Origin of the sequence: Rossellomorea sp. SC111, from assembly GCF_024733565.1 — a bacterium.
GTDB lineage: Bacteria > Bacillota > Bacilli > Bacillales > Bacillaceae_B > Rossellomorea.
Genome location: NZ_JANIOC010000011.1, coordinates 13,031 through 69,004, shown reverse-complemented (window position 1 = coordinate 69,004; position 55,974 = coordinate 13,031). Strand labels below are relative to the sequence as shown.

The window sequence follows — 55,974 nt, the reverse complement described above, 5'->3', positions numbered from 1 at the left end:
GGTGTTAGGTGGAGCGGCTCTACTATTTGTCACACGCAGACAACTGCAAAAATAATGAAAAAATTATTACTGACTTTTCCTCTGATGGCTCTTCTGGCGGCATGTGCTGCCGAAGAGCCTCAAACCGTTCCGGAAACAAGCGTTCAATCATCCACCGTTGAACGACCTGTTCAAGCCAAAATACCTGTTGTTGAAACAGGAAAGGAAGAGAACAAGATCAAGCCATCCATCCTGTCGATCCCTAAGCTTGGAATTGAGGCACCGATCAAAGGGTTCGGATTGGATAAGGAAGGTAATATGGAACTACCTAAGAACGGAAAGGATGTTGCGTGGTTTGAACCGGGGTTTCAACCGGGCGAAAAGGGGAATGCCGTTCTTGCAGGGCATGTAGATGATGAGAAAAAACCTGCTGTTTTTTTTGAGCTGAAGACGCTTGAGCCTGGAGATGAGATCCATCTTCAAGGTGAAGAGGGAAAGACCCTTACATTCGTGGTCAGGGAAAAAGTCGCCTATGAAAAAGATGATGCACCACTTCGAAAGATTTTCGGTCCGAGTCAGAAACGGATGCTGAATCTGATTACCTGCACTGGTTATTTCGATCATGACATTCATAACTACGTTGAGCGACTTGTTGTCTATACAGAGCTGGTAGATGATCAAACTGAAGAATCCTAAGAGTAGAGCTTACCTCCCATCCAGTGGAAGATAAGCTCTTTTTTTCCATAAAAAGCCTTTACACCGTGTCAAATTCCTTTACTATTAATAGAGAGAGTTTTCTGAAAAACACGCGTGGAGGGTTAAGATGAAACTAAAAATATTACATACAAATGATGTACACAGCCACTTTGAGGCATTCGGGAGAGCAGCTACCCTGATCAAAGAGCATAAAGATGAGAACACAATCGTGCTTGACGGGGGAGATTTTGCCGATTTTAAAAGCATCGAGCTCCAGGGAACAAAGGGAATGGCAGCAATTGAACTGCTTCAATCAGTCGGATATGATGCGCTGACAATCGGGAATAATGAAATGTTCAACGGCTTCGATACCCTTGAACATATGGCCGGGAATAGTCCCTTCCCTTTTATCAGTAATAATCTTTACAGAAAAGACAAGGCGTCTATCGGCGGAGTGAAGTCCAGTGTCATTCTGGAGAAGAACGGGTTGAGAATTTTCATTACGGGTGCATCCCCTGACCTGCAGGGTTTCAACGATGGTCTCGGGGTACATATTTCGGATTATAAGAATGCCATCAGGGAGGAACTCGATCGCCATCGTGGAACATATGACGTCTGTATTTTCTTGAATCATGTGGGGACAGAAGCCGACGTGGAACTTGCGAAAGAGTTTGCTGAGGTGGATATCATTCTTTCTGCTCATGATCATCAACTCTATGAACGGGCAAAGAGTGTGAATGGTACGGTGTTGAACAGTGCGGGCTGCTATGGGGAATACGTGGGTCTGGTTGAAGTGGAGATTACAAATGAGGGAGTTGAACTGGTACGGAGTGAGACGATCTCGACCAAATCCTCTTCAGTAGATCGTGTGGTGACAGCTATTCTGAAGAAGAATAAAGAGGTTGCGATAGAGGTGTTAAGCAGGCCACTCTACACACTCGACCGGACCCTTTGGCATGATGTCTTGGAAGAAAATCCAATGACGAATCTGATTGCCGATGGACTTCAGGACATGCTGAAATGCGATCTCGGACTGATCAATAGTGGTATTGTGAACGCCGGGGCATTTCAGAATATCAGTCATAAGAAACTCATCGAAATCTGTCCGTCTCCTTTGAATCCGACCTCATTCGAAATCCAGGGAAAGCATATCCGGAAGGCGATCGAGGATTCCCTTGATGCCCAGGTGTGCTTGGCTGATGGAAGAGGTCCGGGGTTCAGGGGGAAATTCGTTGGTAGACTTCATGTGTCGGGTGCAGAAATTATTCATGAAGGACGGCGAATCTCTGAAATCCTCATCACAGGTGCGCCCTTGGAGGATGAGAAATGGTATTCCGTTGCCTCTTCTGATTATTTACAGCGGGGATCCGGCTACGAATCCCTCGGTCTCGGCCGAAATGAAAAATACTTACCTGAGGAGATTCGTGATGTGATCAGGATTTACGGTGAACGGGCCGGCTACGTTGAAAAAGCGCAGAGGAACAGGTGGCGGGAAAGCAGCAGTGTCATGGTTTAGCCTTCAAGTAAACGCTCAGTGAACCTGGGCGTTTTTTATTGAAAACACTTTAAGCATGGATTGTGCATTTGAGCAGGGCTTATTTCTGTGAATCTTAAGCACCATTCTAGTAAAATAGAGATAACTACTAGTATGAAGGAGAACGTGCCATGAAAAAGAAAATCGTGTGGATTGTCAGCAGTTTGTTGTTGTTTCTACTCATTGGTCTGACTGTCGCCGGCAACTACTTTTATGATGTAGCCATCAATCGCAGCAATGAAGCAGTTGAGCTATACGGCGGGACGGAAGAAGCGGTTGAAGCGGTCAGTGCATTGGAGGAAGAACAAAAGAGGTTGGAAGAATTAAGAAACTGGACAAGTAAGCGGGATTTTCAAACGGTGGAGGTGGAATCGGAAGATGGACTGACTCTTAGAGCCCAATACCTCGAGAACGAGTCGCCAAATGGAAAGACGGTGATCCTTGCTCATGGATATAAGGGAAACAGTGAGCAAATGCCGGAAATCACGAGATTCTATTATGAAGAGGGATACAATATCCTGAAGCCTGATGCACGGGGGCATGGTAAGAGTGAAGGAGACTATATCGGTTATGGCTGGGACGATCGGCTGGATGTGAAAGAGTGGATTGATCTTCTGATCAACAAAAAAGGGCAGGACACCATCTTTCTCCATGGCTTTTCAATGGGGGCCGCCACCGTGTTGATGACGAGTGGTGAAGACCTTCCGGAAGAGGTGAAAGGAATCATTGCGGATAGTGGATATACTTCTGTGGACGAGGAGCTTGCCCATCAGTTGAAATACCTTTATCGTTTACCTGCGTTTCCGATTATGGATATCACTGGTGTGGTGACAAAGGTGAGAGCAGGTTATTCATTCAAAGAAGCATCCGCATTGGAACAGGTAAAGAAGAATCATTTACCCATATTCATCATTCATGGCGATAAGGATGAACTGGTTCCCACGGAGATGGCCCATCGATTGTATGAGGCTGCGAACGGCCTGAAAGAATTATGGATCGTACCGGGGGCGGGACATACAGAAGGGTTCACAGTGGAAGAAGAAGAATATAAGAAACGGATCAAGGGGTTCATTGCCGAGGCGATGAAATCATAGAAGGGATGAATCGTGATGGGGGAAAAAAACTTATTTGAAGCGTATAAAAATGCTATACATCCTTTACAGGGTCATGGGAAGAGGAATTTTGACGTCCTGAAGGAAGCACTTGAGGGGTTCGATGGTGATGTGGATAGCGATATATATGGATCAGGAAAAATAATAGAAGATTTTCAAGAGAAGATGGCGGATAGCCTTGGGAAAGAAAAGGCAGTGTTCTTTCTAAGTGGAACGATGGCCCAGCAGATTTCTCTGCGCATCTGGTGTGATCAAAAACAGGTGCAGAAAGTGGCGTACCATCCTTTATGCCACCTGGAAATTCATGAAGAGGATGGATTGAAGAAATTACACGGGATCGAGCCTATTTTATTGGCGGATAAAGACCGGGTGATTAAACTTGAAGATGTTGTCGGTTTAAAAGAAGAGATTGCATGCTTTTACTATTGGAGCTTCCTCAAAGGGAAATAGGAGGGCAGCTGCCTGATTATGAAACCCTTGAAGCGATTTCTCGATATTGCCGAGAAAAAGGGATCAAGCTCCATCTCGACGGGGCGAGACTTTATGAAGTGCTCCCTTATTACGGGAAAACCTCAGCAGAAATCTGCGACTTGTTTGATAGTGTCTATATTTCCTTTTATAAGGGATTCGGTGGAATTGCAGGAGCGATCCTTGCTGGTGATGAGGCATTCACGGAAGAATCCAAGGTGTGGAAAAGGCGTCATGGAGGTGATCTGATCAGTCTATATCCATACATCATCAGTGCCGACTACTATTTCGATCAACGTGTTGATAAGATGGATCAGTATTATGAAGGAGCGAAGGAACTGGCAGCTCATTTCAATGGCTGTGAGGGGATTAGGACCCTCCCTGAAACGCCTGTTTCGAATATGTTTCACGTCTTCTTCCACTACCCTCAAAAGCTGATCGAAGCCATTCTGATCGAAATGTATGAAGAAACGGGGATCGGCTTAACCGGATACGTGAAAGAAGTAAGTGAAAATGAGTGCGCATTCGAAGCGAGTATTGGAGATCAATACAAAAACGTACCAAAAAAAGAACTGAAAAACATGTTCACCCTTTTAAATGAAAAACTTCAAAAACAAAATACATGACAAAAAAGCGGTATCGGAACTCTTCCGATACCACTTTTTTTGAGGGACGGACCTTACCAAAATCCCGTTGTGATAAGGATTTGCCTGTGAAAACGCGTCTTTTGGAGGTCCGTCCCTCAAAAGGGATCCCAATTGACTATTGAAATATTCTGATTATTAGGTATAATTCGTTACATTATACTTTTTTATGGAAGGGGATCGGGCTTGTGAGTGTGAAGGATGGACGTTTGTTGGATGAGTTAAGGGAGGTTGTTGGCAGTCGGAAGGTGTCGGTGAATGAAACGGTGTTGGATCAACACGGCAGGGATGAATCTTATCACTCGCCAAGCTCGCCGGATGTGGTGGTATTTCCCGAGAACAGTGAGGACGTGAGTGCAATAGTGAAACTGGCATCTGCTCACCATATACCCCTCATTCCATTTGGACTTGGTACCAGTCTTGAAGGGCACGTCATCCCGTATGAAAAAGGGATTACGATCGATTTTTCCGAGATGAATAGGATTCTTGAAGTAAGGGAGAAGGATTTCCTTGTCAAGGTTCAGCCCGGTGTGACGCGCACCCAGCTGAATAAAGAATTAAAGAAGTATGGCCTCTTCTTCTCGGTTGACCCCGGAGCGGATGCGACTCTCGGAGGAATGGCTGCCACAAATGCCAGTGGGACGACTTCTGTTAAGTATGGTGTCATGCGTGATCAGGTACGTGATCTTGAAGTGATACTGCCCGATGGGGAAGTGATCCACACCGGGAATATGGCTCAGAAATCTTCCTCCGGTTATCACTTGAATAGCTTGTTTGTAGGGTCTGAGGGGACGCTTGGATGCATCACGGAATTAACCCTCCGCGTATATGGCATCCCTGAATACATCGTGGCAGCACGGGCGTCATTCCAACATGTCGATGATGCAGTGGAAGCGGTCGTATCCATTCTCCAGGCGGGAATACCGATTGCCAGGTGTGAGCTGGTAGATGAGTCATCCATGATTCAAGTGAACCGGTTCAGTGCTACGGATTATAAGGAAAAACCGACTCTGTTCCTTGAGTTTCATGGCAATGAAGCGGGTCTGAATCAAGACGTTGAATTCACGAAAGAAATCGTAGCAGATCATCAGTGCGAAGGGATTATCTTTGAGGAGGATACGGCAGCACGGAACAAACTGTGGGAGGCGAGGCATAATCTCGCCTATGCTTACGTGCATGGGCATCCGGGAAGGAAACTCATGGTGACGGATGTCTGCTTACCCATTTCAGAATTATCCGGAGCCGTTCAGCACGCCCGAAAACAGCTTGATGAATTAGAGCTCATCGGAGGGATCCTTGGGCATGTGGGGGACGGGAATTATCATACCTCACTCATGATTAACCTGGATGATCCGGATGAGGTGAAGAGAGCCGGCATCTATAACGAACGGATTGTGGAATACGCACTTGAACGGAATGGTACGTGCACAGGGGAACATGGCGTAGGGGTAGGGAAGATGAAGTATCAAGAGCGAGAACACGGGGGAGCCCTTAAGGTCATGGAGAAAATCAAATTGGCACTTGATCCCGATGGAATCTTCAATCCTCATAAACTAGTACATAAAAAGAAGGAGGAGACAAAATGAAACTACTTGAAACCATCAGTAATCTGGCAGGGAAGTACTTTGCGGTATGGGTCATCCTGGTAGCGGCTGTCGCTTATTTTATTCCTTCTCCATTTCTATCATTAGGAGCGTATATTACGATCCTATTGGGTGTCGTAATGTTTGGCATGGGGCTCACTTTAAAGCCTGTTGATTTTCAACTGGTACTAAAAAAACCTCTACCTGTCATCACTGGGGTCATGGCACAATTTATCATTATGCCGCTGGGTGCCTTTTTAATTGCATACATACTTGGTCTGCCGGCAGAACTGGCTGCCGGTTTGGTATTATTAGGTTCTGTTCCGGGTGGGACGGCATCCAATGTCATGGTGTATCTAGCTAAAGGGAATCTTGCTTTATCCGTTGCCATGACCTCATTGTCGACGCTGTTGGCGCCCATTGCAACGCCCCTGATCCTTCTGGGGCTTGCCGGTCAGTGGCTGCCCGTCGATCCCGTCGCCATGTTTCTTTCAATCGTGCAGGTAATCATCCTGCCGATCACTTTTGGGTTAGTGATACGAAAGCTATTCCCGGGTACGGTGGAAAAAAGCCTGAACGTTATTCCGCTTATTTCAGTTCTCGCGATCATCATCATCGTTTCAGCCGTCGTCTCTGCAAATGTTGAAAATATCGCATCCTCTGGAGCGATCATTTTCACGGCGGTGATCCTTCATAATCTATTTGGACTGGGCTTGGGATACGGCACAGGTGTCCTGATGAAGCTGGATGAGGGGACGAGACGTGCGATCTCTATAGAAGTGGGAATGCAGAACTCCGGACTCGGTGTAGCCCTTGCCACTGCCCACTTTGGTCCCCTCGCTGCCCTGCCGAGTGTTATTGCGGCTGTATGGCATAATATTTCAGGACCGATCCTTGCAACGTTTTGGAGTAAGAAGCCTGTAGATATCGAGGTGGAGGATGAATATAGTAAAAGCACCGTCACTCCGACGGTGAGATAGGGAATATAGACAAATGAAAATGAGCTGATAGAATGATACGCGTCTTTCCTAAAACTGGATAATGAATCTGCTATACTTAAGAAGAAAGCTTAAGTTTAACAGGGAGGCGTGAACATGGTAGAAGTAAAGAAAACGATGAGATTCACCTTTTTTGAAGAAGTAGAAGTCCCACAGGAATTATATACAATGCTGATCGAAGGGGAAAAAGCGGAAGTCGCTTATAAAACCGTCAGAGACGTGGCGGTTGTCACGAATAAAAGAATCATGATAGCAGACCGTCAGGGAATAATGGGAGAAAAACTCGAAGTCTATACCATACCTTTTAAATCTATCATTCTATATTCCAGCGAGAATGGGGGGGCACTTGATATCGACGCCGAACTAGAGCTATGGACGAAAGTCGGAAAGATGAAACTGAGCCTCAACAAAAAAGTGGACATCCGGAAACTCGATCGATTGATTGCCACTCATATCTTATAAAGAAAAAGGCTGATTCCCACATGAAAGTGGGGGTCAGCCTTTTTGTGGAGGGACGGACCTACCTTATTTAAGCACAAAGCCCGTCATAATCACATTTCACCTTAAAATTTGAGGTCCGTCCCTCCTTAGTAACAGGTACATAAAGTAAGGGGCGCCTATGAGGGCGATCATGATGCCGGCTGGGATTCCGTCGGGTTCGAGGATGTTCCGGCCGATGGTATCGGCGAGCAGCAGGAGCCAGCCCCCGAGTAAGATGGCGATGGGGATGAACATTTGATTGCGCGGTCCGACCATTGCTTTTGCCATATGAGGGGCCATCAAACCGATAAAGGCGATCCCGCCAGTGACAGAAACGGCAGAGGCAGCCAGGGCGACTGCTACGATCAGCATCATAAAGCGCTCTCGGTTGATCGACACGCCAACACCAACCGAAACAGGTTCGCTTAATCCAAGAAGGTTAAGCATTTGAGATTTATAGAGTGCAAAGGGGATGAGGATCACAAGCCAAGGGAGAATAGCCCATATAAACGGCCAGTCAGCACCCCATATATTCCCCGCCAGCCACTTGGCGATGAATTCCACCTTCGCCCGTTCAGCGCTTGAAATCAGAATGATCATGAGACCGGACATTGCCATGGAGAATCCGACTCCCACCAAGACCAGGCGGACGGGCTGAATCCCGTTTTTCTTACTATATGAAAATAAGTAGATCAAGCAGGCTGTAAGAAGCGAACCCCCGAAAGCCACAACGGGAAGCAGATACGCAAATGAACCGGCATCGATCGGGAAGAATAGGAAGAAGATGGCGATGGAAACGCCAGCTCCGGAATTGATCCCGATGATTCCTGGGTCTGCGAGATCATTTCGGGTAATGCCTTGGAGGATGGAGCCTGATAGGGCAAGGGCCATCCCGGCCAGAATCGTGATGATGATTCTCGGCAACCGAATGGTGAAAAGGATGAATTCTTCTTTAAATGACCCATCACCCAAAAGGGTTGGGATGAGCCGGCTGTACGATACTGAAGAATACCCCAGTCCAATGCTAATAAACACTGTTGTTGCGATTAGTACGGATAGAGCTATAAGAAGCAAACGTTGTTTTCTTATCAAATCAGGATGTATCATTAGAAGCCTTTCCCTCCTTTATGAACGATGAACAGGAAGAAGGGTAACCCCAACATTGCGACAATCGCTGCCACAGGTGTTTCATAGGGGGCGTTTATTGTACGCCCGAGCGTGTCTGCAAGCAGCATAAATGCCCCCCCCATCAAGGTTGAGATGGGGATGATGAAACGGTAGTCCGTTCCGACGATCGCCCGCACAATATGAGGGATCATCAAGCCGATGAACACCATGTTCCCGACAAGTGCAACGGCAGCACCTGCAAGCAGGACGATCACGATGAAAAGAATACTTTTGACAAACGCTGTCCGTTGCCCCAAGCCTACCGCCACTTCCTCATTTAAACTCAAGATCGTCAGCTGTCTGGATAAAAATAAGGCAATCATTATTCCTATCAAAATAAACGGAACAATTACCTGCAGCTGAGACCAGGTAGTACCAATCATTCCACCTGCCGTCCACATGGAGACATCTTTTGAAAGCTTGAAAAATAGGCCGACTCCTTCTGCAATGGCAAATAAAAAGGCGGAAACAGCGGCTCCGGACAGAACGATTCTAAAGGGAGAAAAGCCACCTCTTCTCACGGAGCTGATCCCGAATACCATAAGGGCACCCACGGCAGAACCAATAAAGCAGGCAATCATGATACCTAAATAGCTCACCGAAGGGATGAACGCGAGAGCGACTGCCAAGGCAGCATTCGCTCCTGCTGTCAGTCCAAGGAGTCCTGGATCGGCCAAAGGATTTCGTGTCATTCCTTGCATGATGGCTCCAGATACAGCCAAGGATGCTCCAACTACAATGGCAGCCACTTCACGGGGAAAGCGGATTTCCTGAAGAATGTTGATGGTATCTCCCTTACCGGTAAAAGTAAGTGCTTGAAAGACCTCCTTTATGGTTGTCTCGGCAGCTCCATACACGACAGATATAAAAAAGGCGGCAACAAACAAAAGGAATACCCCGATCAATTTATAAATAAATGGAATCCTTTGATTTTGAGTGATCATCATCAATCATCTTTTCTTTTTAGAATATGGGGAAGGGGAACTCTTATCATAAGAATTCCCCTTTAAAAATTAATTGCCTAGAAATTTGTCTTTGAAGAAGTCCAACTGGTAATCCAAAGTAAGTGGATCATTAAAGTAAAATTCCATCATATTCACTTCAAACACCTGATTGTCCTTCACTGCAGGAATATTCTTGTATGTTTCAGTTTCCATAAAGGAGTTATCTGCTTTTGGATCTTTACTTATGATCAGATAGTCTCCCGCAAACTCGGGCATCACTTCAGTGGAGAGAGCGAAATATCCAGGTTCCAAGGCTTGTTTTTTTACTTTCTCAGGCATTTTTAAATCCATTTCCTGATAAAGGATTTCTGTGCCGCGTCCCCAGTTGTTCCCGTATACGTATAATTGCTTATTGAAGCTTTCAATAACAGAAACCGTAGTATCTTCACCGATTTTTGCTTTGATATCATCACCGGCAACTTTGGCACGCTCTTTAAAATCATCCACCCATTGCTGCGCTTCTTTTTCTTTGTTTAATAGTTTCCCAATTTCGATATGTTGAGTTAAGTAGTCTACTTTTCCATAAGTGTATGTAACCGTAGGAGCGATTTCATTTAATTTATCGACATTTTTAATATTGGATAAACCGATGATCAGATCCGGATCAAGTTCGATGATCTTCTCAAGACTTTCATCATTTACTTCTTCCACACCTTCTAGCTCTTTGTCCCAACGTGGATTCAGTTTGGACCAGGAATCCACTCCGACCAGGTTCACATCAAGGGCCATGACATTTCCGGCAAATGAGGATAGGACGACGACACGCTGAGGATCGGCAGGTACTTCAACTGGACCATTTTCTGATTGATAGGTGATGGTATCTGATTTACTATCCTTTTCCTTTGAGTCTGAACCTTCTTCTTTTGTTGAACCATTGCTGCATGCACTAACCAGTAACACCAACAGCAGAGTAAATGGAATTAGCCATTTTTTCATGTTGATCTTCTCCTTTGAGTAAATTGTATGTGATACACATTGGTTTATTAGTCCGAGGATCTCTTCCAATCTCAGCATCGATATGGAATACTTTTTTCAATACGTCGTGGGTGATGACTTCTTCGCAGCTTCCTGATTTAACGATCTCACCTTCTTTTAAGGCTACGATATAATCGGCGAAACGGGCTGCCTGGTTTAAATCGTGCAGGACCATCACGATGGTGCGTTCTTGTTCCTGGTTGAGCTTTTGTAACAGCTCAAGTACTTCAAGCTGGTGGGCCATGTCTAAATATGTAGTAGGTTCATCGAGGAAGATGATGTCCGTTTCCTGGGCAAGTGCCATGGCGATCCATACCCGTTGTCGTTGACCGCCGGATAAGGCATCGACTTCTCTGTACTTAAATTCATGAGTACCTGTCACTTCAAGAGCCCAATTGATCACATCATAATCTTTTTTCGTCAGCCGTCCCATTCCTTTTTGGTGGGGGAAACGTCCGTACGACACCAATTCACCAACCGTCAATCCGCTTGCACTTTCAGGTGTTTGAGGGAGAATCGCCATCTTCTTAGCTAATTCCTTCGTATCGCCTTTAGAAATGTTTTGACCGTCTAACACCACGTTACCGGATTGATGGGAAATGATCCGGGTAATCGCTTTCAGTAAAGTGGACTTTCCACATCCATTGGATCCAATTATCGTTGTGATTCTTTTATCTGGAAACTCGACACTAAGATCTTTTACAATTAAGCGATCACCATAGCCAATGTTTAAATCATTCGTATAGAGGCGAACCATCTTATGACCTCCAAATTCAATATAGTAAGTGAATACTCCATTGATAATGATTATCAATATCGAACAATTCCCATACTATAATCCTTTTTTCCTAATGTCAATAGAAATTCTTATTGTAATGGGTGAAAAAAAGTTGTAGGATGTAATTGAGAATGATAATCAATTATAGTTTGGTTATTCAAGGAGTGAACGGAAATGGAGAAAGAATTATTCGACGTAACGGTCATCGGGGGAGGTCCGGCAGGCCTTTACTCAGCCTTTTATAGCGGTCTTAGAGAAATGAAGACAAAGATTATTGAATTTCAGTCTGACTTAGGTGGAAAGATACATGTATATCCCGAGAAGATGATTTGGGATGTAGGGGGAATGACTCCTGTACCGGGGGCAAGACTTATTGAGCAGCTTGTTCAACAAGGGCTGACATTCAATCCGACTGTCGTTCTGAATGAAAAGGTTGAATCAATTACAAGAGATGAAGAAGGAACATTTATTCTGGAAGGTTCCTCTGGTGATAAGCATTACTCAAAAACAGTCATCGTTGCAGTGGGGAGTGGAATCATTATTCCTCAAAAGCTCGACATCGAAGGGGCGGAACGATTCGAAGTTTCCAATTTAAACTACACTGTGAAGTCACTGAAACGATTCCAAGGAAAGACCGTCATCATCTCAGGTGGAGGAAACTCTGCGATTGACTGGGCGAATGAACTGGAGCCGGTGGCTGAGAAGGTATACATTGCCTATCGAAAGGATGCCCTCAAAGGACACGAGGCACAATGCGCACAGCTTATGAGCAGCTCCGCGACTTGCCTATTGAACACGTCCATTTCAAAGCTGATAGCGGGAGCCGACCATGACAGCATTGAAAGGGTAGAGTTAATCAATCACCAGACAAATGAAGTATCCTATCTGTCAATCGATGAGGTGATCATCAATCATGGCTATGAAATCGATACTTCCTTACTTAAGAATAGTTCACTCAATATCGACATGATCGATCAGTATTATATTGCAGGTACGGCAACGAGCGAATCATCAATTGATGGCCTTTATGCAGCAGGGGATATCCTAAAACATGAAGGAAAAGTGAACCTGATTGCCGGTGCTTTTCAGGATGCAGCAAACGCGGTCAATAAAGCCAAGCAATTCATTCAACCCGGCGCAAATGAATTCGCCATGGTATCATCCCATAACGAAGTATTCAAAAAAAAGAATAAAGAGTTGGTCAATTATATGATGAAATCTTAATGTGAAAACTCCCTCCAAGGGTGGAGGGAGTTTTCATTTATACAAATAGATTTTTATTTGATCTTGCTTATCTATTGTGGCCAGCAAGACGTCATGTACTATTGCATCATAAGAATTTCTTAATTGATCGTGCAGCCAGGATTCGTCTTTATTTAGCTTCATTAATTCCGATAGATTGATTCTGCCATCCTCAATAATGGGGATGGGGAGGTCAAATGCTTTAAAAGGGAGTGCGACATCCTGATGTGAAACGGGTTGGTATTGTGGTTTGAGAAAGAATGAAATCTCTCCTCCTGGCTCCCACAGAGCTATCGCAACTTTATGAACTTCTTCGATTTGCTGCTTTCTTAATTCAGATAACAGGCTTTCTATAGGGATCCTTGCTTTCTTGAGATTTTTATATAAGATTTCTCCATTATTTATTATGGAAATAGGGGAGGGATCGAGTATTTTTCGAATGAAGGTTGAATGAAGACTGAGGTAAACCCCAATCAGATAGAGAAACACCAACGTTCCCATAGTGAGCATAGATCCTTTCATTCCTAACCCTTCGTCAGACAAAGGATGAGCCATAATATTCCCTATTAAAAGTGCCATCACAAAATCAAGGAAACGCAGCTGAGAAATAGACCGTTGTCCCATTAATTTGGTTATGACAAGTAAAAAGATGAATCCTATAGCTGCTCGGAAAATCCATTCCACAGCGGTTAGTGAATCTTGGCTCATGAAGAAATCCAATACACACGTCCTCCTTCTTTATTAACTGACAATTAGTCTTTCCAAAAAGCACTTGCAAGAAACAAAAAAGATGCCTACAATTGTAGGCATCTTCCAGGGTTACGCATTATATTGGTGAACATTATTTTGATCAGATTGAGAACGTTTATTTGCCAGGAACCCACCAAGAAGAATCGCGGCGGTTAGAACGATGGTGATGATTGTAGTAATCAGTCCATGTTCAATATTGATCAGGTCTAAGAATTTTTCATCTGAAACAATCATTTCACCTGCTGTGTAAGCAAGGATCCCCGCTCCAACGTAAGCGATCCAACGATATCTTTCAAGAATTTTCACAATGGCCTTTGAACCGAATATCATGATCGGAATCGAGATGAATACGCCGAGGGCGATCATACCGAGATGTCCATGTGCGGCACCAGCGACGGCAACAACGTTATCAAGACTCATTGCCGCATCGGCGACGATGATGGTCATGATGGCTTGTCTAAGTCCGGTGTGCGATTTAATATTGGCATCTCCTTCATCTTCAACAAGTACCTGATAGGCAATCCATAGTAACAGGACTCCTCCTATGAGATGCACATAAGGAATCTGTAGTAAATAAACGATGACGGCTGCAAAGAAGATTCGAAGGGTGACGGCACCTGCCGTTCCCCAGAAGATCGCTTTGTTCTGAAGGTCTTTCGGTAATCTTCTCGTTGCCATGGCAATGACAATCGCATTATCTCCAGATAAGATGATATCGATGGCTATGATTTTTAAAAGGGCAATGATTGCTCCGGTAGAGATGGCAAGTTCAAGTGGAAATGAGAAATCCATATTGCTTCCTCCTTGTGTATACGAATCTATGAATAATTTGCTAACTAATCTATTATACCACGTTTTTTTAATGGAATAACTTCCACCGCTCACGTGGGTCATAAACTCTATTCCATAGGAGGAATTTCATGGTTAATAGTGAGAATGTGACATTACTGAAATGCAGCTTCTGTGCTATCAACTAAAGCCAATCATCAAGAAATCCCCGACTCCATCCAGGAGTGGGGGATTTTTGTTTTCATTAAGATTGGGGATATGGTGGCGGATAGGGATAAGGGTAAGGATACGGATATGGATAAGCAGGGACCGGGTAAGGTCCGGGTGACGCGGCAGCCCCAACGGCTAAACCGGTCACTGTTCCGGCAGCAAAGCCGGGGTATCCCCAGCCGTGATATCCAAAATTTCCACCGTGGTTCCAGTTACCTCCCTGATTCCAACTTGTTCCGTGTCCCCAAGTCGCGTGGGCGTGCCCGTTTCCCCAACTTGCATGTCCTCCACCGCCGTGAGCGGGCCTATACATGTTATAGAGCAGATTCAATATCATTCTCACCTTTCTCAAAATAGAGGAATTTCTACATCATATGTTTGAGTAGGGGAAGGGGAATGATACAGACCGTGAACTTTATAAACAAAATAACCAGAAGGATTCTTTTGGAGTTTATTTTCGATTTATTCTCAATGGTTTCTGAATTTTCTATAATGAAAGCGTTATCAGAAAATTGAAGGGGGAAATCAATGATGAAAAAACATGGAATCATGGCTCTTATTTTATCGAGTTTATTGGTCGTAACCACTGCATGCGGAGGTTCGGACAAAGCCAGTAATTCTGAAAGTGATGGGGAATGGACTCCATCAAAACCGATTGAAGTTGTGGCTCCAGCTGGTGCAGGTGGAGGCTGGGACACTACGGCAAGGACGGTATCAAAAGTAATGGAAGAACAGAAAATCATTGATCAGCGTATGGCAGTAGTGAATAAGCCAGGTGGTGGAGGCTCAGTCGGCTGGTCCTATATCAATGGAAAAAAAGGGGACAATCACACGATGTTTGTGACTTCACCGCCAATATTCTTTGTACCTCTTAATGGACAATCAACTCTTTCCCACAAGGATTTCACACCGATAGCAGGCGTCATCGCAGACTATGCTGCGTTTGTTGTCGATGCAGATTCCCCTTACGATACGATGAATGATCTTGTAGATGCATTGAAAAAGGATCCGACATCTGTATCGATCGTTGGGGTTTCTTCACCGGGAAGCATGGATCATATGCAGTTCGTTAAAGCAGTGAAAGCAGCAGGGGTGGATGTGAAAAAACTGAAATATGTTTCCGCCCAGGACGGATCCGGTATGAGCATGCTGCTTGGGGGAAAGGTGGATGTCTACTCCACGGGCCTTGCCGAAGCATCTGAACAAGCGCGGGCCGGTAAGGTGAAGGTTCTCGCGATAACCGCTCCGGAGCGGTTGGAGGGAGATACCATATCAGAGTTCCCGACGTTAAAAGAACAGGGGATAGATGATGAATTCGTTGTGTGGCGTGGTTTCTTGGGACCGAAGGATATGGATCCCGATGCCGTTGCTTATTATGAAAAAGCGTTCAAGAAAATGGTCGAAACAGATCAATGGAAGGAAATGCGTGATAAATTCGGCTGGACGGACAACTATATGTCTTCAGAAGAGTTCGGTCAATTCCTGGATGAGGAATACAAAGAGATTGAGGATCTGATGGAGGAAATCGGATTGAAAAAATAGGAGATCGGGAGCAGGAGCGGGATTCTCTGCTCCCCCTTTCTTGATAAGGAGTGAATCATATGAGAACCAAACCGGATCGAATCATCTCACTTATATTATTTGTGTTTGCCGTGTGCTATCTGGCCCTTAGTTATCAGCTGCCAGCATTTCCATATGCAATCATCGACAGCGACGTCCTTCCGAAAGGTCTTGGATACCTGCTGATCATTTTAGCCATCGTGCTATTCTATCAGGCGAAAGATGATACGGATGCAGATAAGGAGAGGCGCTATGTGAAAAAAGAAGATATCATCATTTTACTTTCCGTGCTTGCAGCTCTACTCGTTTATATTTTTCTATTAGAACCAGTTGGATTTTTATTATCTACTATTCTATTTTTGCTCGTCATTCCGTTCGTGCTAGGTTTCAAAAAGAAAGTGACGACGGTACTGGTGGCCTTTCTTTTTTCAGGTGTCATGTATTATTCATTCAACTATCTTCTCAACATAACATTACCACAGGGGATTCTACCCTTTTAGGAGGTGAAAGAGCATGATTGAAAGTATCTTATATGGGTTTCAAGTAGCCTTCACACCGGAAAACCTGTTCTTTGCATTTATAGGAGTACTCGCTGGAACGATCATTGGTATGCTGCCGGGACTTGGACCCATCAGCGCCATAGCGATCATGATTCCACTTAGTTATGGGATGTCCCCGGCTTCCGCTTTGATCCTGATGGCAGGGGTATATTATGGTGCCGTGTTTGGAGGCTCCACTTCATCCATTTTATTAAATGCTCCCGGGATTTCCGGAACGGTAGCCACTGCGTTTGACGGGTATCCCATGGCGAAGCAGGGGAAGGCAGGGAAAGCACTTGCCATTGCCGCGATCTCTTCCTTTGCAGGAGGGACGATCAGCGTCGTAGCCCTCATGCTTGTGGCACCTTATATGGCCAAGCTTGCCATCACTTTCGGCCCTACAGAGTATTTCGCCCTTATGCTTCTTGGACTTACGGCAATATCCAGTTTATCCGAGGGATCGACCAATAAAGCTCTGATTTCAGCCACGATTGGATTGATGGTTGCAACGGTCGGAATCGATCAGCAAACAGGTACCCAGCGCTTCACATTCGGGAATCCGGGTTTACTGGAAGGAATCGATTTTCTCATCATCGCACTTGGATTGTTTGCTCTTTCCGAAGTCTGTCAGCTGATCATCTCGAGGAATGAAAATACGTTGAAGGGAAAGGAGGCAGTCGGAAGCTTAAAGCTTGAAAAGCACGAATTAAAGGAAATGGCAGGTCCGATCAGTCGTCATTCCGTCCTGGGCTTTCTATTAGGAGTCCTTCCAGGGGCAGGTGCCACGATTGCCTCTTTCCTATCCTATATTTCAGAGAAACGATTATCGAAAGATCCCTCTTCATTCGGAAAAGGGAATATTAAAGGGTTGGCAGCACCAGAAACATCAAATAACGCCGCAACAAGCGGCGCATTCGTACCTTTATTGACATTAGGGATACCCGGCTCCGGAACGACTGCCGTTCTCCTTGGAGCATTATTGGTCGTAGGGGTACAGCCGGGTCCATTGATGCTTCAAGATCATCCTGACGTTTTCTGGGGAGTCATTGCAAGCATGTATATCGGGAATCTCTTTCTGCTGATTCTCAACCTGCCCCTTATTCCCATTTTGGCGAAAATACTTTATATTCCGAAACAGCTTCTGATTGCATTGATTATCGTATTCTGTTTGATCGGGGTTTATGCCGTCAGCTTTAACACGTTCCATTTATACCTCCTCGTCGGATTCGGTGTATTGGGGTATGTATTGAAGATGTTCAAATTCCCCGCGCCGCCATTTATTCTTGCGTTCATACTGGGGGGGATGATGGAGCAATCCTTCAGGCAGGCAATGACGATTTCGAACGGTTCGTACGGTGTGTTCTTTCAGAGTAATATCACCATCGGCCTGCTGATCGTATCATTCCTCTCCCTTGTCCTTCCAACTTTATTAGGGTTAAGGAAGAAAAAGGAGAATACGCAATTCGAGGACTTAAAGAAAGAAGCTTGAACATGGAAAAGCAGTGAGACGATTCTTCGCCTCACTGCTTTTATCTATTATGGAGAAAAGTATCTTCTCTGGGGTCTTCCGACACCACCATACGTCAACTCAACGCTGATTTTCTTTTGTGAAACCAAGTACTCGAGGTAACGCCTGGCAGTAGTCCTGGTGACACCCACCTCGCAGGCCATTTCTTCCGCCGTATACCCCCGATCGTCACACGTTCCTATTGCCTTATGGATGGACTCCAATGTGATTGTATCAATCCCTTTTGGAGGTTCGTGAACAGTCTGGATGATACCACTGTTTTTCTTCCTGTTAAAAAGGGTATCCACCTCATGCTGATTCTCAACTTGAGAGTCATTCATTCTCTCTTTATACTGCTGATATTTGAGAAGAGTTTCTTCAAATCGGTTAAAGATGATCGGCTTCAAGATATAATCAAATGCACCGCCACGGATGGCATTGGCAATATGCTCCGTTTCGCGGGCTGCCGTAACAAGAATGACATCAGTGTTACGGTAATCCTTTCTGATTTCCCATAGAAATTCACTGCCGGTCCCATCCGGGAAGTAAACGTCAAGGAGTATTAAGTCCGGATTGACGACAGGTAACACTTTTTTGGCTTCTTTTATGGTGGTGGCAATTCCGCCTACCTGAAATCGATCCATTTGAGTGATATACTGACTGTTGATTTCAGCTGTTTGAATGTCATCTTCTATGATGAATACGTTCCACTTACGCAATTCGTCCGCCCCCTAATGTTGCTTTGGAATACTGACCGTAAACAGGGCTCCTCCAAGCTCACTTTCTTCCACTGTAATATACCCTTTCAACTGCTCCACACTTTTCTGAGCGAGGTGCAGGCCAATTCCCCGGTCCTTCTCTGATTTAGTGGAGTATCCTTTTTCAAATATGGATACTATATGCTGAATTCCTCCACCGCTATCTTCTATTTCAAAAATGAAATCATTCCCAAGATCCGTCATGAATAATTGAACATGCCTGTTATGTTGCGGATAGGATAACACTTCTTCAAAGGCGTTATCGAGAATATTCCCAATGATCGTAATCAATTTTTCCCGCTGGATATCTGAGAGCAATGTAGTGATAGAACTATCAGGATGAATCGAGAAAGATACTTTTAATTCCTGAGACCGATTGTATTTTCCAATGATGAGACCGGCAAGTACGGGATCCGGTACCGCTTTCAATAAAAATTGTATAAGGTCTTCATAACCCGAAGACTCTTCCTGAATGAGAGTCAAAGCTTCTTCGTGATGATGAAGCTGGATAAGTCCGGCAATCGTATTCAATTTATTTCGATACTCATGGGTCTGGGACCTTAATATGCCCGCATATTCTTGAACCTGGGATAACTCCTTCGCAAGCTGATCGATTTCATCCTTTCTTCTAAAGCTGGCCACTACGCCTACAATTGTTTCTTCTTCAAAAATCGGCAGCCTGTTGACGATCAGGTCATGATGATTTAGAGAGATCTCGTCGTCAAGCTGACTTTCCCTGGTTTCCAGTACATCTACCATTTTCGTATCCGGAATGACGTCTAAAATATACCTGCCTCTATTTGAATAGTGATGATTGATTGCAAGAATGCTGTGAGCTTTCGCATTGATTTCAGTAATCAATCCATGCTGGTCGATGGCAATAATCCCTTCACGGACGGATTCGATGATTGCACGCTTTTCCTTGAACTGCATGGCAATTTCCTTAGGTTCCAAACCGAAGATTGCTTTTTTGATCCCTTTTCCTATGAAAAAGGAGCCAATGATCCCGATTAATAGAATGATGGTGACGAGAGTTAAGACCTTTGTCCGGTAAGGTATGACAATGTCGTGGATACTGTCTTCAAGAAATCCGACTGACACGACCCCGATGATTTCATTTTGATTGTTTCTGATCGGAACTTTCCCCCGGACAGAGGGACCGAGTGATCCCGTAGCATGAGAAACGTAGGAATCCCCGTGTATCAATGCCCTATCATTGTCCCCGCCAACCATCTTTTTTCCAAGGCGTTCAGGTAGTGGGTGTGAATAGCGTACAGAGTCTTTATTGCCGACCACAATGAAAGTGGCCCCGGTTTCTTTACGGATATCTTCCACTAATGGCTGGATGATATTTTCGGGCTGTTTCTGATTGAATGCTTCGATGAGAGCAGGCATCTTGGAGACTGATTGTGCCACGGCAAGAGCCTGTTTTCCTTTCAGGTCCGTCAGTGTCCCCGATAACATTCGAAAAAAAATGACAGACAGGGATAAAATCAAAACGGAGAGAAGTGCTAATACAATGAAGATAATCTTGGACTGAAGTGTGAATTTTTTCATCAAAGGTTCCTTCTTTTTTTTTGAAAATTCTATTATTACTAGAATAAAAGAGTTAAAGGGTTTGTACAAGTGCTGATGAAAATTAAGAGATGATGAGTTTTAAACATACAACACGTGGTATAGGAAACATAGTCTGTTTAAGAGGAGGATTCACTCGTTATGGCAACCATCGTTACCTTAGGAGCCATACTATTTATAGTAGTAAACTTAATATATTTCTTTAAGGATAAGCATTTCAAATACAGTTATTTCAGCACAGCGTTATTTCTGAAGCTGTTCTTTGTGCTTCTCAGTATCATGATCGCATTTGCTGTACTCTACTATGCCCTGTCGTTTGACAATCCGATGCTCAGGATAAGCTCTCCGAGTGGGAAGCCGGTGGAACACACATTCCTTAACTATCTCTATTATAGCGGAGTGACGATTTTGTCAGTCGGTTACGGGGACTATATCCCGACGGGGCATTTGAGATTTTTTGCGCTGCTTGAAGCGGCGATCGGACTGTTACTTCCGACGGCCTACTTTATGAAAGTATTGGATTCGAAGAGTAACAAGGGAAATGAGTAGGAATGCGAACGAATTAAAAAAGCGTGTGCAGGGTACAATCATCCTGATTGTACCCTGCACACGTACTTTACACCCATATCCCCGGTTTCACCACCATAAACCACAGCATGGCAAGCAGGAGAATGAGATAAATCCAAACGGTCCGATGCAATTTTCCAACAAGCTTTTCCCTGTCCGCATCTTCTTCTCCGAATTTCCTCAGAGTCGGTGAAAATGCCCGTGCCAAAAAGAAGAGAGAGCAGAACATGATGACGAGGGTCATGATGATCCATGGTGTCGTCCATGTCCATGGTCCAAGAAGAACGAGGAGAATCCCCGACCCGACAAGGACATGCCCTGAATGCTTTGAAAGCTGCACGGTGTAGCGGAATGTATCCAGGTACGAAGGCAGGATGGACGGAGATGCGGTCCGTAACTTTTTCATTGTCAGCAGAAGTAAGAAAAATGGCCCGATGGAAGCGACCACACTTATGACATGAAGGTAGATCAATGTTTTATATAGCAGTTGCTCCATGTGAAGTGCTCTATTCTGTCACTAAACTAAATTCGTGAGCCCATACTTTCATGCCGGGGTGCCAGGGCATTCCAGGATGATAGGAGAGGATGGCATTTTTATAATCCTCTACCGATTGAAATCCTTCTTGCCTGGCGTGCTCGTCTGTCAGTTCTCCAAGTGACTGGGAGTAGACGCTGTTCACTATGTATTTCTTTCCTTGAAGCTCCATGATTTCCCCGACATCCGCGTATCTTCCGTTTCGGCGGGTCGCAGTCTTCGTTCCTTGAAGCACCTTTTCAACGTCTTCTGCTTTTGTGACTAAACGCTCGATGGTACATGTTTTTGGTGGCAGTTCTTGATTTGTCATGTTTAAAAACCCCTTTCGACCTATACTATAGCATAGTCTTGGGTTGTGGAGAATATCAGTGTCTACCTTTGCCACTGCTAAACCTTTCAAAAAAGATTTTCTATCTCTGGTCGGGAATACTTTTGGGTGCTATGATTGGATGAAATATCCGATAAAGAAAGAAGGCTCCAAAGTATTGAAAAAATGGCAAACGTATATCATCCTTGTGTTCATCATGCTCATATGGGGCTTTAATGTACCTGCGTTGAAAACGCTGGTAAGTGAATTTACACCTGTTACGATTACATCTCTTCGCATTTTCACTGCGGGTATGACAGTATTTATTCTCCTTGGTCTTATGGGGAAGATCAGGAAGCCTACAGCAAAGGAATTCCTATTCATCATTGCTGGTGGTCTGTTAAATGTGGTCAGTCACCATTATTTTTTATCGGTCGGGTTAACGGGAACCTCGTCTACAAATGGGGGACTGATCCTTGGAACAGGGCCATTGTTAACGGCTTTAATGGCCACGATCATCCTCAGGAATCGGCCGACCGTGATTAAGATCATCGGGTTTCTTTCAGGCAGTGTCGGTGTGACAATCATTGTACTGTCAGGTGGGGAAGGCATCGGTGGATTGAAGATGGGGGACCTGTTCATTTTCATCTCCATATTTTCTCAGGCATTGAGCTTCATCATCATAAGCCGTGCCGCCAAGACATTGGATCCCCGTTTATTGACAGGGTATATGCTGGTGTTTGGTTCCGTTGTTCTTTTTCTCATCAGCCTGGTCACGGAACCTGGAGGACTGAAGCAATTAGGAGGGGCACCTGCCTGGATATGGGTGCTGTTTTTTGCTTCAGCCATATTGGCCACAGCTGTTGGACATATGATCTACAATCATTCGATTGGAAAAATAGGGGCAGCCGAAACATCGATTTTCCTGAACCTTAATACATTTTTCTCACTTCTTGGAGCGGCGGTTTTTCTTGGTGAAACCGTGACAATCTATCACCTGGTCGGACTTGTTTTCATCGTCCTTGGAGTGGTGTGTGGTTCCGGTACCCTGGAAGAATTTGTGGTAAAAAGAAAACAGAAACGGTTCCTGGATGGAAAACAGAATCATCAAGCATAGATGGTTCTGTTTTTTTATCCATCATAATTTAGACTTTCCTTCAATAAAATAAATGGTCAATACATTTTGAGGAGGAACGGTATGCTTAATGAGCAAATTCAAAAGCTTTTGAATAATTTAATCGGAATCGAGCATGTGTCGACTACCCTTTATCTTGCTATGTCTGCCTATATGGCGAATCAGAATTACACAGGAATGGCAAACTGGCTGAGACTCCAATCAGAAGAGGAGCGAACACATATGTTGAAGCTCATCGACTATGTGACAGACAAGGGGGGAATGGTGGATATTCAGCAGCTTCCTGCCCAGCCGAAAGAGTATGGAACCCCTCTTCAAACGTTTCAAAAAGTGCTGGAGCATGAGCAATTCGTTACCAACACCTATCAACAAGCGTATAATTATGCCGCTCAAAATGATCCACAAACTGCTGTCATCATTCAGGAATTTCTGAGAGAACAGATTGATGAAGAAGCTCAGGCACTGACGATTGTTGATCGGTTGAAACTTGCCGGAGATAATTCCGCCGCTTTATTAGTGCTGGATCAGGAGTTGGGTCAGCGTACAGCAGCACCAGCAGCAGGTCCTGCTCCTGCGGGTGGTTGATTCAGGCAGTGAATTCCTGTTTTCCCATTCGGGGGAGCAGGTTTTTTAATTTTTTATTGATTTAAAATGAAAAGGGTTACTCTCCATCCCAACCGTCCATACTGAAGAAAACGACTCTTATAGGTGATCAGATGATTTATATATACAACGATTTCGGCGGGACTCATACCACCTCCATAGCTGCAGCTTATCACTTGCGTTCATTGAAGCCGGGGAAGTTAACGAAGGAAGAGATCCTTACTGTTCCATATTTTAACCAGCTAACAAAAAAAGACACGGGACACATTTTCTATCACGGAACCGACGAAGAAGGTAATTCCGTCTATACAATCGGACGAAGGAATTCCAAGTATGTGGTACCTGCCTTAACGGATTTGAGTGGCATTTTATTGAATCGATATGGACAAAAGGATAAAATCATCATTTCCAATACTTCACCAACCGTCCCGCCAGCGATGACAGCGGGAGGCTTCTTTTCAAGGGAACTGGGGATCGATTGGATCGGGGTACCCCTCCTTGTGAAAGGGGCGAAGCAATGCCATGGTCTCATTCAACTTCTCGTGGAAGAAACAAAGCGTGTGGCCACAACATCCCCTGAGCAGGTGGTTGTATTAGAAAATAAAAAATATCAATATAAAATGGAAAAAAAGGATATCTTCTGGAAGTGAAGCATATTATAATAAGTAAATACTACTGGGTAAAAAGGTCTGTTCTGTATGGACCCGTTCATAATGGTCATACTATAGTAAAACGGAGGTGTCGACTTTGGAAGGTAAACCATTCCACTTTGATGGCAGTCACCATTTCGCAACAGGGGAAACACAAGAAAACACTCCATTTGAACTAACAGACGAAATGAGAAAAAATATCGGGGGAAACCCGTTTGAAGTACCGGGTGAAGAAGAATAAGCATCGAATGCTGTCCTAAAGGGCAGCATTCTTTTTTTGAAAAAAGGATAATACCATTCATAACTTCACACAATACGATTGTGAGTGAAATAGAAGAGAGGATGGATGATTAATGGCAAAAGTATTATATATCACCGCACATCCCCATGATGATACCCAATCGTATAGCATGGCGGTTGCGAAAGCATTTATGGATACGTATAAGGAAGTGAACAAGGGTGATGAAGTGATTCATCTCGATTTGTACCGTGAGCATATTCCTCATATCGATGCTGATGTTTTCAGCGGATGGGGGAAGCTTCAATCAGGTAAAGGGTTTGAGGAGCTTTCCATGGAAGAGCAGAAGAAAGTAAACCGGCTTACTGAATTATCCGATCAGTTCATCGGGGCTGATAAATATGTATTTGTTACTCCTTTCTGGAATTTTTCATTTCCACCCGTGATGAAAGCATATATTGACTCCGTGGCAGTGGCAGGGAAATCATTCAAGTATACGGAGCATGGGCCGGTTGGATTATTGACGGACAAGAAAGCGATTCATATCCAGGCAAGGGGCGGTATTTACTCTGAAGGACCGGCGGCAGGTATGGAGATGGGGCATCGTTATTTAAGCCTTATCATGCAATTTTTCGGTGTACCTTCATTTGAGGGGGTATTTGTGGAGGGACATGCCGCAATGCCGGATAAAGCACAGGAGATAAAGGAAGATGCAATTGCCCGTGCGAAAGATGCAGCACATTCTTTCTAATGAAATTAGAAGAGCCCGAACTTAAATGTTCGGGCTCTTTCTTCTTTATACGATGGCTGACTTCTCTACGTCAGCCTCTGTCGGTTCGGGTACGAAAGCAAGTATGACAATCCCTATGATAAAGAGGATGACAAGACTGAAGACACCGCTGTTGGACGCACCGGTCATTTGCGCGGTGACTGCCACTAATAAGGGACCGAGAATCGATGCAAACTTACCGAAAATATTGTAAAACCCAAAGAACTCGTTGGCATTTTTCTTCGGTATCAGCTTTGCAAAATAAGCCCTGCTCAGTGCCTGGATGCCACCTTGAGAAGAAGCTACGAGCATGGCGAGGATCCAGAAGTCCATGGTTGTCTCTAAGAAATAGGCGTATATGCATACGATGATATACACTGAGATTCCCACATACAGCATCTTTTTCCCCGTAAACCTTTCGGCCAGTCTTCCGTATAGGATTGCAAAAGGTCCAGCCACCACCTGGGTCACAAATAGAATGATCAACAGGTTGGTGGAGGTGATCCCAAGATCAGATCCGTACGCTGTGGACATGGTGATGATGGTGCCGACCCCGTCAATATAAAAGAAGTAAGCAAGCAGGAATAAAAAGAGTGCCCGGTATTTCCTGACTTCTTTCATCGTTTTGCCAAGACGTTTGAAGCTGTTCGCCACTGGGCTTTTTTCCCGTTGGATGAAGTAGCGCTGATGTACATTCTTTAATAGCGGTATAGAGAAGAGACCCCACCATAAAGCGGTGATCACAAAGGCAATCTTACTGGCAACGGTGACGGAGATGGGAAGGGTCCCGTTCTGGGATAAGATGATGATGGCGATGCTTAGGATGAACGGTATCGTGCTGCCGATATATCCGAATCCAAATCCCCGTGACGATACACGATTCATCCGCTCTTCCGTCGTAACGTCGGTCAGAAAGGCGTCGTAGAAGACGTTCGACCCGGCTGAGCCGACTGCTGCCACTGTATAAAAGACTAAAAGAAGCAGCCATTGATCACTGGGGACGAAAGCAAGGAAGAGGGTGAATGTCACACCCAGTGCAAAGAAGAAGGAAAAGAACTTCTTCTTGTATCCCTCATAATCTGCGATGGTACCGAGTATGGGACCGATCATGGCAAGGATGAAGGTCGCAATGGCAATGGTGTATCCCAAATAGGCCGTTGAATTAGCGGCACTGACACCGGCATTTGTAGCGGCCGCTTTATAAAAGAGCGGAAAGACGGCGGTAGAAATGATAATGGAATACGCCGAATTTGCCCAGTCATAAAAAATCCAGCTGCTTTCTTCTTTCGAAAAACGTTTCATGGTTTTTCCCCCTAAGGAAACAGAATCTTCTTTATACATCCAATAATTCTTCAATCGGTTTTCCGTCTGGATTTTCTAAGGTGAGACCGAGCAATCTTGCAAACGTCGGCCCTTCATCAATGAGGCGCATCGATGGGATATCAAGATTTGGGCGGATTCCTTTTCCTGCAGCCATGAAGATCGTGGAGTAGTTCTCCTTTTCCGGAGAATAGCCGTGAGAGCCATACGTGTACCGCTTATCCTTCACATCTTCCTGAGTGATTGTATGGATGAAGGATCCATTCAGAGTATCTTTAAAGTAAAAACCGAGTCGGGCCTCGAGCATTAACGCACAGTGTCCATCAGCTCCTTTCCCGGCAGCTTCTTCTCCTGTGAGAATGGATTCGATTCCATTGGAAGGGTCCGGTTGTAACCGTTCCAAGAGCGACCTCACTTCTTGTGTCGAATCTGGATCCTTAGTGTACACATAGGCAGAACCATCACATCCTTTGCAATATGCCTTCCAGTCAGTCACCTTCCCGCGACGGTTTACGGATATTAACCCTTTTTCCTTAAGAAGGATGTTGAGTTGAACGGCCTTCGATTCATCTAGGGCACTATGATCTCCAAGGGCGATAATCGTCGACTTATCATACATGCCATTTTCCCTTAATGCTCCTATGATTCTCCCCAATCTGGCATCATGGCGGCGGAGGGCAGCATGTGCTTCGTCAGAAGAAAAGCCATGGTAATGCCGCTTGGTATCAAGGTCCGTAAAGTGCACAAGCAATAAGTCTGGTTTCCTTTTGATGGTTTCAAGCGTCGATTCGAGGACGAAATCATCCAGCTCAGGCTGATTCAGGCCGTTGCGCATATGGCCAAAAAGACGATTCATCTGCAGTTGGTAGAGGGGACTGCCATTCAAAAGCGAGACGAGGATTTGGTTATGCCAGGGACGGTTGGCAAAGATTTCAGGCATATTATAATCAATATCCGCCTTCGCTGTAACAGGCCATAGGAGGGCTGCCGTCCTCATTCCCGCTTTTTTGGCTTCATCATACAGGGTGGTGCCCTTTATGGAATTCCGGTTCCAATACCAGTCCGGCGACTCCCTGCCAGGCTGGAGGAGTGTATTATTCACCACACCGTGACGATTGGGATACTTTCCGGTTACGATTGTTGCGTGACAGGGATACGTGACAGAAGGATAGATGGTTTCAACCGCTTTGCAGTAAGATCCATATGAAAGCAGCTCCTGGAAGTGGGGAAGTTCTTTCAGGATGGGAAAGTCCAAGGCTGATAAACAATCGAAAGAAATGACTATGAGGTGATCCGTCATACGTTTCATAAAGTCCTCCAATATCCTCGCAGGATTGTACTATATACCTATTAATATAGCAGAACATTCAGAATAAAAATATGAAATTTCGAATATGTGGAGGTTAAGGGGATGTAAAGAAGTCGTAAAAATAAAAAACAGGGATGGCCGGGCCACTCCCTGTTCCAGGTATGTCAGATTTTCACTTTGTTTCTGATGGAGCAGTCCTTGTGTACATCAATGGTACCTGAGTATTCAACCGTATCGATTTCACATTTCTCCCTTATCACGACGTTTTTACCGCGAACAAGCTTTGCCTTCGTATTTTCAAGATAGACTTCGTCACCTTCAATCAGTTCAGAGGATAAGTAATCTTCCTTTTGCAGAAAGAAGTTGACTACCTGTTTGAATAGTTTGCTTGAATGGTGGTGAGTCACTGAAATTTTTTCGCCGCCAATTTCTCTAATGGATGATTCATGGTTGATTTCAATCTGGACGTTATCGGCGTTCAGCAACCCATCTATGTGCACAGAGCCTGAAGATGAGAAGGTTTCGACTTCACAATCCTCTTCAACCGTTAAAGATCCGCTCGCTCTAATCGATCCGCCCTGAATTTTTCCACCTACCTTGCATGAACCGCTTACCTTGAATTTTTCGATGATCAGATCCCCCTTCACCTTACTGGATCCACTTATCGTCATTTCGGAGGCGATCACGGACCCTTCATACTTGGAACTGCCGCTCGTCGTAATCGTTTCGGCTTTCGTATCTCCTTCGATGGAGGAAGAACCGCTTGTTTTGATCAGGCCTGCTTTTACGTCCCCTGCTACGGTGCCGGAACCCGATATTCTCATTTCACGGCAGTCAATATCCCCTGCGATCTTTCCGCTTCCACTGATCTTCACTTCATCAAATTGTCCTCCGCCGGATGTTCCGGAACCGCTGATTTTCAAGTCATGAAGCTTTTTCTTTTCCACTGTATTCATGCATTTCTCCTCCAATTCAGGGACGTCAGATCCCTTTCGTATTTGTTAACGTGATTTTCAATTCTTCCATCATTTGTTGTAAATCGAATCTCAACACGACTTGAGCCGTATGGTCCATCAGGAAGTCTGAAGGGAGGGGCAGGAGCATCCACATATGCGCCTCACCTTTTCGGATACCGATCAGTTCAAGGGAAGATTCTTTCAGTGGTGTAAACTTTTCATGAAGAAAAAGATAAAGGGTTTGCTGAGCTTCTTTAGGAATTTCTAATCTGTTGCACTTTTCGATAATCAACATATTTAAGATATCATGGAATTCGTAAGCGTTTTTCACTGGTAATAGAGAGGTACAGAAAGACATCGTGTGATCGGAAAGAATGCTGTGTGACGAAAGCTCTTCTTCACTGACTTCAATCCTTGTGGGATTGGGTGAAAAGAAATCCGAGAGCTCATCCAGGGAGTAATCATCTTTCATTTCTTTGATTGTGTCGATCCGTGCAAGCATCTTTTCCCTCGGGAAGAACGTCTCCTGACCGGTGTAGCTGGATTTCTTAATGAACCAGCCTTCAGGGATGATATTCTTTCGTTTCCAGCGGTAAAGCTGTCCGTAAGAGATTCCCGTCAGTTCCAGAACTTCCTTTTTAGAAATAAGATCTGTTTCCATGAGGGTTCACTTCTTTCTGTAACAAAACATTGTTACGTTACTTTATATTCACTTTAACAGAACAATGTTACACAGTAAAGATAAGAATGAAAAAATAGTAAAAATCATAAATCCCGAACTTTCCAATAAATGTTTACATCAACTCATCATGGGTACTAGATAATCAGAATGTTTTACATAGTAAACATTAATAAACATTGAGAGGGATGAAAGAATGGGAGACGATCGTCGTACGAAGGTGAACGGTAAAAGTAAAGATGAACAGCTTGAACAGTATAGAGTGGATGACGAAGGAAAGCATCTTACAACCAATCAAGGCCTGAAGGTATCAGAGGACGAGTTTTCACTGAAAGCGGGAGAACGCGGACCTACTTTAATGGAGGATTTCCACTTCCGGGAGAAGATGACCCATTTCGACCATGAACGGATCCCTGAACGGATTGTCCATGCACGCGGATTTGCGGCTCATGGTGAGTTCGAACTCTATGACTCTATGAAAGAATTTACGAGTGCTAAATTTCTTCAGGATACGTCTACGAAGACACCTGTATTTGTACGCTTTTCAACAGTGGCAGGATCCAGGGGTTCTGCGGAAGCTGTTCGCGATGCGCGGGGATTTGCCACCAAGTTTTATACAGAAGAAGGGAATTATGATCTTGTCGGAAACAATATTCCCGTATTCTTCATTCAGGATGCGATCAAATTCCCGGATCTTGTTCATGCTCTTAAACCGGAGCCACATAATGAAATGCCTCAGGCTGCTTCAGCCCACGACACGTTCTGGGACTTTATTGCAAACAATCAGGAGTCAGCTCATATGGTGATGTGGGCCATGTCCGATCGGGCGATTCCACGGAGCTTCCGTATGATGGAAGGATTCGGTGTCCATACATTCCGCCTGGTGAACGAAGAAGGCAAAGCCCATTTTGTGAAATTCCACTGGAAACCGGTACTTGGAACACACTCACTCGTGTGGGATGAAGCACAGAAGATCAACGGGAAAGACCCTGATTTCCACCGCCGTGATCTATACGAATCCATTGAGGGAGGGGACTATCCGGAGTATGAACTGGGTGTTCAGCTCATCAAAGAAGAAGATGAGTTTAATTTTGACTTCGATGTCCTCGATCCTACTAAGTTATGGCCGGAAGAGGAAATCCCTGTGAAAATCGTCGGTAAAATGACCCTGAACCGCAATGTGGACAATGTGTTTGCCGAGACGGAGCAGGCTGCATTCCATCCTGGATCTGTCGTGCCTGGAATCGATTTCTCCAATGATCCGTTGTTACAGGGACGCTTATTCTCCTATACAGATACACAATTGATCCGTCTTGGAGGACCGAACTTCCACGAGCTTCCGATTAACAGACCTGTTTGTCCTTTCCACAATAACCAGCGTGATGGATATGGTCGCCATACAATTAACAAAGGACCGGTGAGCTATCATAATAATTCATTGGCTCAAAATACACCGGCCCCTGCTTCGAAGGAAGAAGGCGGGTACACACACTATCAGGAAAAGATGGAAGGCAGGAAAGTGCGTACAAGAAGTGAAAGCTTCAAGGACCACTTCTCACAGGCGACACTATTCTGGAACAGCATGAGTAAACCGGAGAAGGAGCATATCATTCAAGCCTTCAGTTTTGAACTGGGAAAAGTGAAGAGCAAATCGGTTCAGAAGCAGATCGTCGATATGTTTGCGAACGTGAGTATGGACCTGGCAAAAGGTTTCGCAGAAGCGATCAATATCGAAGTACCTGAAGGAGAAGGATCGAAGGTAACGAAATCTTCACCGGCTCTAAGTCAGGAAAATACGAAAAAGAAGCCGGCTACCCGTAAAGTCGGTGTCATCGTTGGTAATGGCTTCAAAGGAGTAGAAGTGAATCATGTTCTCTCTGCTCTTAAAGAAGAAGGGGTTCAGCCTGAGATCATTAGTGACAAACTGGGGACGCGCAAAGGTGATGACGGTACAGAGCTAGAAGTGGACCATACATTCTTAACGGGAGAATCGGTCTTATTCGACAGTCTATACGTTGTAGGAGGAGAAAACGTAGATAAAAAATTCTCTCAAGATACCACCTACTTCGTGAAAGAAGCGTATTCTCACTTTAAACCGATTGGTGCCACCCATGATGGCTTACACTGGCTGGAAGAAGCAGATGTGAAGGGTCCAGGTGTTGTAACCGGAGAAGATATGAAGTCATTTGCCCGGGAGTTCGCTGCAGCCATTGCGGAACATCGTCATTGGGATCGTGAATTAGTATAAGGCTAAAAGGATAAAAAAATATTAATGGGTAAATGCTAGACCTGATTCCAGGTCTGGCATTTTTTTTGGATTAATAGCCCTTTTTACTAGGAAATAGACGTTTATATCATTCGAAACTAGTAATTCATACATAAGATAGCCATGTAAGGTGATTTACAAGTACTGAATAAGTGAGGTGATTATGGATGAGTGCCAGTCATTCTCATGGCGGATTTGATTTTTACAGCTTGCTATTAGTTCTGTTGATTGTAGCTTTTCTAGTTCTACTTGCAATTAACCCTCTAGCAGCATTGATTGTTGGAATCGCTATCTTGGTTCTACTAGCCGTTAGTGCCATTAGCTAGGATTTAAAGATTGAACATTCCTTGAAGACGGGATAAGAGTCTTCAAGGAATACCATTACATTGAAATTTGCAAAAAGATGGAGGGGAAATCGATGAGTGACAAAAATAATCCACTAGAAGGACTTATGGATCTAATCAACCAATACACAAAAGAAGATGCAAGTAAATTGGATCTGGAAACAGCAAAAGAAAAGGTAAGTTCATTATTGAATGAGGATTATCTTAAAGGACTGTTAGGTTCTCAAGGTAAGAGTTCTCTGGATGCACTAGGTTCACTTGGAAACTTAGGGGCCATGGCAAATATGATGAATATTCTTCCAATGGTTGAAAAGGTGGTGAATCAGCGTATGTATAAAAAACAATCCGAATCCTACAAGCATGATGATTGTAAAAAAGACAAGCATCAAGACATCAAAGGTCTTCTTGAAAACATTCTGGACGAATTGAAGAAAATTAAAAAATGCACATGCCACGAAAAAAAGCATGGCTGTTACAAAGAATACTGGGAGCATTGGTATTAATAGAGTCGGCGTATATGCCGGCTTTTTTTTGTGTGTTATTCAGGATAGGGAGACCAATAAATCAATTGTTTGATTTCTCTATTACACCCTACTATACTCTTCAAACAACGGGAAAATAATTTCCAAGCAAAAATTCCCATAAGCAAAAATCTTGAAAGTCAAAAAAGGTCAAAGTATACTGTGTTTATAAGGTCAAATAAAGTCAAAGTCAAATAAAGTCAAAATATCATTGGGCCTTGTTCATCATTCAATTATCAAACTAATTTATATATAACAAGCCAACAGGAGGTCATGTTTCATGAAATGCCAAGTATGTCAACACAATCTAGCAACGGTTGAAGTGTATACACAAGTGAATGGTAAGAAATCCAGTTTAAAAATGTGTTCAGCTTGCTTTCAAAAGCAGCAAATCCCTTCTGGCATTCAAGGAGGATTCCCGTTTGATGAATTGTTCAAAGGGATGAATATGGGAGGAAGTTCTGAGCACGGATCCCATAACCAACATCAGCCATCTTCACCTCAATCGAAAGGTGGAAACGGTAATGGAGGAAACGGTATCCTCGATCAGTTCGGCCGTAATGTCACTGAAGCAGCCAAATCCGGCTTAATCGATCCGGTCATCGGTCGTGACAAAGAAGTGGATCGTGTGATTGAAATTCTTAACCGCCGCAATAAAAACAATCCGGTACTGATCGGTGAGCCCGGTGTCGGGAAAACAGCCATAGCGGAAGGATTGGCACGTAAAATCGTAGCAGGTGATGTGCCGTCAAAATTATTAAATAAAGAAATATATGTGATGGATGTTGCTTCCTTGACAGCAGGTACTGGCGTTCGGGGATCATTCGAGGAACGGTTGAAGGCCATCATCAGTGAATTGCAAAGTCGTGAGAACGTCATGCTGTTCATCGATGAAATCCATCAATTAGTGGGAGCCGGTTCTGCAGAAGGATCCATGGATGCAGGGAATATTCTAAAACCGGCTCTCGCCCGTGGTGAACTGCAGGTGATTGGGGCGACAACACTTAAAGAGTATCGTCAAATCGAAAAAGATGCGGCACTCGAACGGCGCTTCCAGCCGGTTATGGTCAATGAGCCTACCCCGGAAGAAGCCATTGAAATTCTCAAAGGTTTAAAAAACCGCTATGAAGACTATCATGGGGTGGAATTCACAGACGAGAGCATCGAGGCTTGTGTGAAATTGTCCCACCGCTATATACAAGACCGATTCCTGCCGGATAAAGCGATTGATCTGATGGATGAGGCAGGTTCAAAAGTGAACCTTCTATCTGAAGGCAAGGATAAAACGGCTATCCACAAAAGATTACATGAAGTAAGGTTGAAGAAAGAGCAGGCAACGAAAGAAGAAAATTATGAGCAGGCAGCGCTTCTCAGGGATCAGGAAGCCGACTTGGAGAAACAGCTTGGCAGGGAACCTTCTGATTCGAAGGCACTTGTAGAAAAGGAATTGATCCAGGCGATCATTGAAACCAAAACAGGCATCCCTGTTGGAAAGCTTCAAAACGATGATCGCAAGCGCATGAAATCTCTTGAAGAAAACCTTGCTCATAAAGTGATCGGACAGGAAGAAGCCGTGAAAAAAGTGGCGAAAGCAATCCGACGCAGTCGGGCAGGACTGAAAGCGAAGCACCGTCCGATCGGAACATTTCTATTTGTCGGACCTACGGGTGTAGGGAAAACAGAATTAACGAAGACACTGGCAGAAGAGTTGTTTGGATCCAAAGAATCCATGCTCCGCCTGGATATGAGTGAGTATATGGAGAAACACTCTGTGTCTAAGCTGATCGGGTCCCCTCCTGGTTATGTGGGTCATGACGAATCCGGTCAACTGACGGAAAAAGTACGAAGAAATCCTTACTCCATCATACTCCTGGATGAAATTGAAAAAGCCCATCCGGATGTTCAGCATATGTTCCTGCAGATCCTTGAAGATGGTCGTTTGACGGACAGTCAGGGCAGGACGGTGAGCTTCAAAGAGACTGTAATCATCATGACAAGCAACGCTGGGGTGACAGATAAGAAGGAAGCCGTCGTAGGTTTCGATACGGGAGGTACAGATGCGATTAAAGAAACGAACATTCTTCAATCACTTGGTGCCTATTTTAAGCCGGAGTTCCTCAACCGATTCGATAGTATCATTGAATTCGAATCTCTGGAAAAGGCTGAGCTGCTTCAAATTCTTGATCTGATGCTGAATGAGTTGCAGGCTGAGCTCAAAGAGCAGGGGATTACCGTGAATATTGACGGAGAAGCGAAGCACAAACTCGTGGAACTTGGGTATCACCCTGAATTTGGTGCAAGACCATTGCGCCGCGTGATTCAGGAAAGAGTGGAAGATGAGATTGCCGACTTCCTTCTTGAAGAAGAAGGCGTGACGGAACTGAACGTGTCAGTTGAAAATGATGAGATTATCGTGAAATAAATTGAAAAAGAAGCATCCGGAATTTGAGGGTGCTTCTTTCTTTTTATTCTTTTCGTTTTAATATCGCGATATAAATGGCCATCGTAATGTAAACGCAAAGAACCGATACAATAAAAACGGGGGTAGAAAAGGAAGTCATCGAAACAGCCTCACTTTAATTCATGAAAAGATGGATGGAAAATCAGTAAAAGGATGCCAATGATCGGGACAGAAATGATGAGTGCAAGCAGCGGCTTTTTGTGATGCAATCCTAAAATGGTAAACATGATAATGTTAAAAACAGCAGACCATCCTAAGTTCCAGCCATTTTCGTAAATGAACAATCCTTTTTTGTGAAATAAGTACTCCAGAAACGTAAAGTAAGCAATCCAGCTTGAGACATATAGAATCTTCTTTTTCCGATAGGGGAAATAACGAAGATAGATCATAATCACCACCGGAATGATAAAAAAGGTGAAAACGAAATCGATCAATGTATGATTGAGCCAGTCCACCGTCACCGCTTTATACTCCCATAAGGTATGGTTGTAAAAAACCAGGTTATAGGTAAGGTTACAAATAATATAATATTGCACCGTTGGATAATAATCCTTCCACCGTTTCCAATCAATAAAGAACTTTGCGAAAAGTAAATAAACCACCACTACTAGTATTAGATACATATCGGGATACAATCCTTGTTTTTTCCATTAGTATAGACGTAACAGGAAAGGAATAGACCCTGCGAAGAGAGAAAGTGCCTGATTCGGAAGAGAATCAGGCACTCTTATTCTAATTAGTTCATTTCTTTCAGTACTTTGTCGATTGCTTGAGCGACACCGTGATCAGTATTGATCCCTGTCACCCAGTCCGCTGCTTCTTTCACTGCTTCCTGAGCGTTGCCCATGGCCACTCCGAATCCTGCTTCCCGGATCATCGCGATGTCATTCATACTGTCCCCGACTGCCATGACCTGATCCATTGAAAGGTCCAGCCATTTACACACCTTCACCAGGGCAGCTGCCTTATTGACCCCTGCTGGATTGATTTCGATGTTGGTGGGTGAGGAATTCGTAATTTCAAGTGCTTCATTCTTCACCAGTTCGTCCATCATGACTTTGCGGACCTCATCATCCTGGATATCAAAGCCAAACTTCAGCCAGTTATAAGATTCGATATCCTGGTCAAAAGGTTTCCTGCTATTGAATAAGCCTTGGGAAGTGGAAGACCAGAAATACACATCATGCTCTTCTTTAAGCTCCCATAGCTGCTTTACAAGATCAATATCAAGAGGAATGCGGTCTACAAGATTGTATTCATGATCGTAGATTTCCCCGCCATTCACGGTGACAAGGTAAGAAGAGCGACCAAGCTCATCTGAAATATCCCTGCATGTAAAAAGGGAGCGTCCGGTACTAAGTACAACATGAATTCCCTTTTCCTTTGCCCGCTGAATGGCTTGTTCGTTTTCAGGCGATACCTCCCCTTCATGGTTGACGAGTGTCCCGTCCATATCCAGTGCAATCAGTTTAATATCCATCATTCTTATCACGTCCTTCTTTTCATTCATCTACAGTTTAATATAAAGGGAGCGAATCTTCTAGGAAGGCGACTTGCTGAAGGCATGATTTCCTATATTGGGAACTTCCTATTACAATAAGGGTGAAACATAATTGAGAGGAAGAAGGGGAGGTGAACAAGCATGAAGCCGTTTACCGAACGGGCGGTGAACATCATAGCCAATATTCCTCCGGGAAAGGTCATGACATACGGGCAAATTGCAGAGCTCGCCGGTAGTCCGAGGGCTTCTCGGCAGATCGTGAGGATTCTCCACTCCATGAGTGAAAAGTACAGTTTGCCGTGGTACAGGGTATTGAACAGCAAAGGGGAAGTCGGATTTCGTGACGAGGAGCAAATGATGACCCAAAGGTTGTCCCTGGAAGCGGAAGGAGTCCACTTTATAGGGGATAACAGGATAGAGCTGGGGAAATATCAGCATCACGCTGAATCATAGAACAGATACTGAAGTTTCAATCAAACAAGCCGAAAATAAGGGCAAATAAAGACATAAGGCCCGTGAACCCAATGATGGCATAACCGATGATCCGGATCCCAAGTGGAAGACTCTCCTTTTCGGGCTGGTTCATGGGTGCCCCTTCAATTTTAGACATATGGTCGGTCACATCATTAAACGGTTCTTTGCGATTTGTCATAGAATCCCTCCTGTCTGCATTTTACCATAAAAAGGTAACCTGATTATAGGTTACCTTCTTACACTTAATGCAATTGCCCATTCTTCAATTTCTTCAACCAGTTTTTTTGCCTTGTGGCAATTATCCAATACGCAGCTAAACCAAACCCCGCAAGTCCAAAGCTTCCTTGCCAGATGACCTCCAAACCGAACGCAAGTCCTGAGAATCCCCCAATGCATCCTGCAAGCAGAAGGACATAAGCCTGCTTCTTTTGGCTCTCGAATATCTTGAATTGGAAGCCGTTTAGCTGATGATGTTCCTTTTGTTCCAATGCTTTTTCCGGTATATCCAACAACTGCCGTACCTTTTGAACGGTCTGAAAAAAGGGTTGGGCGCTGACCCATTTCATAAGAAGTTCCCATTTGTTCGTGTTCCCATCCTTCACCCAATCCATAAAGGCCGGCTTAACGACATCAAGGGTTTCCTCATTCGGATTCAATGTGTGGACAAGTCCTTCGATGGTGGCGAAGGATCGCCCTAAAAAGATAAAGCGTGTCGGAACCTGTACAGGAAGTGATTTGACCATTTCGTTGATTTCCTTCTTTACTGATATCAAATCCATCTGTTTAAACTGCTCCATATCAAGAGAGACAAATTCCTTTAGCACAGGCTCAATCGTCTTCGGACTGGCGTCTGGAAGCAGGAACCCCAATTCGGCAAGAGCTTCCGAAGCTTTCCGGAAATTCTTTAGAAGAACCCCTTCGAGAAGATCTTGGAAATGGGCTGAATCCCTTTTTGAGATTTCCCCGATCATCCCGTAATCCAATAAAACGAATGTACCATCAGGCTGAAGAAGAATGTTCCCAGCATGGGGATCGGCATGGAAGATTCCGGGCTCAAGCCACTGAGGGAGGAAGAGCCGGAATAGTTCCTGTGAGAGCTTCTGGCCATTCAGTCCATACAATTCAATCGCTTCTCTATCATTCAATCGAACACCATCGACCCATTCCATCACCAATACTTTATCTGTACAGAGTTCAGGGTACATCGTCGGGATCTTCACATTGGCATGATCTTTAAACCTCTGTTTAAAAGAAATGGCAGTACTCATTTCTTTGGAAAAGTCGAGCTCCTGCTCGATGACCTGTTTCAATTCTCTATATAGCATCTTAAAATCGATGAATCCTTTTGGCATGGGAGCAAAATGCCGGGCAAACCAGATGATGATGGACAACGTCCGGAAATCAGTCTTCACAAGCGAAGGGATCTCCGGCCTTTGTACCTTGATGGCTGCTTGTGTGCCATCAAGCAATGTCGCTTTGTACACTTCTCCGATGGAAGCCGAAGCGATGGCTTCTTTATCTATGCTTTGTATCTTAGAAGAAAGGGAACTTCCCCATTCCCCTTCAAGAACGGATTCAATCTTTTCCCAAGGTGAAGGAGGTACATGGTCAACCAAGTCCTGAATTTGATTGATGAACCCTTTCGGGAGCAAATCCTCCCGTATACTCAACAGTTGTCCAACTTTGATCAACACGCCATTCAGTTCAAAAAGGGTTTCTTTGAACTCTTTTCCGATTCGTTCCCAAAGCTTTTCTTTGTCCCATTGGGACTTACCCCGCAGCCGGTACCAGTAGACCCTCACCACTATGGATAAGGCGAGTGATAATACCTTCCACATTCTCCAAAGCTTGTTTTGTGACTTCATTGTTTCATCCCCCGCATTCGGAAACTGCTTATATGTCTATTATGTAGTACGAAAGTAAAATAGGAAAGTTTCACTTAAATCAACGTCATTGATTCTAAAACGTTAATTTGGAAAGAAATTTGATAAGTGATATACCGTTGAAAATTCAGCACCTGTACTCATCATAATATTCAAGACTTTGACACCTTTGTGAACGACATGAAAGCCTATTGTATTAAGGTGTAAGAAGAGGTATATTAAGAGTGTAAAGAACATGTGAAACAATTCACAATCACACGAATATAAATGACAACAAGACATCTTAACGCAATGATATTTGTGAAAAGTTTCACAAATTATACATTCAAAAGGAGATGATCCATCATGAGATGGTGGGAAAATCAAAAAGTGAGCGCGGTTTGGACAGTGTTGAGAATTTGGCTGGGAGTTCAATGGCTTGAAGCTGGATGGCATAAGGTGAATGACGGCTTTGATGCAAGCGGCTTTTTGCAGGGGGCTTTGGCTAATGCTACAGGAGATCATCCTGCCGTACAAGGATGGTATGCAGAATTCTTGAAAGGATTTGCTTTGCCAAACGTAGAACTGTTCAATGTCTTGATTCCTTGGGGAGAAATGTTGGTAGGGGTAGGATTGATTATTGGATTCATGACCATTCCGGCTCTTCTCGCAGGTGCATTTATGAACCTGAATTTCTTACTGGCAGGGACTGTCAGCACGAATCCCCTCCTTTACACAGCGGCCATCATCCTCCTTTTTGCAGGTAGAGGTGCCTACTACTGGGGAGCCGACCATTGGATGATTCCCTACCTGAAACAGATGATCACTCAACATGATAGAAGGCACAAGAAGCCAATTATTGTGTGAACGTTTTGGATATGAAAAAGCCCCATGCTGTCACAGCGTGGGGCTTTTTAAAAGCTGAATTCCTCAAACCCGACTTTTTAACTAACGGGATTCACTATTGGTTTTTCTTCACTCGTGCACGCTGGTTTGCAGCGTTCGCCCGGGCTTGTGCTTCCATGTCAGCCTGGTCGGCAAGTTCAGTTGAGAACTCTTCGTCAACACCGTCAGATTTGAGCTGAGCGGGTGTTTGTGGCAGGCTGTTTTTGTTTCCTCTTTTGCTATGGCCGCGTGATCTTCCCAATATCAACATCCCCTTTTGGTTAAAAAATAAAGGTACAGGATCCTTTGGAACCTGTACCTTTATCTTTCTTCAAAGTAAGGGCTTTTAGTTAGGTAATAATTGTCTATCGGTGGGCTTTGGAACTGAAACCGCCTGCACGGTCGGCTGCTTTGAACTCCCTTGAGTATGTTACTTCCTGTGCACTTGATAGAACCGACTTGTTTTTGTCTTTCTTTTTCTTATTATCCATTCCTATGTACATCCCTTCTTTTCAAGATTACTTCTATTTTTGCCGTGAAAAGGAAGGGGCATACCTGTGACTTACTGATAAATATCCTTGAGGGCACTTATCAATTCCGGAAATTGAAATTGAAAACCGTGTTTAGAGAGGACATCCGGTAAGACTCTTTGTCCTTCCAGAACGAGTGCGCTCATTTCACCCATCGCCACTTTTAAAGTAAGTGAAGGGACAGGTATCCAGTGAGGTCTCTCTAGGACCGTTCCAAGTGTCTTTCCGAATTCTTTCATGGTGACGGGAGAAGGGGCGGTGACATTAACCGGTCCCTCAATCCCTTCCGTCTCGGCTACAAAATGCACGGCTCTCGCGATATCTTTGATGTGAACCCATGACATCCACTGTTCACCAGAACCGACCGTCCCCCCGACAAACATTTTATAGGGTAGCGCAATGCGTGGAAGGGCACCTTCGTCCCTGCCGAGAATGATGCCGAATCGCGTATAGGCTACCCGTATACCGATTTGTATGGCTTTTGCTGCTTCCTTTTCCCATATTTGAACGGTTTCCCCAAGGAAATTGTCTGCGGTCTCGGTTGAGGCTTCCGTATACGTATTCGTCTTGGAAGAGGGGTAATAGCCGATGGCGCTTGCATTGATAAGGCAGGCGGGTTTCTCTTTCAGTGCTTTTATGATATTGATGACTTCCCCTGTTGAGTTGATCCGGCTGTTGATGATCCGTTTCTTGCGTTCTTCGGTCCATCTTCCGCTATTGATCGATTCACCGGCAAGATTGATAAATGCGTGAACCCCTTCAAGCATTTCTTCCGGCCTGGCGCCATCTGACAGCCACTTCACATATGTCACTCCTGGCCGCGCCTCATATTTACCCGGATTTCGGGTCAGGATCATCACTTCATGTTGGTGTGTGAGAAGTTCCTCTGTCAGTGCCTGGCCGACAAAACCTGTTCCACCTGTTATGGCGATCTTCATCATCATCCCTCCAGTTATACTTATTATTTTACCTATCTTCAGAATAAAAAACATATGTTGAATGTGTTAGGATTAAGATGAGGTGGAAAAAATGGGTAAGATTACGAAAATAACGAAGCAAGTGAAGAACGATGAGCGTTACAATTTATTTATAGATGGAAAATATTCTTTCAGTGTCGATGAAGCGGTCCTTGCTAAGTTTCAGCTTAGAAAAGGGCTGGAGGTGGATGAGCTCGAGATTTCGGAGCTTCAATATGAAGACGATGTAAAAAAAGCATTCAATAAGGCCATTCAGTATCTGGCCTACAGGATGAGAACGGAAAAGGAAATCCGTGATCACCTGCAGGAAGGGGACCCGGAGGAAGGGGTCATCCAGGAAGTCATTCATAAATTAAATGAGATTAAATACATCAATGATTTAGAATTCGCCCATGCGTATGTCGGTACTCAGATGAATACGGCAGACAAAGGGCCGACTTGGATCCGCGGGGAATTAAGGAGAAAAGGTGTAGGGGATTCCCATATTGAAGAAGCCCTGGCCGCTTTCACACAAGAAAAGCAAGTAGACAAAGCGGTCGCCCTGACAGAAAAGCTCCTTCATAAATACCGAAAAGATTCCAAGATGATTGCCAAGCAAAAGATTGAACAAAACTTGATGAGGAAAGGGTATCCTGGCTCAGTCATGAAAATCGTATGGGAAACCGTCGAATCCGAACGGGATGATGATGAGAGATGGGATGCGGTTTATCATCAGGGGCTGAAGGCTCACAGAAAGCTCAGTTCAAAATACGATGGATATGAGTATGTACAGAAAATGAAGCAAACGTTGTATCGAAAAGGATTTTCTATGGAAGACATTGAAAGGCTGTTAGAAGAATTAAAAGAAAATGAAGAGTGATTTTTTTCATCACTAAAGGGATGGGGAAAGGGAGAGTTCAGTGGAGATAGTTGCGATCCTGTTTGTTGTTGTCACCCTGCCACTTATCATTGGGACAGGGAGAAAGTTCAAGTTTTACGCCGGGGGAATCGTGGTTGGTACTGCCCTGCTATTTCTCATCGGTGAATGGATTATCAAAATGCAAACGGACTTCTATTCATTAGGCAGGCAGGAATGGTACAACCAAGGATTTGCAGAGGATATGGGAAAATGGGTCGTACCATTTTTTCTTCTGGCAGTGGCAATCTTCTTGATCCTGGTCAATATCAGGATGATTCAGCAGTTTTTAAAACGAAAGGATGGAATCCGCTGGGTATGGATCGCCTTTGTCGTAGTCATTGATGTATTCGCATTGTTTTTAGTCCCTATGCTATTATTTTTTGTGGCCTTTATGTTTTTCCCGTTTGCTCCTTAAATCAAGGCAGCCTTCGATTATCGAAGGCTGCCTTTTGTGGTTTATTTTTTTGACTCGATTACGATTTCATCTTTTCCTTGATATTCATTCACGATTGTCTCCGCTACTTCTTTTGGAGAACGCAGTCTGGATGGATCACTGATATGATCACTGTTTTCCCAGAATGGAGTATCCATTCCACCCATATAAGCATTCACGATGTGAAGATTTGAGCCTTCATATTCTTTTTGAAGGCTTTCCCCAAACCCTCTTAGAGCGAACTTACTTGCTACATACAGGGACTCGTTTTTCTTGCCTCTTAGGCCGGCTGTAGAAATGATATTGATGATTGTGCTCTCCTGTCCCAATTTAGGCAGCAGTGCCTTCGTTAACCGGATTGGTCCAAAGGTATTGGTTTCAAACATACTGGTTAACTCATCGTCATTTGACTCCTTGAAAGGTCCGAAATAGCCTACGCCTGCGTTATGTATGAGTAATTCAACATTAAGACCATTAAGGTGATTCCTGCTGAATTGTTGAATGTCATGAGGGGAGCGTAAATCTAACGCTGCAAATGAAACCTGTCCGCCCATGTTTTCAATTTCTGTTCCAGCTTTCTTTAAACGGTCTTCTTTTCGACCAAGCAGGAAGATATGATATCCTTGCTGGCTAAGAAGTTTTCCTAATTCTTTTCCAAGGCCGGAGCCTCCGCCTGTGATGATGGCTGTTTTCATGGTGGTGTCATCCTTTCTGGTGAATGTGATTAGAGGGTTGTCCCGAAGTGCTTGCCTGGTCTACCCCGTCGTCTCCGCTTTTCTTATTGTCCAGCTCCAGCGGCTAGCCCCTCGAGGTCATAAGCCGTGATGGCCAAAAAGGCAAAGAACGCCTTTTCAGCCATCCCGTCTTATGCTTGTCGGGGCTGACCAAGCCGCTTGCGCTTTTCTTATTGTATCATTTTCTCTATACTACTATTAGTAGAGGTGATGAGAATGGAGCAAGAGAGAAGATATAGTGAGATGACGGAGCATGAGTTGAAGCAGGAGATTGCTTCTTTGAAGGAGAAGGCTAGGAAGGCTGAGCAGTTGGGGATTGTGAATGAGTTTGCCGTACTGGAGCGAAAAGCCCTAATGGCGCAGGCTTATTTGATGAATCCTGATGTTTACAAGCCTGGCGGGATTTATGGGATTGAAGGCGATCCCGGCACTTATTTTAAAATTGATTATTTGAATGGAGTATTTGCCTGGGGATACCGACTGGGCGGAGACGGAAAAGAAGAAGCTTTACCCATTTCCCTTTTAGCAGCAGAAAAGAAATAAAGAAGAGGTCCGTCAATAGGGACGGACCTCTGAAGATCTAGGAACGCTTACGTGTCTGGTTTTCCAGAATGATTAAGTCTTGAGTTTGTGTTGTTTGTCCATTTGCCTGGGAATGGGCATGCTTCGGATTGTAGAATGCCTTGTTAAATGGACTGCTGTACTTGTTGCGGTAGAAGTTGTTTTTCATGTTTGCCATCGTGACTACCCCCTAATCAAATTTCACTGTATTAAAGTGAGTCGTGATCTCTTTGTCCAGAAGATTTCATGCGTTCTTGAGGATGGGTGTTGATGGTGCCGTTAGCCCTTTTGGATGCATATTCCGCTTTTGCTCTCGGTTCACCTTCGAATTTATTGTTGTTCATGTTGGGGAACCCTGTCGATTTATTTCGCATAATGTGCCTCCTAAAAGGTGAAATGTACTGACTTATACCGTGAAGAAGCAAAGATTCACAACTAAGCTTAACCACGTACCTTTAGTATGGGTGAAATGGTCGTCATTATCATAAATGTACAAACTAAATATATGGAAAAGGAGGAGACAAAATGGAGTCAACATTCCACGAATTAACACAATTGTTAATTGAAAAAAATAATAAGCTTTCGTATGAGAAAGCGAGGACCTGGATTGAACTCGTGTGGGAAGATTTCGAAGCAACATACGCGAAAGCAGGTTACGATTACAAAGGAAAAGCAGTGACGGAGAAAGTCGTCCGTCAATGGGTCAATACGTATGGTGAACAGATTCATGAATTTGCCGCACAAAACCCGAAATACAAACACCTGATCGACGATAAAGAAGATGATGATCTAGTGCATTAAAGTGATGAGGGACGGACCTTTAAAAGGTCCGTCCCTCACTTTCTTTAATCAATTAAAATGTCGATGTCCACTTTTGAACGGAGTTTTTCTTCGCTGAAGACCCATCCTGTGTAGGAGCTGACGATGTTCAGGTCTTTATCGAGCTGTACCAGGGCCACGAATGGGTAGTGTCCGTTATTTCGATATCGTAGATCGATGAAGCGTACTTCATAATGGTCATCGTATTCATCCACTTCCCAGCGGTAAACGGGGGAAAAGGAGAGGAAGGCTGCCAGGTTCTTATCCTTCCTGGCAGCATCGATGATCGGACTATCAGGAAGCTTCACACGTTGAAATTTATCAAAGATTGTAATCGACCTCCTGAATGCCCGTGCCACATAATAATGCTCTTTCGTTACGATGGCTAACCGCCACTGGAAAAATCGGATCGTCGGGGAAACGATGATTTTCTCGGCATTCGGGATTCTTCGCTTCACCGCATTTTTTACGGCTTTTTGAACTTGGAATCTCAACACATAGTAAGCAAAAATGACAATATACATGACCAAAAAGGTTTTTCCCGGTGGTAATCCAAGGCCCCACAAAATCAAGCCCACTACATGTATTCCAAATATTACAGCATCAAACGTGTTAATGACCCCTAAAGCGACCCATTTCGACGAGATTGGCCTGATGGCCTGGGTCCCATAAGCGTTGAAAATGTCGACAAATACATGGAGGAATACCGCCACAAATGTCCAAATCCATAGATGAAGCAAATCTGCCCCGGGGAAAAACGGATAAAGACATGCGACAATCAAGAGCGGCCAGAGAACGACCGCAGGAATACTGTGAGTAACCCCACGATGGTGACGAATATAAACCGCATTATTACGCAATTTTAACACGGTATCGATGTCAGGTATTTGAGAGCCGATCACTGCAGCGACTAACACACTTTGAGAAGTGGCTGCGCTTTCAGCTACGACGGGGTCTAAAGTAGCCAACCCCCCGAGAGCGAAGCCCATAACAATATGAGTGCCTGTATCCAAAAAAAGTCCTCCCTTGGCTCGCATTTCTAAGATTTGTTTATGACGTATCATTGGTGAACATGATATGGTTAAAAGGAGATTATTTCAATGAAAAACACTTTGCACATACATTTGGAATATGAAATAAAGCAGAATTTAAAACCTCGGTATAAGCAAATTATGACCAATATCGCAGAGACATTACCACAATATGACGCTTTCAACTTCCATTGGGAGAAGGCTGAAGACGATTCGAATCGCTATATCGAAACCTTCGTGGTTCCGACTGAGTCCCATTTTCATGCGTTAAAACGTTTACGGATGTCCCGTCGTCATATATTATTTGGATTATTGGATGAATGTATTTGTGGTGGGTTACAAGAAATAAACCTTGTCTGTTTAAAAACAGAGTACTAATTATTTATTCCCTATTCAATGAAACAATTAACATCCTGGAGGTACAAAATTGATAGAAGAACCACTGAAACACTTACAAACCATCAACCGTGAGGAATTTCAGAAAGATTTGATTTCATGGTTTTCAAGAGAACAACGTGATCTGCCGTGGAGGAATGATCAAGATCCATATAAAGTATGGGTGTCAGAGATCATGCTGCAGCAAACAAGGGTGGATACGGTCATACCTTATTTTAACCGATTCATCGAGAAATTTCCTACAATAGATGCTCTTGCCTCTGCAGATGAAGAAGATGTACTGAAAGCGTGGGAAGGCCTCGGTTATTATTCCAGAGTCAGGAATCTGCAAACAGCTGTAAGAGAAGTGAGGGAAAAATATGAAGGAATCGTTCCGGATACGCCGAAAGAAATTTCTTCTTTAAAAGGGGTGGGTCCCTACACAGCGGGTGCTATTTTAAGTATTGCCTATAGTAAACCTGAGCCGGCTGTAGACGGAAATGTGATGAGGGTATTTTCACGTATTTTATCCATATGGCTTGATATTGCCAAACCCTCCTCAAGAAAAGTGTTTGAAGAAGCAGTAAGGGAGCTGATTTCAAAAGAAAACCCTTCTTATTTCAATCAGGCATTGATGGAACTTGGTGCTCTGATCTGTACGCCGACATCGCCATCCTGTCTGCTTTGTCCTGTACGTGAGCACTGTCAGGCTTTTGAAGAAGGAGTTCAAACTGATCTTCCGGTTAAATCGAAGAAAAAGTCCGCCCGCAAGCTTACTATGGCGGCAGCGATTTTGTTCACGGAAGATGATCGGGTCGTAATCCATAAGCGCCCTGGGAAGGGTCTGCTCGCTAATTTATGGGAATTCCCTAATTTTGAAGTGGGTAATGCAAGCAGTGGCAGGAAGCAATTGCTTCAGCTCATGGAAGAAGAATATAAAGTGGATTGCTCTTTAAAAGCCGGAGTTGTGACAAAGATACAGCATATTTTCTCTCATATCGTATGGGATATTGAAGTGTTTGTCGGATCTGTAGACAGCAACACGCTAGAAGGCAGCGAACTGATTGCGGTTACTCCAATCGAAATGGAAAAGTATGCTTTTCCTGTCTCACACCAGAAAATCTGGCAGGAAACAGGAGCAGGGATACTGCAGAAATAGGAAGGAGCAGCGGGTTCCCCGCTGCTTCTTCATTTCAGTCGTAACTTATCTTCGTACCATGAGTATAATCGGCTTCACCATGCTTCAATCCACCGCGGTTTTCGATTTCTTCGACAATTTCCCGATGAATGGATTGTCCTTCTGCATTCAAATAAGGTACTATTTGTTGTAGTGAATGGTGAAAGAAAGCAAGTTCGCTTTTCTTCCATTCATCTTTTGGAATCATTGAAAGCTCTGTCATATCTCTACCTACATACATAACTCATTCCTCCATTTAACTGATATGTTCTTATTAGTTTGCGTGTTCATGGTCGCTTTATGCTTTGGACCAATTGGAAAATGAAATGAAAGGATGAAGAAACATGAGTCAAAAAGTAGCATTAGTAACAGGAAGCAGCCGAGGTCTTGGAAGGGAAATCGCCATCCAGCTTGCAGAAAAAGGATACGATATCGTCGTCAATTATGCCAGAAGTAAAAAAGGTGCACTTGAAACGGCTGAACAAGTTGAAAAATTGGGACGGGAAGCAATTGTTGTCCGTGCGAATGTCGGTGATGTGGATAAGATCAAATCTATGTTTGAACAAATCAAAGAAGAATTCGGCCGCCTGGATGTATTGGTAAGCAACGCGGCATCAGGAGTATTGCGCCCTGTCATGGAACTTGAAGAGTCACATTGGGACTGGACGATGAATATTAACAGTAAAGCGTTATTATTCTGTGCTCAGGAAGCGGCCAAATTAATGGATAAAGGTGGACGCATCGTGAGCATCAGCTCTTTGGGGTCCATCCGTTATTTGGACAATTACACAACGGTTGGAGTTTCAAAAGCTGCCGTGGAAGCATTGACACGTTATCTTGCCGTTGAGCTTGCACCTCGTGACATCATTGTAAATGCCGTATCAGGCGGCGCAATCGATACGGATGCACTCAAGCACTTCCCTAATCGTGAAGAACTTCTTGAAGATGCCCGCAGTAAAACGCCTGCAGGACGCATGGTCGAAATCGATGATCTTGTAAAGTCCGTCATGTTCCTCGTTTCAGAGGATTCTTCCATGATCAGAGGTCAAACCATCATCGTTGACGGTGGTCGTTCCCTTCTTGTGTAATGGAATGTTTTTCCTGAAATTAATCGAATAGTGAAATCCTCGCTTGGTTATCTTAATAAGCGTGGAGGTGATTACAATGGCAAAACAACCAAACAAAACTCAATCTGGTACAAGCGTTCAACACGTGAAACAACAAAACGCTCAAGCTGGTCAAGCTCAACAACAATTCGGTACTGAGTTCGCTTCAGAAACGACAGCAGCTCAACAAGTAAAGCAACAAAACCAACAAGCAGAAGCTAACAAAGCGAAAGCTTCTGGAAAATACGGTCAACAACAATAATTTCATTGTTCTTGACAGAGAAAGCACCCATTTCGATGGGTGCTTTTTTATTTTTGAGGGACGGACCTCTCAAAACGCAGCTCATAATCATACAAATCCTTATTTAACAACATTTTTAATTGTAATAACCATTTTAAATGGAGGTCCGTCCCTCCATCGACAAAACTTTCACGATTGTGACAGAAATAGTCAAAGGGAATGGGCTTAGGTGGGGAGAATGTGTTAGGAGAGCTTGTTTAGAGGAGTTGGTTGAAGTGATGCAGCAGCGTTTTAATGAGTTGGTTACTGAGCAGTTGGAGACGATGGATAAGTTGTTATATCTTCAGTCTGAGATAGAGCGGTGTCAGGAGTTGGAGAAGGAATTGATCGAGCTTCAGGAAATGACCCGGGTTGAATGCCTGCAGCAGGAAATCCTTTCAAAGAAGAAGGAGCTCAGGGAAATTCAACAAATGTTCCAAAGACAAACAGATGAAGTGATTCTTTCTTATCAGAAGGAACAAAGCAGTGTCACAACGTAAAGGGAACAAGATCCCACAAAGCATTTCATTTATGTTCCCAAGACCACTATAAACCCCATTTTTCAACCTTACAGGGCCATTCTTAAAGGATATTTTCTTTAAGGATAGCCCTTTTGTTTTAAATTTTCTGAGGAAACGTTATAATGATAAAATAGACAAGTATATATAAAGGTAATTCTGAAATGAAAGAAGGGGATACGATGGCGGTTCCCACTGAAGGAAAAGCTGTACAAATACATAGCTTTAAGCATGATGGAAACATTCACCGCATATGGAATGAAACGACGGTCCTGAAAGGAACGACCAATCAGATCATCGGTGGAAATGACCGGACGATGGTGACGGAGTCAGACGGAAGGACATGGATGACCCGAGAGCCGGCTATTTGCTATTTTCATTCGGAGCTATGGTTTAACATTATTTGTATGATTCGTGAGGACGGTATTTATTATTATTGCAATTTAAGTTCACCATTTGTATATGATCATGAGGCGATCAAGTATATCGATTACGACTTGGATATCAAAGTGTTTCCCGATATGACATATACACTGCTCGATGAAGATGAGTACGAAGCTCATCGGAAACTATACGGTTACCCGGATGTGATCGATCATATCCTGAAACGGAATGTAGACAAGCTTGTTCGCTGGATCCGACAAAGAAAAGGGCCTTTTGCCCCTGACTTTATTGATATTTGGTACGAGCGATATTTGACTCACAGAGGGTAACGGAGACTTAAAATTGTATAGGTATCAAAGGGCTGACCCAGTAAGGAGCAACCTGCTCACTTCCAATCAGGATGTGAAGAGGAACAGTGCTGCGTTCCTTACGGGGTCATCCCTTTTTAGTGGGGCAAAATAAATACACACATCTTAGAAAGGAGTAATCACTTGGACAGTATCAAACGGTACCTTCAGTTTGTCAAACCATATAAGTGGCAGATCATAGGTACATTAATCATAGGCATCATCAAATTCACCATTCCTTTGTTAATCCCCATATTAATCAAATATGTCATTGATGACATCGTAGGGGCTAAAGGACTTACAGCCGATGAGAAGACAAGCCAGCTGCTCATGATCATGGGAATCATGCTCGTCCTGTTCCTTCTTGTGAGGCCGCCGGTGGAATATTACAGGCAGTACTTTGCCCAGTGGACGGGTAACAAGATCCTGTATGACTTGAGGGATTATCTTTTCTCACATATTCAGAGACTCAGCTTTAAGTATTATTCGAATACAAGGGCGGGAGAAGTCATTTCAAGGGTCATCAATGACGTGGAGCAGACGAAGAATTTCGTCATCACCGGGCTGATGAATCTTTGGCTGGACGCGGCCACCATTGTGATCGCCCTGTCCATCATGTTCACGATGGACGTATCGCTCACTCTCGTGTCACTCATTGCTTTTCCATTTTACGCCTTCAGTGTCCGCTATTTTTTCGGAAGGTTAAGGGGCTTGACGAGAGATCGTTCCCAGGCGCTTGCAGAAGTTCAAAGTCATTTGCATGAGCGGGTCCAGGGGATGGCTGTCATCAAGAGCTTTGCTGTTGAAGATTATGAACAAAAGCAATTCCAGGATCAGAATCATAATTTCCTGACGAAGGCTTTAAAGCAAACAAGCTGGAATGCCAAAGCGTTTGCGGTGGTCAATACCATCACAGATATCTCACCTTTGATCATCATTGGTTATGCCGGGTTGCAAGTGATCAATGGAGATCTTACAATTGGTACGATGGCGGCCTTCATTGCATATATCGACCGCCTGTATGGTCCGCTCAGACGACTTGTAAACTCATCTACCACTCTGACTCAATCGATTGCTTCCATGGACCGTGTATTTGAATTCATGGATGAAAAGTATGATATCGATGATGAACAGGGAGCAGTTCCGTGTGAAAATGTACAGGGGGATATCAAGTTTAACAGTGTCTCTTTCCGTTATGAATCAGATGAAGAAAGAGTGCTCCGCAACCTTAATTTGGACATCAGATCGGGTGAAACCGTCGCGTTGGTCGGGATGAGTGGCGGGGGTAAATCATCCTTCGTCAGCCTGATACCCCGCTTCTATGATGTAACAGAAGGGGAGATCCTTTTAGACGGCACGGACATCAGGAGGTTTCAGGTCAGATCATTACGAGATAACATCGGGATGGTACTGCAGGACAATATTCTCTTTAGTGAATCAGTCAAGATGAATATTAAGTTCGGTAATCCCGAAGCCACGGATGAAGAGGTCATTGAGGCAGCAAAAGCAGCGAATGCCCATGATTTCATTATGAAACTGCCACAAGGCTACGATACCCGTGTAGGCGAACGCGGCGTGAAGCTGTCGGGTGGGCAGAAGCAAAGAGTGGCGATTGCACGGGTATTCCTTAAGAACCCGCCGATCCTCATTCTGGATGAAGCGACATCCGCCCTTGATTTAGAGAGTGAACACCTCATCCAGGAGTCTCTTGAAATCCTGGCAAAAGATCGAACGACATTTATCGTGGCCCATCGTCTATCCACGATCACTCATGCAGACCGGATCATCCATATGGAACACGGTGAAGTTGTCGAAATGGGAACTCATGATGAGTTGATGTCAAAGCAAGGGCACTACTACAGACTCTTCCAAGTACAACAGCTTGACCAATAAGAATGCAAGTCATGACATATCACAATTCCTGTGATAAATGTCATGACTTTTTTTGTGTTTCTAAAAAACATATCATACTTATTTCAGGTGTGTCGTGAATAAAGTAGGACTAAATAACTTTATATGGAAGGAATGAAAGGATAAATTGGACATATATTGAATTGAAGTGGGAATATCGACTTCTTGTAGAAAAATTCTGAAAATGGATTGCAACATTTGTAACATCTTGTATAATAAGAGACATATAAAATTTAGAAAATAAGCACTATTAAGAAAAGAGAGATAGTTTTGAAGAGGAGGATTTGAATGAGCGAACAGCGTCCTTTACTGAAAGTGGAAGATTTAAGGACCTCCTTTTTTACTGATGATGGAGAAGTTCCTGCAGTCGATGGTGTGAGTTTTCACGTAAATGAAGGGGAAGTGCTTGGGATCGTTGGTGAAAGTGGATGTGGGAAAAGTGTGACATCCCTGTCGATCATGGGTCTCGTTCCAAAACCACCAGGGAAAATCGTCGGTGGAAAAATTCTTTATAAAGATGAAGACTTGACACAGGCATCCGAGAAGCGGATGAGAGATATCCGGGGCAATGACATAGCGATGATTTTCCAAGAACCGATGACATCGTTAAACCCTGTTTTTACCATAGGTGATCAATTAACCGAAGCAATACGCATACATACGAAAGTAGGAAAGAAACAAGCAAAGGATAAGGCAGTCGACATCATGAAGATGGTAGGTTTGCCGAGATCTGAAGAATTGATAAAGGAATATCCTCACCAATTGTCCGGAGGGATGAGACAAAGGGTCATGATTGCCATGGCAATGGTGTGCGATCCCCGCGTCCTGATTGCAGACGAGCCGACAACGGCACTGGATGTAACGATCCAGGCCCAGATTTTAAAATTGATGAAGCGATTAAATAAAGAACTGAACACAGCCGTCCTCTTGATCACACATGATCTGGGGGTTGTGGCGGAAACATGCGAACGGGTTGTTGTAATGTACTCAGGCAAGGTGGTGGAAGAGGGCACCGTTGAAGAAATCTTCAAGAACCCTCAGCATCCTTACACGAAAGGCCTGATACAATCTGTACCTGACATGCGTATCAAACAGCAGCGGCTGCACTCGATTCAGGGGAATGTACCCAAGCCTGGATCGATCAAGACCGGCTGCCGCTTTGCAGCCCGCTGTGATGCTGCATTCGATCGCTGTTTAGTGGAAACACCGGAATTATATGAAACATCACAAGGACATTGCACACGATGCTTCCTGTTCGATGAAGTGGAGGAGGGAGTTTATGACGGAACCGTTGCTAAAGGTTGAGAATCTTAAGAAACACTTCCCTATCACAGGGGGAATCCTCGGACGACCTGTCAGCTCTGTTAAGGCAGTGGACGGGGTATCTTTCACGGTGAATAAAGGAGAAACCCTTGGGATCGTAGGGGAAAGTGGCTGTGGGAAATCGACGACGGGCAGGATGCTCATGAGACTCATCGATCCATCCGACGGAAAGGTGACCTTCGAGGATCGGGAACTTACGAGTCTATCAAACTCGGAGATGAGGAAAGTTCGCCGGGAAATGCAAATGGTCTTTCAGGATCCCTTCGCATCCTTGAACCCAAGACATACGGTAGAGAAGATTCTCGAAGAACCCCTAAAGGTTCATGGAATGGGTTCAGCAAAGGAAAGAAAAGAAAGGGTTCATGAACTTCTCAATATCGTCGGCTTGAGCAGCTACCATGCCAAACGCTATCCACATCAATTCAGTGGAGGGCAAAGGCAGCGGATCGGGATCGCAAGGGCACTCATGACGAAGCCGAAACTCATCATAGCCGATGAGCCTGTGTCTGCCCTTGACGTCTCCATTCAGTCACAGGTATTGAATCTAATGCAGGATTTACAAAAAGAATTCGGACTCACCTATATCTTCATTGCACATGATCTGGGTGTAGTCAGACATATAAGCGACCGGGTGGGTGTGATGTATCTCGGGAAAATGGTAGAGCTCAGTAATAGTGAGAACCTCTATGAAAAGCCCCTTCATCCATACACCCAGGCGCTTCTGTCGGCGGTCCCGGTACCGGATCCGGGTTTCAAAAGGGAAACCATTCTCTTACAGGGGGACATCCCGAGTCCATCCAATCCACCGAGCGGCTGCACATTCCATACCAGGTGCCCGCATGCAACAGATATATGCAAACAAAAAGTGCCGGAATTCAAGGAACACCAACCAGGGCATTATGTAGCTTGTCATCTTTACTAGAAGACAAGTCTCATAAGTATATAAACAATATTCAGGAGGGGATTTAGTTGAGGAAAAAAAGATGGTCAATTTTAATGCTGCTCATCCTGCTCGTATCATCCGCGCTTTATGGATGTGGAGGAGATGAGAAATCTTCAGGAGACGGCGGCAAAAGCGGAGATAATGGAGATCCAAAAGTACTGATCTTCGGTCGCGGGGGAGACTCTGTAGGTCTTGATCCAGGAACAGTGACTGATGGTGAATCATTTAAAGTAACGAAAAACATCTTCGAAACTCTTGTGAAATTCGGAGAGCAGGATACAGAAGTAAACCCGGGATTAGCTGAAAAGTGGGAAGTATCCGATGATGGGTTAACGTACAAATTCATGTTGCGCGAGGGAGTGAAATTCCAGGACGGTACAGATTTCAATGCAGATGCCGTTGTGAAGAACTTCGAGCGCTGGATGAATGGAAATGCAGATCAGTTCCCTTACTACGGTTCCATGTTTGGCGGTTTCAAGGGCGATGAAGGTCATGTGATCAAAGAAGTGAAAGCGGCTGACGACATGACGGTCGAATTCGTATTAAAGCGTCCTCAAGCACCATTCTTGAAAAATATTGCCATGAGTCCATTCGCGATCGTAAGTCCTAAAGCGATTGATGAACTCGGAGACAAGCTTGCTGAAGCTCCGACAGATGCGGGGACTGGTCCCTTCAAATTTGTTGAGTGGAAGCGTAATGACAAAATCGTCATCGAGAAAAATGAAGACTACTGGAACAAAGATTTACCAAAATTAGATCAAGTCGTGTTCAAATCGATCCCTGAAAACTCAGCTCGTCTGAATGCGCTGATTTCAGGTGAAATCGACCTTGCCGATGGTGTGAACCCAAGTGATGCAAGTAAAGTCGAAGGTGATGACAACCTGCAATTATTCGAACGTCCATCCATGAACGTTGGTTACCTAGGTTTAACATCAACTCGCGAGCCATTTGATGATCCCAAGGTGCGTCAAGCTGTGAACTATGCGATCAATAAGCAGGCAATCATTGACGCCTTCTTCGAAGGAAAAGCAGAAATGGCTAAAAATCCGATGCCTCCGGTTATTGCCGGATATAATGATGAGGTAGAAGCTTATGAATACAATCCTGAAAAAGCAAAAGAACTTCTTGCCGAAGCTGGATTGAAAGATGGTTTCAAGATGGAACTTTGGGCAATGCCTGTACCACGTCCTTACATGCCGGATGGTCAAAAGGTAGCAGAAGCGATGCAAGCTGACTTAGCTGAAGTGGGCATTAAAGCCAAAATCGTATCTTACGAGTGGGCGACTTACCTTGAAAAAGCGAAAAACGGGGAAGCTGACGCATTCTTACTAGGTTGGACAGGGGATAATGGAGACGCTGATAACTTCCTTTATGTCCTTCTTGACCAAGACAATATCGGAAGCAACAACTACTCTTACTACAAAAACGATGAAGTACACAAAATCCTGATCGACGCTCAAACAGAAGTAGATCAAGCGAAACGTGAAGAACTGTACAAGAAAGCCCAGGAAATCATCCACGAGGATGCTCCGTGGGTACCACTTGCTCACTCTACACCATTACTCGCAGGAAGTGCAGCTCTTAAAAACTTCAAACCGCATCCAACCGGCTCAGACTGGTTAGGCGCTGTTGACATGGAGTAATAAGTAACAAACCAAAGGGGAGACATCGACGATTTCTCCCCTTTGTACATAGAAAAGCGGAAGCGGCTTGAACAGCCCCGACAAGCATAAGGCGAGGTTGCACAAAAGGCGGTCTTTGCCTTTGGGGCAAGATTGACTTATGACCTCGAGGGGCTAGCCGCTGGAGCTGGACAAGAAGAAAAGCGGAAGCGGCTTGAACAGCCCCGACAAGCATAAGGCGAGGTTGCACAAAAGGCGGTCTTTGCCTTTGGGGC

Annotated in this window: 63 protein-coding genes and 1 pseudogene (1 of these 64 running past the window's edge); 37 read left to right on the top strand and 27 right to left on the bottom strand. The window is 44.3% G+C overall.

Features of this window, described 5'->3' with window-relative positions; translation table 11 throughout:
• The 8 genes and pseudogenes from NQ095_RS15250 to NQ095_RS15215 form a co-directional block, all read left to right on the top strand.
• On the top strand, positions 1-55 hold the end of the coding sequence (locus NQ095_RS15250; RefSeq protein WP_258264315.1) for a DUF4397 domain-containing protein. The gene continues 737 nt to the left of window position 1, outside the view; 55 of the gene's 792 nt are visible here — the last part of the coding sequence; its start codon lies off the left edge, out of view; its stop codon occupies positions 53-55.
• On the top strand, positions 55-675 hold the full coding sequence (locus tag NQ095_RS15245; RefSeq protein WP_258264314.1) for a class F sortase: 621 nt from the start codon (positions 55-57) through the stop codon (positions 673-675). The genes NQ095_RS15250 and NQ095_RS15245 overlap by 1 nt, the downstream gene beginning before the upstream one ends.
• 127 nt (positions 676-802) lie before the next feature.
• Entirely contained in the window at positions 803-2,191 is a 1,389-nt protein-coding gene (locus NQ095_RS15240) for a bifunctional metallophosphatase/5'-nucleotidase (protein ID WP_258264313.1), read from the top strand.
• Positions 2,192-2,340: 149 nt separating this feature from the next.
• The gene (locus NQ095_RS15235; RefSeq protein ID WP_258264312.1) at positions 2,341-3,303 is read left to right on the top strand and encodes an alpha/beta hydrolase; all 963 of its coding nucleotides are present in this window, start codon (positions 2,341-2,343) and stop codon (positions 3,301-3,303) included.
• 15 nt (positions 3,304-3,318) lie between these two features.
• Positions 3,319-4,415, top strand: a pseudogene (locus NQ095_RS15230) (threonine aldolase family protein).
• 206 nt (positions 4,416-4,621) lie between these two features.
• A complete protein-coding gene (locus NQ095_RS15225; RefSeq protein ID WP_258264311.1) occupies positions 4,622-6,019 on the top strand; it encodes an FAD-binding oxidoreductase in 1,398 nt (465 codons plus the stop codon).
• A complete protein-coding gene (locus NQ095_RS15220) occupies positions 6,016-6,996 on the top strand; it encodes a bile acid:sodium symporter family protein (RefSeq protein ID WP_258264310.1) in 981 nt (326 codons plus the stop codon). Before NQ095_RS15225 ends, NQ095_RS15220 begins: the two co-directional genes overlap by 4 nt.
• A gap of 114 nt (positions 6,997-7,110) precedes the next feature.
• Positions 7,111-7,476: a PH domain-containing protein gene (locus NQ095_RS15215; RefSeq protein WP_258264309.1), complete on the top strand. Its 366-nt coding sequence runs from the start codon at positions 7,111-7,113 to the stop codon at positions 7,474-7,476.
• Positions 7,477-7,572: 96 nt separating this feature from the next.
• Here the strand turns inward: NQ095_RS15215 and NQ095_RS15210 are convergent, their stop codons facing one another.
• The 4 genes from NQ095_RS15210 to NQ095_RS15195 form a co-directional block, all read right to left on the bottom strand.
• On the bottom strand, positions 7,573-8,601 hold the full coding sequence (locus NQ095_RS15210; RefSeq protein WP_258264308.1) for a FecCD family ABC transporter permease: 1,029 nt from the start codon (positions 8,599-8,601) through the stop codon (positions 7,573-7,575).
• Entirely contained in the window at positions 8,601-9,605 is a 1,005-nt protein-coding gene (locus NQ095_RS15205; RefSeq protein WP_258264434.1) for a FecCD family ABC transporter permease, read from the bottom strand. The genes NQ095_RS15210 and NQ095_RS15205 overlap by 1 nt, the downstream gene beginning before the upstream one ends.
• A 69-nt stretch (positions 9,606-9,674) precedes the next feature.
• Complete coding sequence (locus NQ095_RS15200) at positions 9,675-10,601, bottom strand: iron-hydroxamate ABC transporter substrate-binding protein (RefSeq protein WP_258264307.1); 927 nt, start codon at positions 10,599-10,601, stop codon at positions 9,675-9,677.
• Complete coding sequence (locus tag NQ095_RS15195) at positions 10,552-11,397, bottom strand: ABC transporter ATP-binding protein (RefSeq protein ID WP_258264306.1); 846 nt, start codon at positions 11,395-11,397, stop codon at positions 10,552-10,554. Before NQ095_RS15195 ends, NQ095_RS15200 begins: the two co-directional genes overlap by 50 nt.
• A gap of 195 nt (positions 11,398-11,592) precedes the next feature.
• Here NQ095_RS15195 and NQ095_RS15190 point away from each other — a divergent pair, with 195 nt between their 5' ends.
• Positions 11,593-12,642, top strand: coding sequence for an NAD(P)/FAD-dependent oxidoreductase (locus NQ095_RS15190; RefSeq protein WP_258264305.1), 1,050 nt, complete (start codon positions 11,593-11,595; stop codon positions 12,640-12,642).
• A gap of 33 nt (positions 12,643-12,675) precedes the next feature.
• Here the strand turns inward: NQ095_RS15190 and NQ095_RS15185 are convergent, their stop codons facing one another.
• From NQ095_RS15185 to NQ095_RS15175, 3 genes are all read right to left on the bottom strand, one after another.
• On the bottom strand, positions 12,676-13,380 hold the full coding sequence (locus tag NQ095_RS15185) for a DUF421 domain-containing protein (RefSeq protein WP_258264304.1): 705 nt from the start codon (positions 13,378-13,380) through the stop codon (positions 12,676-12,678).
• Between the two features lie 99 nt (positions 13,381-13,479).
• The gene (locus NQ095_RS15180; protein ID WP_258264302.1) at positions 13,480-14,202 is read right to left on the bottom strand and encodes a TerC family protein; all 723 of its coding nucleotides are present in this window, start codon (positions 14,200-14,202) and stop codon (positions 13,480-13,482) included.
• A 241-nt stretch (positions 14,203-14,443) separates the two neighbouring features.
• Positions 14,444-14,746, bottom strand: a complete 303-nt coding sequence (locus NQ095_RS15175; RefSeq protein ID WP_375162851.1) for a hypothetical protein — start codon at positions 14,744-14,746, stop codon at positions 14,444-14,446.
• Between the two features lie 194 nt (positions 14,747-14,940).
• Here NQ095_RS15175 and NQ095_RS15170 point away from each other — a divergent pair, with 194 nt between their 5' ends.
• Genes NQ095_RS15170 through NQ095_RS15160 form a run of 3 tightly spaced genes read left to right on the top strand, consistent with a single transcriptional unit; the run spans position 14,941 to position 17,997 of the window.
• On the top strand, positions 14,941-15,951 hold the full coding sequence (locus tag NQ095_RS15170; protein ID WP_258264433.1) for a tripartite tricarboxylate transporter substrate binding protein: 1,011 nt from the start codon (positions 14,941-14,943) through the stop codon (positions 15,949-15,951).
• A 59-nt stretch (positions 15,952-16,010) separates the two neighbouring features.
• A complete protein-coding gene (locus NQ095_RS15165; RefSeq protein WP_258264299.1) occupies positions 16,011-16,469 on the top strand; it encodes a tripartite tricarboxylate transporter TctB family protein in 459 nt (152 codons plus the stop codon).
• 13 nt (positions 16,470-16,482) lie between these two features.
• Positions 16,483-17,997, top strand: a complete 1,515-nt coding sequence (locus NQ095_RS15160) for a tripartite tricarboxylate transporter permease (protein WP_258264298.1) — start codon at positions 16,483-16,485, stop codon at positions 17,995-17,997.
• A 47-nt stretch (positions 17,998-18,044) separates the two neighbouring features.
• Here NQ095_RS15160 and NQ095_RS15155 read toward each other — a convergent pair whose 3' ends face one another.
• Positions 18,045-18,734: a response regulator gene (locus NQ095_RS15155; RefSeq protein ID WP_258264297.1), complete on the bottom strand. Its 690-nt coding sequence runs from the start codon at positions 18,732-18,734 to the stop codon at positions 18,045-18,047.
• Positions 18,735-18,746: 12 nt separating this feature from the next.
• Entirely contained in the window at positions 18,747-20,330 is a 1,584-nt protein-coding gene (locus NQ095_RS15150; protein ID WP_258264296.1) for a sensor histidine kinase, read from the bottom strand.
• Positions 20,331-20,489: 159 nt separating this feature from the next.
• Between NQ095_RS15150 and NQ095_RS15145 the strand changes: the two genes are divergently transcribed.
• Positions 20,490-20,897, top strand: coding sequence for a potassium channel family protein (locus NQ095_RS15145; protein WP_258264295.1), 408 nt, complete (start codon positions 20,490-20,492; stop codon positions 20,895-20,897).
• A gap of 67 nt (positions 20,898-20,964) precedes the next feature.
• Here NQ095_RS15145 and NQ095_RS15140 read toward each other — a convergent pair whose 3' ends face one another.
• Both NQ095_RS15140 and NQ095_RS15135 read right to left on the bottom strand, forming a co-directional pair.
• Positions 20,965-21,402 carry a hypothetical protein gene (locus NQ095_RS15140; RefSeq protein ID WP_258264432.1) on the bottom strand — a complete coding sequence of 146 codons (438 nt, stop codon included), beginning with the start codon at positions 21,400-21,402 and terminating at the stop codon, positions 20,965-20,967.
• Between the two features lie 19 nt (positions 21,403-21,421).
• The gene (locus tag NQ095_RS15135) at positions 21,422-21,760 is read right to left on the bottom strand and encodes an ASCH domain-containing protein (RefSeq protein WP_258264294.1); all 339 of its coding nucleotides are present in this window, start codon (positions 21,758-21,760) and stop codon (positions 21,422-21,424) included.
• A gap of 139 nt (positions 21,761-21,899) precedes the next feature.
• Between NQ095_RS15135 and NQ095_RS15130 the strand changes: the two genes are divergently transcribed.
• From NQ095_RS15130 to NQ095_RS15110, 5 genes are all read left to right on the top strand, one after another.
• Positions 21,900-22,874, top strand: coding sequence for a DMT family transporter (locus NQ095_RS15130; RefSeq protein WP_258264293.1), 975 nt, complete (start codon positions 21,900-21,902; stop codon positions 22,872-22,874).
• An 81-nt stretch (positions 22,875-22,955) separates the two neighbouring features.
• Positions 22,956-23,477 (top strand): ferritin, encoded by a 522-nt coding sequence (locus NQ095_RS15125; RefSeq protein ID WP_258264292.1) that lies wholly within the window; start codon positions 22,956-22,958, stop codon positions 23,475-23,477.
• Between the two features lie 131 nt (positions 23,478-23,608).
• Positions 23,609-24,145, top strand: coding sequence for a DUF3189 family protein (locus tag NQ095_RS15120; protein WP_258264291.1), 537 nt, complete (start codon positions 23,609-23,611; stop codon positions 24,143-24,145).
• 97 nt (positions 24,146-24,242) lie between these two features.
• Positions 24,243-24,386 (top strand): hypothetical protein, encoded by a 144-nt coding sequence (locus NQ095_RS15115; RefSeq protein ID WP_258264290.1) that lies wholly within the window; start codon positions 24,243-24,245, stop codon positions 24,384-24,386.
• Between the two features lie 112 nt (positions 24,387-24,498).
• Positions 24,499-25,134, top strand: a complete 636-nt coding sequence (locus NQ095_RS15110) for an FMN-dependent NADH-azoreductase (protein WP_258264289.1) — start codon at positions 24,499-24,501, stop codon at positions 25,132-25,134.
• A 45-nt stretch (positions 25,135-25,179) separates the two neighbouring features.
• On the opposite strand, the gene NQ095_RS15105 is transcribed toward NQ095_RS15110, so the two are convergent.
• From NQ095_RS15105 to NQ095_RS15090, 4 genes are all read right to left on the bottom strand, one after another.
• Positions 25,180-26,454: an MFS transporter gene (locus tag NQ095_RS15105; RefSeq protein WP_258264288.1), complete on the bottom strand. Its 1,275-nt coding sequence runs from the start codon at positions 26,452-26,454 to the stop codon at positions 25,180-25,182.
• A 31-nt stretch (positions 26,455-26,485) separates the two neighbouring features.
• The gene (locus tag NQ095_RS15100; RefSeq protein WP_258264287.1) at positions 26,486-27,781 is read right to left on the bottom strand and encodes an alkaline phosphatase family protein; all 1,296 of its coding nucleotides are present in this window, start codon (positions 27,779-27,781) and stop codon (positions 26,486-26,488) included.
• Between the two features lie 164 nt (positions 27,782-27,945).
• The gene (locus tag NQ095_RS15095) at positions 27,946-28,737 is read right to left on the bottom strand and encodes a bactofilin family protein (RefSeq protein ID WP_258264286.1); all 792 of its coding nucleotides are present in this window, start codon (positions 28,735-28,737) and stop codon (positions 27,946-27,948) included.
• A 25-nt stretch (positions 28,738-28,762) separates the two neighbouring features.
• Entirely contained in the window at positions 28,763-29,398 is a 636-nt protein-coding gene (locus NQ095_RS15090; RefSeq protein ID WP_258264285.1) for a DUF4004 family protein, read from the bottom strand.
• A 214-nt stretch (positions 29,399-29,612) separates the two neighbouring features.
• On the opposite strand from NQ095_RS15090, the gene NQ095_RS15085 reads away from it, so the two are divergent.
• The 3 genes from NQ095_RS15085 to NQ095_RS15075 all read left to right on the top strand — a co-directional run bounded on the left by NQ095_RS15085 (position 29,613) and on the right by NQ095_RS15075 (position 34,969).
• Positions 29,613-31,664, top strand: coding sequence for a catalase (locus NQ095_RS15085; protein ID WP_258264284.1), 2,052 nt, complete (start codon positions 29,613-29,615; stop codon positions 31,662-31,664).
• 436 nt (positions 31,665-32,100) lie between these two features.
• Entirely contained in the window at positions 32,101-32,529 is a 429-nt protein-coding gene (locus tag NQ095_RS15080) for a hypothetical protein (protein WP_258264283.1), read from the top strand.
• Between the two features lie 298 nt (positions 32,530-32,827).
• The gene (locus NQ095_RS15075; protein WP_258264282.1) at positions 32,828-34,969 is read left to right on the top strand and encodes an ATP-dependent Clp protease ATP-binding subunit; all 2,142 of its coding nucleotides are present in this window, start codon (positions 32,828-32,830) and stop codon (positions 34,967-34,969) included.
• Positions 34,970-35,118: 149 nt separating this feature from the next.
• Here the strand turns inward: NQ095_RS15075 and NQ095_RS15070 are convergent, their stop codons facing one another.
• Together NQ095_RS15070 and NQ095_RS15065 are read right to left on the bottom strand one after the other, a co-directional pair.
• Positions 35,119-35,631, bottom strand: coding sequence for a CBO0543 family protein (locus tag NQ095_RS15070; protein ID WP_258264281.1), 513 nt, complete (start codon positions 35,629-35,631; stop codon positions 35,119-35,121).
• Positions 35,632-35,744: 113 nt separating this feature from the next.
• Positions 35,745-36,491 (bottom strand): Cof-type HAD-IIB family hydrolase, encoded by a 747-nt coding sequence (locus tag NQ095_RS15065; protein ID WP_375162847.1) that lies wholly within the window; start codon positions 36,489-36,491, stop codon positions 35,745-35,747.
• A 159-nt stretch (positions 36,492-36,650) separates the two neighbouring features.
• Here NQ095_RS15065 and NQ095_RS15060 point away from each other — a divergent pair, with 159 nt between their 5' ends.
• Complete coding sequence (locus NQ095_RS15060; RefSeq protein WP_258264279.1) at positions 36,651-36,962, top strand: MGMT family protein; 312 nt, start codon at positions 36,651-36,653, stop codon at positions 36,960-36,962.
• A 16-nt stretch (positions 36,963-36,978) separates the two neighbouring features.
• Here the strand turns inward: NQ095_RS15060 and NQ095_RS15055 are convergent, their stop codons facing one another.
• A complete protein-coding gene (locus NQ095_RS15055; protein ID WP_258264278.1) occupies positions 36,979-37,161 on the bottom strand; it encodes a hypothetical protein in 183 nt (60 codons plus the stop codon).
• A gap of 64 nt (positions 37,162-37,225) precedes the next feature.
• Positions 37,226-38,848 carry an ABC1 kinase family protein gene (locus NQ095_RS15050; protein WP_258264277.1) on the bottom strand — a complete coding sequence of 541 codons (1,623 nt, stop codon included), beginning with the start codon at positions 38,846-38,848 and terminating at the stop codon, positions 37,226-37,228.
• Between the two features lie 363 nt (positions 38,849-39,211).
• Between NQ095_RS15050 and NQ095_RS15045 the strand changes: the two genes are divergently transcribed.
• On the top strand, positions 39,212-39,712 hold the full coding sequence (locus NQ095_RS15045; protein WP_258264276.1) for a DoxX family protein: 501 nt from the start codon (positions 39,212-39,214) through the stop codon (positions 39,710-39,712).
• Between the two features lie 94 nt (positions 39,713-39,806).
• Here the strand turns inward: NQ095_RS15045 and NQ095_RS15040 are convergent, their stop codons facing one another.
• The 3 genes from NQ095_RS15040 to NQ095_RS15030 all read right to left on the bottom strand — a co-directional run bounded on the left by NQ095_RS15040 (position 39,807) and on the right by NQ095_RS15030 (position 41,198).
• A complete protein-coding gene (locus NQ095_RS15040) occupies positions 39,807-40,001 on the bottom strand; it encodes a YfhD family protein (RefSeq protein ID WP_375162846.1) in 195 nt (64 codons plus the stop codon).
• Positions 40,002-40,095: 94 nt separating this feature from the next.
• Positions 40,096-40,221 (bottom strand): YfhE family protein, encoded by a 126-nt coding sequence (locus tag NQ095_RS15035; protein ID WP_079531092.1) that lies wholly within the window; start codon positions 40,219-40,221, stop codon positions 40,096-40,098.
• A 71-nt stretch (positions 40,222-40,292) separates the two neighbouring features.
• A complete protein-coding gene (locus NQ095_RS15030) occupies positions 40,293-41,198 on the bottom strand; it encodes a TIGR01777 family oxidoreductase (protein WP_258264431.1) in 906 nt (301 codons plus the stop codon).
• Between the two features lie 91 nt (positions 41,199-41,289).
• Between NQ095_RS15030 and recX the strand changes: the two genes are divergently transcribed.
• Positions 41,290-42,096 carry a recombination regulator RecX gene (gene recX, locus NQ095_RS15025; RefSeq protein WP_258264274.1) on the top strand — a complete coding sequence of 269 codons (807 nt, stop codon included), beginning with the start codon at positions 41,290-41,292 and terminating at the stop codon, positions 42,094-42,096.
• 40 nt (positions 42,097-42,136) lie between these two features.
• Entirely contained in the window at positions 42,137-42,550 is a 414-nt protein-coding gene (locus tag NQ095_RS15020; protein ID WP_258264273.1) for a hypothetical protein, read from the top strand.
• 41 nt (positions 42,551-42,591) lie between these two features.
• Here the strand turns inward: NQ095_RS15020 and NQ095_RS15015 are convergent, their stop codons facing one another.
• Positions 42,592-43,263, bottom strand: a complete 672-nt coding sequence (locus NQ095_RS15015) for an SDR family NAD(P)-dependent oxidoreductase (protein ID WP_258264272.1) — start codon at positions 43,261-43,263, stop codon at positions 42,592-42,594.
• Between the two features lie 255 nt (positions 43,264-43,518).
• On the opposite strand from NQ095_RS15015, the gene NQ095_RS15010 reads away from it, so the two are divergent.
• Entirely contained in the window at positions 43,519-43,845 is a 327-nt protein-coding gene (locus NQ095_RS15010; RefSeq protein ID WP_258264271.1) for a YfhH family protein, read from the top strand.
• Positions 43,846-43,882: 37 nt separating this feature from the next.
• Here NQ095_RS15010 and NQ095_RS15005 read toward each other — a convergent pair whose 3' ends face one another.
• Positions 43,883-44,041, bottom strand: a complete 159-nt coding sequence (locus NQ095_RS15005) for a YpzG family protein (protein WP_082051311.1) — start codon at positions 44,039-44,041, stop codon at positions 43,883-43,885.
• A 31-nt stretch (positions 44,042-44,072) separates the two neighbouring features.
• Positions 44,073-44,237 (bottom strand): small, acid-soluble spore protein K, encoded by a 165-nt coding sequence (locus NQ095_RS15000; RefSeq protein WP_034762570.1) that lies wholly within the window; start codon positions 44,235-44,237, stop codon positions 44,073-44,075.
• A gap of 151 nt (positions 44,238-44,388) precedes the next feature.
• Between NQ095_RS15000 and NQ095_RS14995 the strand changes: the two genes are divergently transcribed.
• Positions 44,389-44,664, top strand: coding sequence for a YfhJ family protein (locus NQ095_RS14995; protein WP_034762572.1), 276 nt, complete (start codon positions 44,389-44,391; stop codon positions 44,662-44,664).
• Between the two features lie 44 nt (positions 44,665-44,708).
• Here NQ095_RS14995 and NQ095_RS14990 read toward each other — a convergent pair whose 3' ends face one another.
• The gene (locus NQ095_RS14990; protein WP_258264270.1) at positions 44,709-45,695 is read right to left on the bottom strand and encodes a metal-dependent hydrolase; all 987 of its coding nucleotides are present in this window, start codon (positions 45,693-45,695) and stop codon (positions 44,709-44,711) included.
• Positions 45,696-45,782: 87 nt separating this feature from the next.
• On the opposite strand from NQ095_RS14990, the gene NQ095_RS14985 reads away from it, so the two are divergent.
• Positions 45,783-46,091 carry a hypothetical protein gene (locus NQ095_RS14985; RefSeq protein WP_258264269.1) on the top strand — a complete coding sequence of 103 codons (309 nt, stop codon included), beginning with the start codon at positions 45,783-45,785 and terminating at the stop codon, positions 46,089-46,091.
• Between the two features lie 49 nt (positions 46,092-46,140).
• A complete protein-coding gene (gene mutY / locus NQ095_RS14980) occupies positions 46,141-47,247 on the top strand; it encodes an A/G-specific adenine glycosylase (protein WP_375162845.1) in 1,107 nt (368 codons plus the stop codon).
• 34 nt (positions 47,248-47,281) lie between these two features.
• Here mutY and NQ095_RS14975 read toward each other — a convergent pair whose 3' ends face one another.
• Positions 47,282-47,506 (bottom strand): hypothetical protein, encoded by a 225-nt coding sequence (locus NQ095_RS14975; protein ID WP_258264268.1) that lies wholly within the window; start codon positions 47,504-47,506, stop codon positions 47,282-47,284.
• A gap of 103 nt (positions 47,507-47,609) precedes the next feature.
• Here NQ095_RS14975 and fabL point away from each other — a divergent pair, with 103 nt between their 5' ends.
• The 8 genes from fabL to NQ095_RS14935 all read left to right on the top strand — a co-directional run bounded on the left by fabL (position 47,610) and on the right by NQ095_RS14935 (position 55,720).
• On the top strand, positions 47,610-48,353 hold the full coding sequence (fabL, locus tag NQ095_RS14970; protein ID WP_258264267.1) for an enoyl-[acyl-carrier-protein] reductase FabL: 744 nt from the start codon (positions 47,610-47,612) through the stop codon (positions 48,351-48,353).
• A 76-nt stretch (positions 48,354-48,429) separates the two neighbouring features.
• The gene (locus NQ095_RS14965; protein ID WP_258264266.1) at positions 48,430-48,633 is read left to right on the top strand and encodes a gamma-type small acid-soluble spore protein; all 204 of its coding nucleotides are present in this window, start codon (positions 48,430-48,432) and stop codon (positions 48,631-48,633) included.
• Positions 48,634-48,890: 257 nt separating this feature from the next.
• On the top strand, positions 48,891-49,151 hold the full coding sequence (locus NQ095_RS14960) for a YgaB family protein (protein ID WP_258264429.1): 261 nt from the start codon (positions 48,891-48,893) through the stop codon (positions 49,149-49,151).
• A gap of 200 nt (positions 49,152-49,351) precedes the next feature.
• Positions 49,352-49,882 (top strand): nucleoside tri-diphosphate phosphatase, encoded by a 531-nt coding sequence (ntdP, locus tag NQ095_RS14955; protein ID WP_258264428.1) that lies wholly within the window; start codon positions 49,352-49,354, stop codon positions 49,880-49,882.
• A gap of 162 nt (positions 49,883-50,044) precedes the next feature.
• Positions 50,045-51,793, top strand: a complete 1,749-nt coding sequence (locus NQ095_RS14950) for an ABC transporter ATP-binding protein (RefSeq protein WP_258264265.1) — start codon at positions 50,045-50,047, stop codon at positions 51,791-51,793.
• 306 nt (positions 51,794-52,099) lie between these two features.
• The gene (locus NQ095_RS14945; protein WP_258264264.1) at positions 52,100-53,116 is read left to right on the top strand and encodes an ABC transporter ATP-binding protein; all 1,017 of its coding nucleotides are present in this window, start codon (positions 52,100-52,102) and stop codon (positions 53,114-53,116) included.
• Positions 53,091-54,056 carry an ABC transporter ATP-binding protein gene (locus NQ095_RS14940; RefSeq protein ID WP_258264263.1) on the top strand — a complete coding sequence of 322 codons (966 nt, stop codon included), beginning with the start codon at positions 53,091-53,093 and terminating at the stop codon, positions 54,054-54,056. Before NQ095_RS14945 ends, NQ095_RS14940 begins: the two co-directional genes overlap by 26 nt.
• Positions 54,057-54,130: 74 nt before the next feature.
• Positions 54,131-55,720, top strand: coding sequence for an ABC transporter substrate-binding protein (locus NQ095_RS14935; protein ID WP_258264427.1), 1,590 nt, complete (start codon positions 54,131-54,133; stop codon positions 55,718-55,720).
• The last annotated feature ends 254 nt before the right edge of the window (positions 55,721-55,974 follow it).

Excerpts from the sequence above, each read along its gene's own strand:
- NQ095_RS15190 (WP_258264305.1), top strand. The coding sequence starts at position 11,593 with ATGGAGAAAGAATTATTCGACGTAACGGTCATCGGGGGAGGTCCGGCA.
- NQ095_RS15085 (WP_258264284.1), top strand. The coding sequence starts at position 29,613 with ATGGGAGACGATCGTCGTACGAAGGTGAACGGTAAAAGTAAAGATGAA.
- NQ095_RS15205 (WP_258264434.1), bottom strand. The coding sequence starts at position 9,605 with ATGATCACTCAAAATCAAAGGATTCCATTTATTTATAAATTGATCGGG.
- NQ095_RS14985 (WP_258264269.1), top strand. The coding sequence starts at position 45,783 with ATGAAAAACACTTTGCACATACATTTGGAATATGAAATAAAGCAGAAT.
- NQ095_RS15070 (WP_258264281.1), bottom strand. The coding sequence starts at position 35,631 with ATGTATCTAATACTAGTAGTGGTGGTTTATTTACTTTTCGCAAAGTTC.
- NQ095_RS15220 (WP_258264310.1), top strand. The coding sequence starts at position 6,016 with ATGAAACTACTTGAAACCATCAGTAATCTGGCAGGGAAGTACTTTGCG.
- NQ095_RS15065 (WP_375162847.1), bottom strand. The coding sequence starts at position 36,491 with ATGATGGATATTAAACTGATTGCACTGGATATGGACGGGACACTCGTC.
- NQ095_RS15170 (WP_258264433.1), top strand. The coding sequence starts at position 14,941 with ATGAAAAAACATGGAATCATGGCTCTTATTTTATCGAGTTTATTGGTC.
- NQ095_RS14995 (WP_034762572.1), top strand. The coding sequence starts at position 44,389 with ATGGAGTCAACATTCCACGAATTAACACAATTGTTAATTGAAAAAAAT.
- NQ095_RS15040 (WP_375162846.1), bottom strand. The coding sequence starts at position 40,001 with ATGTTGATATTGGGAAGATCACGCGGCCATAGCAAAAGAGGAAACAAA.
- NQ095_RS15175 (WP_375162851.1), bottom strand. The coding sequence starts at position 14,746 with ATGATATTGAATCTGCTCTATAACATGTATAGGCCCGCTCACGGCGGT.
- NQ095_RS15035 (WP_079531092.1), bottom strand. The coding sequence starts at position 40,221 with ATGGATAATAAGAAAAAGAAAGACAAAAACAAGTCGGTTCTATCAAGT.
- NQ095_RS15145 (WP_258264295.1), top strand. The coding sequence starts at position 20,490 with ATGGCAACCATCGTTACCTTAGGAGCCATACTATTTATAGTAGTAAAC.
- NQ095_RS14935 (WP_258264427.1), top strand. The coding sequence starts at position 54,131 with ATGCTGCTCATCCTGCTCGTATCATCCGCGCTTTATGGATGTGGAGGA.
- NQ095_RS15130 (WP_258264293.1), top strand. The coding sequence starts at position 21,900 with ATGAAATATCCGATAAAGAAAGAAGGCTCCAAAGTATTGAAAAAATGG.
- NQ095_RS15050 (WP_258264277.1), bottom strand. The coding sequence starts at position 38,848 with ATGAAGTCACAAAACAAGCTTTGGAGAATGTGGAAGGTATTATCACTC.
- NQ095_RS15245 (WP_258264314.1), top strand. The coding sequence starts at position 55 with ATGAAAAAATTATTACTGACTTTTCCTCTGATGGCTCTTCTGGCGGCA.
- NQ095_RS15215 (WP_258264309.1), top strand. The coding sequence starts at position 7,111 with ATGGTAGAAGTAAAGAAAACGATGAGATTCACCTTTTTTGAAGAAGTA.
- NQ095_RS15165 (WP_258264299.1), top strand. The coding sequence starts at position 16,011 with ATGAGAACCAAACCGGATCGAATCATCTCACTTATATTATTTGTGTTT.
- NQ095_RS15095 (WP_258264286.1), bottom strand. The coding sequence starts at position 28,737 with ATGAATACAGTGGAAAAGAAAAAGCTTCATGACTTGAAAATCAGCGGT.
- NQ095_RS14975 (WP_258264268.1), bottom strand. The coding sequence starts at position 47,506 with ATGTATGTAGGTAGAGATATGACAGAGCTTTCAATGATTCCAAAAGAT.
- NQ095_RS15000 (WP_034762570.1), bottom strand. The coding sequence starts at position 44,237 with ATGCGAAATAAATCGACAGGGTTCCCCAACATGAACAACAATAAATTC.
- NQ095_RS15235 (WP_258264312.1), top strand. The coding sequence starts at position 2,341 with ATGAAAAAGAAAATCGTGTGGATTGTCAGCAGTTTGTTGTTGTTTCTA.
- NQ095_RS14960 (WP_258264429.1), top strand. The coding sequence starts at position 48,891 with ATGCAGCAGCGTTTTAATGAGTTGGTTACTGAGCAGTTGGAGACGATG.
- NQ095_RS15100 (WP_258264287.1), bottom strand. The coding sequence starts at position 27,781 with ATGAAACGTATGACGGATCACCTCATAGTCATTTCTTTCGATTGTTTA.
- recX (WP_258264274.1), top strand. The coding sequence starts at position 41,290 with ATGGGTAAGATTACGAAAATAACGAAGCAAGTGAAGAACGATGAGCGT.
- NQ095_RS15160 (WP_258264298.1), top strand. The coding sequence starts at position 16,483 with ATGATTGAAAGTATCTTATATGGGTTTCAAGTAGCCTTCACACCGGAA.
- ntdP (WP_258264428.1), top strand. The coding sequence starts at position 49,352 with ATGGCGGTTCCCACTGAAGGAAAAGCTGTACAAATACATAGCTTTAAG.
- NQ095_RS15125 (WP_258264292.1), top strand. The coding sequence starts at position 22,956 with ATGCTTAATGAGCAAATTCAAAAGCTTTTGAATAATTTAATCGGAATC.
- NQ095_RS15210 (WP_258264308.1), bottom strand. The coding sequence starts at position 8,601 with ATGATACATCCTGATTTGATAAGAAAACAACGTTTGCTTCTTATAGCT.
- NQ095_RS15240 (WP_258264313.1), top strand. The coding sequence starts at position 803 with ATGAAACTAAAAATATTACATACAAATGATGTACACAGCCACTTTGAG.
- NQ095_RS15180 (WP_258264302.1), bottom strand. The coding sequence starts at position 14,202 with ATGGATTTCTCATTTCCACTTGAACTTGCCATCTCTACCGGAGCAATC.
- NQ095_RS15200 (WP_258264307.1), bottom strand. The coding sequence starts at position 10,601 with ATGAAAAAATGGCTAATTCCATTTACTCTGCTGTTGGTGTTACTGGTT.
- NQ095_RS15120 (WP_258264291.1), top strand. The coding sequence starts at position 23,609 with ATGATTTATATATACAACGATTTCGGCGGGACTCATACCACCTCCATA.
- NQ095_RS15105 (WP_258264288.1), bottom strand. The coding sequence starts at position 26,454 with ATGAAACGTTTTTCGAAAGAAGAAAGCAGCTGGATTTTTTATGACTGG.
- NQ095_RS15080 (WP_258264283.1), top strand. The coding sequence starts at position 32,101 with ATGAGTGACAAAAATAATCCACTAGAAGGACTTATGGATCTAATCAAC.
- NQ095_RS15055 (WP_258264278.1), bottom strand. The coding sequence starts at position 37,161 with ATGACAAATCGCAAAGAACCGTTTAATGATGTGACCGACCATATGTCT.
- NQ095_RS15030 (WP_258264431.1), bottom strand. The coding sequence starts at position 41,198 with ATGAAGATCGCCATAACAGGTGGAACAGGTTTTGTCGGCCAGGCACTG.
- NQ095_RS15090 (WP_258264285.1), bottom strand. The coding sequence starts at position 29,398 with ATGGAAACAGATCTTATTTCTAAAAAGGAAGTTCTGGAACTGACGGGA.
- NQ095_RS14945 (WP_258264264.1), top strand. The coding sequence starts at position 52,100 with ATGAGCGAACAGCGTCCTTTACTGAAAGTGGAAGATTTAAGGACCTCC.
- NQ095_RS15110 (WP_258264289.1), top strand. The coding sequence starts at position 24,499 with ATGGCAAAAGTATTATATATCACCGCACATCCCCATGATGATACCCAA.
- NQ095_RS15010 (WP_258264271.1), top strand. The coding sequence starts at position 43,519 with ATGGAGCAAGAGAGAAGATATAGTGAGATGACGGAGCATGAGTTGAAG.
- NQ095_RS15060 (WP_258264279.1), top strand. The coding sequence starts at position 36,651 with ATGAAGCCGTTTACCGAACGGGCGGTGAACATCATAGCCAATATTCCT.
- NQ095_RS15015 (WP_258264272.1), bottom strand. The coding sequence starts at position 43,263 with ATGAAAACAGCCATCATCACAGGCGGAGGCTCCGGCCTTGGAAAAGAA.
- fabL (WP_258264267.1), top strand. The coding sequence starts at position 47,610 with ATGAGTCAAAAAGTAGCATTAGTAACAGGAAGCAGCCGAGGTCTTGGA.
- NQ095_RS15045 (WP_258264276.1), top strand. The coding sequence starts at position 39,212 with ATGAGATGGTGGGAAAATCAAAAAGTGAGCGCGGTTTGGACAGTGTTG.
- NQ095_RS15150 (WP_258264296.1), bottom strand. The coding sequence starts at position 20,330 with ATGAAAAAATTCACACTTCAGTCCAAGATTATCTTCATTGTATTAGCA.
- NQ095_RS14940 (WP_258264263.1), top strand. The coding sequence starts at position 53,091 with ATGACGGAACCGTTGCTAAAGGTTGAGAATCTTAAGAAACACTTCCCT.
- NQ095_RS15135 (WP_258264294.1), bottom strand. The coding sequence starts at position 21,760 with ATGACAAATCAAGAACTGCCACCAAAAACATGTACCATCGAGCGTTTA.
- NQ095_RS15195 (WP_258264306.1), bottom strand. The coding sequence starts at position 11,397 with ATGGTTCGCCTCTATACGAATGATTTAAACATTGGCTATGGTGATCGC.
- NQ095_RS15005 (WP_082051311.1), bottom strand. The coding sequence starts at position 44,041 with ATGGCAAACATGAAAAACAACTTCTACCGCAACAAGTACAGCAGTCCA.
- NQ095_RS14965 (WP_258264266.1), top strand. The coding sequence starts at position 48,430 with ATGGCAAAACAACCAAACAAAACTCAATCTGGTACAAGCGTTCAACAC.
- NQ095_RS15075 (WP_258264282.1), top strand. The coding sequence starts at position 32,828 with ATGAAATGCCAAGTATGTCAACACAATCTAGCAACGGTTGAAGTGTAT.